Source organism: Sphingomonas sp., assembly GCF_036387535.1.
GTDB lineage: Bacteria > Pseudomonadota > Alphaproteobacteria > Sphingomonadales > Sphingomonadaceae > Sphingomonas_R.
The window spans coordinates 1-52,770 of the sequence record NZ_DASVTO010000056.1 but is presented as its reverse complement, the minus strand read 5'-3'; the positions used below and the strand labels follow the sequence as shown (position 1 = coordinate 52,770).

The 52,770-nt window shown below is 68.2% G+C and carries 52 protein-coding genes and 1 tRNA gene; 28 read left to right on the top strand and 25 right to left on the bottom strand.

The window, feature by feature from the left end; all coding sequences use genetic code 11:
* The 3 genes from VF649_RS04810 to VF649_RS04800 form a co-directional block, all read left to right on the top strand.
* Window positions 1-213 (top strand): periplasmic heavy metal sensor (locus VF649_RS04810; RefSeq protein ID WP_331010819.1); only part of this gene is annotated, 213 nt, incomplete at its 5' end.
* A gap of 7 nt (window positions 214-220) precedes the next feature.
* Window positions 221-1,588: a DUF1800 domain-containing protein gene (locus VF649_RS04805; RefSeq protein ID WP_331010818.1), complete on the top strand. Its 1,368-nt coding sequence runs from the start codon at window positions 221-223 to the stop codon at window positions 1,586-1,588.
* A gap of 2 nt (window positions 1,589-1,590) precedes the next feature.
* Window positions 1,591-2,736, top strand: a complete 1,146-nt coding sequence (locus VF649_RS04800) for a DUF1501 domain-containing protein (RefSeq protein ID WP_331010817.1) — start codon at window positions 1,591-1,593, stop codon at window positions 2,734-2,736.
* Between the two features lie 13 nt (window positions 2,737-2,749).
* Here VF649_RS04800 and VF649_RS04795 read toward each other — a convergent pair whose 3' ends face one another.
* From VF649_RS04795 to ftsE, 4 genes are read right to left on the bottom strand one after another with little or no spacing between them, the layout of a single operon-like run.
* A complete protein-coding gene (locus VF649_RS04795) occupies window positions 2,750-3,445 on the bottom strand; it encodes a lysophospholipid acyltransferase family protein (RefSeq protein ID WP_331010816.1) in 696 nt (231 codons plus the stop codon).
* Complete coding sequence (locus VF649_RS04790) at window positions 3,446-3,976, bottom strand: YdcF family protein (RefSeq protein ID WP_331010815.1); 531 nt, start codon at window positions 3,974-3,976, stop codon at window positions 3,446-3,448.
* Window positions 3,973-4,857 carry a cell division protein FtsX gene (locus VF649_RS04785; protein ID WP_331010814.1) on the bottom strand — a complete coding sequence of 295 codons (885 nt, stop codon included), beginning with the start codon at window positions 4,855-4,857 and terminating at the stop codon, window positions 3,973-3,975. The genes VF649_RS04790 and VF649_RS04785 overlap by 4 nt, the downstream gene beginning before the upstream one ends.
* A gap of 10 nt (window positions 4,858-4,867) precedes the next feature.
* Window positions 4,868-5,572, bottom strand: coding sequence for a cell division ATP-binding protein FtsE (gene ftsE, locus VF649_RS04780; RefSeq protein WP_331010821.1), 705 nt, complete (start codon window positions 5,570-5,572; stop codon window positions 4,868-4,870).
* A gap of 166 nt (window positions 5,573-5,738) precedes the next feature.
* Between ftsE and VF649_RS04775 the strand changes: the two genes are divergently transcribed.
* Window positions 5,739-6,476, top strand: a complete 738-nt coding sequence (locus VF649_RS04775; protein ID WP_331010813.1) for a zinc-ribbon domain-containing protein — start codon at window positions 5,739-5,741, stop codon at window positions 6,474-6,476.
* Here the strand turns inward: VF649_RS04775 and VF649_RS04770 are convergent.
* On the bottom strand, window positions 6,469-7,830 hold the full coding sequence (locus tag VF649_RS04770) for an MATE family efflux transporter (RefSeq protein ID WP_331010812.1): 1,362 nt from the start codon (window positions 7,828-7,830) through the stop codon (window positions 6,469-6,471). The two genes, VF649_RS04775 and VF649_RS04770, sit on opposite strands and share 8 nt — an antisense overlap.
* A gap of 136 nt (window positions 7,831-7,966) precedes the next feature.
* On the opposite strand from VF649_RS04770, the gene VF649_RS04765 reads away from it, so the two are divergent.
* Window positions 7,967-8,053: transfer RNA gene (locus VF649_RS04765), tRNA-Leu, on the top strand.
* Window positions 8,054-8,145: 92 nt separating this feature from the next.
* Here the strand turns inward: VF649_RS04765 and VF649_RS04760 are convergent.
* Window positions 8,146-9,828, bottom strand: a complete 1,683-nt coding sequence (locus tag VF649_RS04760) for a DEAD/DEAH box helicase (protein ID WP_331010811.1) — start codon at window positions 9,826-9,828, stop codon at window positions 8,146-8,148.
* Between the two features lie 34 nt (window positions 9,829-9,862).
* Window positions 9,863-11,041 carry an NAD(P)/FAD-dependent oxidoreductase gene (locus VF649_RS04755; protein WP_331010810.1) on the bottom strand — a complete coding sequence of 393 codons (1,179 nt, stop codon included), beginning with the start codon at window positions 11,039-11,041 and terminating at the stop codon, window positions 9,863-9,865.
* 82 nt (window positions 11,042-11,123) lie between these two features.
* Here VF649_RS04755 and VF649_RS04750 point away from each other — a divergent pair, with 82 nt between their 5' ends.
* The 4 genes from VF649_RS04750 to msrB are packed head-to-tail and all read left to right on the top strand — an operon-like array spanning window position 11,124 to window position 14,374.
* Entirely contained in the window at window positions 11,124-12,194 is a 1,071-nt protein-coding gene (locus tag VF649_RS04750) for a type III polyketide synthase (protein WP_331010809.1), read from the top strand.
* Complete coding sequence (locus VF649_RS04745; RefSeq protein ID WP_331010808.1) at window positions 12,191-12,883, top strand: methyltransferase domain-containing protein; 693 nt, start codon at window positions 12,191-12,193, stop codon at window positions 12,881-12,883. Before VF649_RS04750 ends, VF649_RS04745 begins: the two co-directional genes overlap by 4 nt.
* A complete protein-coding gene (locus tag VF649_RS04740; protein ID WP_331010807.1) occupies window positions 12,880-13,944 on the top strand; it encodes an oxidoreductase in 1,065 nt (354 codons plus the stop codon). The genes VF649_RS04745 and VF649_RS04740 overlap by 4 nt, the downstream gene beginning before the upstream one ends.
* Window positions 13,945-13,975: 31 nt before the next feature.
* Entirely contained in the window at window positions 13,976-14,374 is a 399-nt protein-coding gene (msrB, locus tag VF649_RS04735) for a peptide-methionine (R)-S-oxide reductase MsrB (RefSeq protein ID WP_331010806.1), read from the top strand.
* A gap of 4 nt (window positions 14,375-14,378) precedes the next feature.
* Here the strand turns inward: msrB and VF649_RS04730 are convergent, their stop codons facing one another.
* Window positions 14,379-15,242, bottom strand: a complete 864-nt coding sequence (locus VF649_RS04730) for a DUF4886 domain-containing protein (RefSeq protein WP_331010805.1) — start codon at window positions 15,240-15,242, stop codon at window positions 14,379-14,381.
* 105 nt (window positions 15,243-15,347) lie between these two features.
* Between VF649_RS04730 and VF649_RS04725 the strand changes: the two genes are divergently transcribed.
* Window positions 15,348-15,629 (top strand): hypothetical protein, encoded by a 282-nt coding sequence (locus tag VF649_RS04725; RefSeq protein WP_331010804.1) that lies wholly within the window; start codon window positions 15,348-15,350, stop codon window positions 15,627-15,629.
* A 62-nt stretch (window positions 15,630-15,691) separates the two neighbouring features.
* Window positions 15,692-16,987: a M28 family peptidase gene (locus tag VF649_RS04720; protein WP_331010803.1), complete on the top strand. Its 1,296-nt coding sequence runs from the start codon at window positions 15,692-15,694 to the stop codon at window positions 16,985-16,987.
* Between the two features lie 26 nt (window positions 16,988-17,013).
* Here the strand turns inward: VF649_RS04720 and VF649_RS04715 are convergent, their stop codons facing one another.
* Window positions 17,014-18,189 (bottom strand): acyl-CoA dehydrogenase, encoded by a 1,176-nt coding sequence (locus tag VF649_RS04715; protein WP_331010820.1) that lies wholly within the window; start codon window positions 18,187-18,189, stop codon window positions 17,014-17,016.
* Between the two features lie 113 nt (window positions 18,190-18,302).
* On the opposite strand from VF649_RS04715, the gene VF649_RS04710 reads away from it, so the two are divergent.
* The 6 genes from VF649_RS04710 to VF649_RS04685 all read left to right on the top strand — a co-directional run bounded on the left by VF649_RS04710 (window position 18,303) and on the right by VF649_RS04685 (window position 24,550).
* A complete protein-coding gene (locus VF649_RS04710; RefSeq protein WP_331010802.1) occupies window positions 18,303-18,977 on the top strand; it encodes an ABC transporter ATP-binding protein in 675 nt (224 codons plus the stop codon).
* On the top strand, window positions 18,967-21,489 hold the full coding sequence (locus tag VF649_RS04705) for an FtsX-like permease family protein (RefSeq protein ID WP_331010801.1): 2,523 nt from the start codon (window positions 18,967-18,969) through the stop codon (window positions 21,487-21,489). The genes VF649_RS04710 and VF649_RS04705 overlap by 11 nt, the downstream gene beginning before the upstream one ends.
* The gene (locus VF649_RS04700; RefSeq protein ID WP_331010800.1) at window positions 21,489-22,550 is read left to right on the top strand and encodes a carotenoid 1,2-hydratase; all 1,062 of its coding nucleotides are present in this window, start codon (window positions 21,489-21,491) and stop codon (window positions 22,548-22,550) included. Before VF649_RS04705 ends, VF649_RS04700 begins: the two co-directional genes overlap by 1 nt.
* A gap of 76 nt (window positions 22,551-22,626) precedes the next feature.
* Complete coding sequence (locus VF649_RS04695) at window positions 22,627-23,070, top strand: hypothetical protein (protein ID WP_331010799.1); 444 nt, start codon at window positions 22,627-22,629, stop codon at window positions 23,068-23,070.
* On the top strand, window positions 23,070-23,426 hold the full coding sequence (locus VF649_RS04690) for a hypothetical protein (RefSeq protein WP_331010798.1): 357 nt from the start codon (window positions 23,070-23,072) through the stop codon (window positions 23,424-23,426). The genes VF649_RS04695 and VF649_RS04690 overlap by 1 nt, the downstream gene beginning before the upstream one ends.
* Window positions 23,427-23,503: 77 nt before the next feature.
* A complete protein-coding gene (locus VF649_RS04685) occupies window positions 23,504-24,550 on the top strand; it encodes a serine hydrolase domain-containing protein (protein WP_331010797.1) in 1,047 nt (348 codons plus the stop codon).
* Window positions 24,551-24,589: 39 nt separating this feature from the next.
* On the opposite strand, the gene VF649_RS04680 is transcribed toward VF649_RS04685, so the two are convergent.
* The 5 genes from VF649_RS04680 to sucC form a co-directional block, all read right to left on the bottom strand.
* On the bottom strand, window positions 24,590-26,677 hold the full coding sequence (locus tag VF649_RS04680; protein ID WP_331010796.1) for a PAS domain-containing protein: 2,088 nt from the start codon (window positions 26,675-26,677) through the stop codon (window positions 24,590-24,592).
* Between the two features lie 135 nt (window positions 26,678-26,812).
* Window positions 26,813-27,445: a retropepsin-like aspartic protease family protein gene (locus VF649_RS04675; protein WP_331010795.1), complete on the bottom strand. Its 633-nt coding sequence runs from the start codon at window positions 27,443-27,445 to the stop codon at window positions 26,813-26,815.
* 58 nt (window positions 27,446-27,503) lie between these two features.
* Window positions 27,504-28,433 (bottom strand): electron transfer flavoprotein subunit alpha/FixB family protein, encoded by a 930-nt coding sequence (locus VF649_RS04670; protein WP_331010794.1) that lies wholly within the window; start codon window positions 28,431-28,433, stop codon window positions 27,504-27,506.
* The gene (locus tag VF649_RS04665) at window positions 28,430-29,179 is read right to left on the bottom strand and encodes an electron transfer flavoprotein subunit beta/FixA family protein (protein ID WP_331010793.1); all 750 of its coding nucleotides are present in this window, start codon (window positions 29,177-29,179) and stop codon (window positions 28,430-28,432) included. Before VF649_RS04665 ends, VF649_RS04670 begins: the two co-directional genes overlap by 4 nt.
* Window positions 29,180-29,354: 175 nt before the next feature.
* Complete coding sequence (sucC, locus tag VF649_RS04660) at window positions 29,355-30,554, bottom strand: ADP-forming succinate--CoA ligase subunit beta (protein ID WP_331010792.1); 1,200 nt, start codon at window positions 30,552-30,554, stop codon at window positions 29,355-29,357.
* 131 nt (window positions 30,555-30,685) lie between these two features.
* Here sucC and VF649_RS04655 point away from each other — a divergent pair, with 131 nt between their 5' ends.
* Entirely contained in the window at window positions 30,686-31,555 is an 870-nt protein-coding gene (locus tag VF649_RS04655) for a 3-hydroxyacyl-CoA dehydrogenase NAD-binding domain-containing protein (protein ID WP_331010791.1), read from the top strand.
* Window positions 31,556-31,670: 115 nt separating this feature from the next.
* Here the strand turns inward: VF649_RS04655 and VF649_RS04650 are convergent, their stop codons facing one another.
* Window positions 31,671-32,927, bottom strand: a complete 1,257-nt coding sequence (locus tag VF649_RS04650; RefSeq protein ID WP_331010790.1) for a NupC/NupG family nucleoside CNT transporter — start codon at window positions 32,925-32,927, stop codon at window positions 31,671-31,673.
* 137 nt (window positions 32,928-33,064) lie between these two features.
* Between VF649_RS04650 and VF649_RS04645 the strand changes: the two genes are divergently transcribed.
* The 5 genes from VF649_RS04645 (at window position 33,065) to VF649_RS04625 (ending at window position 36,676) form a co-directional block, all read left to right on the top strand.
* Window positions 33,065-33,712, top strand: coding sequence for a queuosine precursor transporter (locus VF649_RS04645; RefSeq protein WP_331010789.1), 648 nt, complete (start codon window positions 33,065-33,067; stop codon window positions 33,710-33,712).
* A 41-nt stretch (window positions 33,713-33,753) separates the two neighbouring features.
* On the top strand, window positions 33,754-34,656 hold the full coding sequence (argB, locus tag VF649_RS04640; protein ID WP_331010788.1) for an acetylglutamate kinase: 903 nt from the start codon (window positions 33,754-33,756) through the stop codon (window positions 34,654-34,656).
* 196 nt (window positions 34,657-34,852) lie between these two features.
* Window positions 34,853-35,146, top strand: coding sequence for a YggT family protein (locus tag VF649_RS04635; RefSeq protein ID WP_331010787.1), 294 nt, complete (start codon window positions 34,853-34,855; stop codon window positions 35,144-35,146).
* A 7-nt stretch (window positions 35,147-35,153) separates the two neighbouring features.
* Window positions 35,154-36,035 (top strand): bifunctional methylenetetrahydrofolate dehydrogenase/methenyltetrahydrofolate cyclohydrolase FolD, encoded by an 882-nt coding sequence (gene folD, locus VF649_RS04630; protein ID WP_331010786.1) that lies wholly within the window; start codon window positions 35,154-35,156, stop codon window positions 36,033-36,035.
* Window positions 36,035-36,676, top strand: coding sequence for a MarC family protein (locus tag VF649_RS04625; RefSeq protein WP_331010785.1), 642 nt, complete (start codon window positions 36,035-36,037; stop codon window positions 36,674-36,676). The genes folD and VF649_RS04625 overlap by 1 nt, the downstream gene beginning before the upstream one ends.
* Window positions 36,677-37,644: 968 nt before the next feature.
* Here VF649_RS04625 and VF649_RS04620 read toward each other — a convergent pair.
* The gene (locus VF649_RS04620; protein ID WP_331010784.1) at window positions 37,645-39,456 is read right to left on the bottom strand and encodes an AcrB/AcrD/AcrF family protein; all 1,812 of its coding nucleotides are present in this window, start codon (window positions 39,454-39,456) and stop codon (window positions 37,645-37,647) included.
* A 218-nt stretch (window positions 39,457-39,674) separates the two neighbouring features.
* Between VF649_RS04620 and VF649_RS04615 the strand changes: the two genes are divergently transcribed.
* Together VF649_RS04615 and VF649_RS04610 are read left to right on the top strand one after the other, a co-directional pair.
* Complete coding sequence (locus VF649_RS04615) at window positions 39,675-40,691, top strand: glycosyltransferase family 2 protein (protein ID WP_331010783.1); 1,017 nt, start codon at window positions 39,675-39,677, stop codon at window positions 40,689-40,691.
* Complete coding sequence (locus tag VF649_RS04610) at window positions 40,691-41,434, top strand: class I SAM-dependent methyltransferase (protein WP_331010782.1); 744 nt, start codon at window positions 40,691-40,693, stop codon at window positions 41,432-41,434. The genes VF649_RS04615 and VF649_RS04610 overlap by 1 nt, the downstream gene beginning before the upstream one ends.
* On the opposite strand, the gene VF649_RS04605 is transcribed toward VF649_RS04610, so the two are convergent.
* A complete protein-coding gene (locus VF649_RS04605; RefSeq protein WP_331010781.1) occupies window positions 41,356-42,951 on the bottom strand; it encodes a hypothetical protein in 1,596 nt (531 codons plus the stop codon). The two genes, VF649_RS04610 and VF649_RS04605, sit on opposite strands and share 79 nt — an antisense overlap.
* A 97-nt stretch (window positions 42,952-43,048) precedes the next feature.
* On the opposite strand from VF649_RS04605, the gene VF649_RS04600 reads away from it, so the two are divergent.
* The gene (locus VF649_RS04600) at window positions 43,049-44,638 is read left to right on the top strand and encodes a hypothetical protein (protein ID WP_331010780.1); all 1,590 of its coding nucleotides are present in this window, start codon (window positions 43,049-43,051) and stop codon (window positions 44,636-44,638) included.
* Here the strand turns inward: VF649_RS04600 and VF649_RS04595 are convergent.
* On the bottom strand, window positions 44,592-45,809 hold the full coding sequence (locus tag VF649_RS04595; RefSeq protein WP_331010779.1) for an argininosuccinate synthase: 1,218 nt from the start codon (window positions 45,807-45,809) through the stop codon (window positions 44,592-44,594). The two genes, VF649_RS04600 and VF649_RS04595, sit on opposite strands and share 47 nt — an antisense overlap.
* 136 nt (window positions 45,810-45,945) lie before the next feature.
* Here VF649_RS04595 and VF649_RS04590 point away from each other — a divergent pair, with 136 nt between their 5' ends.
* Window positions 45,946-46,446: a hypothetical protein gene (locus VF649_RS04590; RefSeq protein ID WP_331010778.1), complete on the top strand. Its 501-nt coding sequence runs from the start codon at window positions 45,946-45,948 to the stop codon at window positions 46,444-46,446.
* Window positions 46,447-46,484: 38 nt separating this feature from the next.
* Window positions 46,485-46,889, top strand: coding sequence for an EF-hand domain-containing protein (locus VF649_RS04585; RefSeq protein WP_331010777.1), 405 nt, complete (start codon window positions 46,485-46,487; stop codon window positions 46,887-46,889).
* A 163-nt stretch (window positions 46,890-47,052) separates the two neighbouring features.
* Here VF649_RS04585 and VF649_RS04580 read toward each other — a convergent pair whose 3' ends face one another.
* The 7 genes from VF649_RS04580 to VF649_RS04550 all read right to left on the bottom strand — a co-directional run.
* Window positions 47,053-47,832 (bottom strand): helix-turn-helix domain-containing protein, encoded by a 780-nt coding sequence (locus VF649_RS04580; RefSeq protein WP_331010776.1) that lies wholly within the window; start codon window positions 47,830-47,832, stop codon window positions 47,053-47,055.
* Between the two features lie 116 nt (window positions 47,833-47,948).
* Complete coding sequence (locus tag VF649_RS04575; protein WP_331010775.1) at window positions 47,949-49,184, bottom strand: cyclopropane-fatty-acyl-phospholipid synthase family protein; 1,236 nt, start codon at window positions 49,182-49,184, stop codon at window positions 47,949-47,951.
* A gap of 69 nt (window positions 49,185-49,253) precedes the next feature.
* Window positions 49,254-50,450, bottom strand: a complete 1,197-nt coding sequence (rlmN, locus tag VF649_RS04570; RefSeq protein ID WP_331010774.1) for a 23S rRNA (adenine(2503)-C(2))-methyltransferase RlmN — start codon at window positions 50,448-50,450, stop codon at window positions 49,254-49,256.
* A 78-nt stretch (window positions 50,451-50,528) separates the two neighbouring features.
* Window positions 50,529-51,161 carry a phosphoglycerate mutase family protein gene (locus tag VF649_RS04565; protein WP_331010773.1) on the bottom strand — a complete coding sequence of 211 codons (633 nt, stop codon included), beginning with the start codon at window positions 51,159-51,161 and terminating at the stop codon, window positions 50,529-50,531.
* Window positions 51,158-51,334, bottom strand: coding sequence for a Trm112 family protein (locus VF649_RS04560; protein WP_331010772.1), 177 nt, complete (start codon window positions 51,332-51,334; stop codon window positions 51,158-51,160). Before VF649_RS04560 ends, VF649_RS04565 begins: the two co-directional genes overlap by 4 nt.
* The gene (locus VF649_RS04555) at window positions 51,331-51,966 is read right to left on the bottom strand and encodes an LON peptidase substrate-binding domain-containing protein (protein WP_331010771.1); all 636 of its coding nucleotides are present in this window, start codon (window positions 51,964-51,966) and stop codon (window positions 51,331-51,333) included. Before VF649_RS04555 ends, VF649_RS04560 begins: the two co-directional genes overlap by 4 nt.
* Window positions 51,963-52,770: tetratricopeptide repeat protein (locus tag VF649_RS04550; RefSeq protein WP_331010770.1), on the bottom strand; the 808-nt coding region annotated here is incomplete at its 5' end. The genes VF649_RS04555 and VF649_RS04550, both read right to left, overlap by 4 nt.

Below are 52,770 nucleotides of genomic sequence, written 5' to 3'. Positions count from 1 at the left end.
GCCGCGCCCACGCTCGACCGCGCGGCGCTGGATGCCGCGCTCGATCGCGCGCGCGCCGCGGATGTCGCGCTCCGCACCCGGCTGGAACGCAGCGCCACCGCCTTCGCGGCCACCCTGCCCCGGGCCGATCGCATCCGGCTGGCCCGGTCACTGATCCGCCGCATCCCCGATCCGCGCCCGGCACCGACCGATGCCGGCGCCGGCGCGCGTTGAAGCGTCGATGTCGCGCGCACCCGCCGCCGCCGCGATCGCGCAGAACCGTTTCGGGCTGGGCGCCCGCGACGCCGATGCCGCCATCGCCGATCCCCACCGCTGGCTGACCGACCAGCTCGATCGCTACGATCCGCGGCCGGCCGCGCTTCGCGATCAGCCCGATGGTCGCGCGCTGCTGCTGGCCTATGGCGCCGTCCGCCGCGATGCGACGACCGAGGCCGAACGCATGACCATGCGCCAGGACGCGAACCAGGCGATCCAGGCTGCCTACCGCGCCGCGGTCAACGCCCGCACGGCTGCCGCGCTCGCCACGCCGACACCCTTCCCGGAACGGCTCGTCCATTTCTGGTCCAACCATTTCGCGCTGTCGGCCGACAAGCCGCAGGTAACCGCGCTGGCCGCCGCGTTCGAAGCGGAGGCGATCCGCCCGCATCTGCTCGGCCGGTTCGAAGACATGCTGGTCGCGGTCGCGCAGCACCCGGCGATGCTCTATTATCTCGATCAGGATCGCTCGATCGGCGGCGACAGCCCCGCCGCGCTCCGCGCCGCCGCACGCATGCCGGCCCGGCGCCGCGGCCTCAACGAAAATCTCGCCCGCGAAATCCTGGAACTGCACACGCTGGGCGTCCGGTCGGGCTATGGCCAGGCGGACGTCACCGCCTTTGCCGAAGCGCTCACCGGCTGGTCCGTCGCGTGCGCGCAGGAGGACACCCCCGGTCAGTTCCTGTTCCGCGCGGGGCAGCACCAGCCGGGCCCACGCACGCTGCTCGGCCGCCGCTATGCTCAGCCCGGCGTGGCGCAGGGCCGCGCCGTCCTCGCGGATCTCGCCGCCAGCCCCGCAACCGCGCGCCACGTCGCCACCAAGCTCGCCCGCCACTTCTCCGCCGACACGCCACCCCCCGGCCTCGTTACGCGGCTGGAGCACGCCTATCGGGACAGCGGGGGCGATCTGCCGACGCTTTACCGCACCCTCGTGCACGCGCCGGAACCCTGGGCCGTGCCGGACCGCAAGTTCAAGACGCCGTGGGAATGGCTGCTGTCGTCCCTGCGCGCGACCGGGCGTCAGGATCTCGGCACGATGCAGGTCGCGGCGCTGATGACGCAATTGGGGCAGCCGATCTGGAAACCGGGCGCGCCCGCCGGCTATGACGATGTCGCGGCCGGCTGGGCGGCACCCGATGCCCTGCTGCGCCGCGTCGAACTCGCGCCGCGCCTGGTGGCGCCGATCGGCGACCGGCTCGATCCGGTCGCGTTGGCGCGGCGCCTGCTGCCCGGCCTGCTCGCCCCCGCCACCGAACAGGCGCTGGCGCGCGCGGAAAGCCGCGCCTCAGGACTGGCGCTGCTACTGGTCTCGCCGGAGTTTTTGAGGAGATGACCATGTTCGATCGCCGTGCAATCCTGCGCGCCGGTGGCGTCACGGCTGCGGCCGCGCTATTCGCGCCGCGGATCGCCTTTGCCGCGCCCGCCGCCACCGATCGCCGGTTCATCTTCGTGATCCAGCGGGGGGCCGCCGATGGCCTCGACACGCTGATCCCCTATGGCGATCCCGGCTATGCCCGGTTGCGCGCCGCGCTGGCGATCGATCCTGCGGGCGCGCACCGGCTCGACGGGCTGTTCGCGCTCCATCCGGCGCTGCCGAACATCGCGGCACTGTACCGGGATCGACAGGCGCTCTTCGTGCACGCGGTGGCGTCGCCCTATCGCGACCGCTCGCACTTCGATGGGCAGAATGTGCTGGAGACCGGCGGCACCACGCCCTACGCCATGCCGGACGGCTGGCTGAACCGGCTGGCGGGCCTGCTGCCCAGCCGCGCCACCGGGGATCCGATCGCATTTGCGCCGACCATCCCGACCGCGCTTCGCGGCAAGGCGCCCGTCACCTCCTACGCCCCGTCCGCCTTGCCGGATGCCTCGGACGACCTGCTCGCGCGCGTGTCGGCGCTCTACGCCGCCGATGCGCAGCTTCATCCGCTCTGGTCCGCCGCGATGCAGGCGCGCGCCGCCGCGGGCGCGGACATCGCCAGGGCCGACCCGGCCGGTATCGGTCGGCTCGCCGCCGGCTTCCTGGCCCGCGCGGATGGTCCGCGCATTGCGATGGTGGAAACCGGCGGCTGGGACACGCACAGCGATCAGGCATCCCGCCTCGGTCGCCAGCTGGCCAATCTCGATACGCTGATCGATGCGCTGCGGACCGGTCTCGGCCCGGCCTGGGCGCAGACGGTGCTGGTGGTCGCCACCGAATTCGGCCGGACTGCGGCGGCAAACGGCACCGGCGGCACCGATCACGGGACCGCGGCGGTGGCGATGCTGCTGGGTGGCGCGGTCCGTGGTGGTCGGATCCGGGCGGACTGGCCCGGTCTGGCACCCGCCAATCTGTATGAGGACCGCGACCTGCGGCCCACGCTGGATCTCGACGCGCTGCTCGCCGGTGCCGCCGCCGAATGCTTCGGCCTCGACCCCGTCGTCACCCGCCGGGCGCTGTTCGGAACCGGCACGCCGCCCGTGACGGGCTTGATCGCCTGACGGTACCGACGCGTCACGCGGCGGGCGGGTTGAAGGCGTTGATCGCGTCCAGCACCTGCGCCTCGATCTCCGCACGTCTCAGCCCGGGCGGGATCGGCGGACCGAACCGGAACGTCACCACCCCCGCCCGTTTCACGAACCCACGCCGCGGATAGACCCGGCCGCTGTCCAGCGCGACGGGTACGACCGGCAGGCCGAGCGTCCGGTACAGGCCGGCAAAGCCCGGCCGCAGCGGCGCGCGTACGCCCGGCGCGGTCCGGGTGCCTTCCGGAAAGATCACGATCGACCGACCCGCGGCCAGCGCGGCCTTGGCGGCGCGCATCATGATGCGCAGCGCGGTCGCCGATCCGTCCCGGTCCACCGGGATCACGCCATGCGCGCGCGCGGCACGGCCCCAGCCCGGAATATCGGCCAGTTCCTTCTTCACCACCACCGCCGGGTCGGGCAGCAGGATGATCAGTTCCAGCGTTTCGAACATCGATTCATGCTTCGCCGCGACCAGCACCGGTTCGTTCGGGATCACGCCTTCGATCCGCACCCGGATCCCCAGCAGCCAGCGCGCGCACCAGCGGTGATAATAGGCCCAGCCGCGGCTGACCTTCAGCACCGGCGGCGTCCCGAACGGCGCCGCCAGCAACGCCAGCAGCACCGCCCCCACCGATCCCGGCGCGAACGCGATCATGAACAGGATGGATCGGACGACCGCCATTCAATATCCCAATGGTGCTGCCGCGCGTCGCAGCAGATATTTCGTATATTCGGTCATCAGCACCAGCAGCCCCGGCTCGCTGCGCACGCCGTCCGGCAGGATCGTGACGTCACGCCCCAGCACGCGGCCCAGTTCGAACCGCGCGCGCGCCATATGCCAGTCGGTCGTCACCAGCCGCAACGATCGGTAGCCATGCCGTGCCACCCAGGCCGCGGTTTCGTCGGCATTGCTGCGCGTATCGACCGATTCGTCGCCCAGGTCGATGCAGCACGCGATCAGCCGCGGCGGCGCATGATATTCGGCGATCAGGTCCTGCGGCCGCACCCGGCGGTCGACTCCGGAAATCAGCATCCGCCTGGCCTGCCCCGCCTGCATCAGCGTCAGCCCGCGTGGAATGCGCCCCGGCCCGCCGGTCACCACCACGATCCCGTCGGTCCGCTGGTCCGGCCCCGGCCCAGGCAGCATGACCGCAAACAGCGCGAAACCCAGCAGCCAGGCGAGCACGCCGAGCGAGAACAGCCGCACGATCATGGTAACCGCCTCAGCGCGCGTACCACCGTCCAGCGCGCCGTCGTCGCCGCCAGCAGCGTCATCGCCACCGGCAACGCCGTCAGCAGCCCCCAACCCCAGCCCGGCAACGCCACCGTCCCGACCAGTTCGGACCCCAGGCCCGCCAGCCGGCGCGCGATCAGCACCAGCACGGCGACGCCGGCCAACAGGCCGATGAAGCCGGCGAACAACGCGTCCAGCGCGATCCGCCGCTGGAACAGGCGCGCGATCTGCACATCGGTCGCCCCCAGCAGGTGCATGACGTCGATGGTTCCGCGGTGGGTATCCAGCGCCGACGCGGCAGCCAGCACGACCGTGCAACCGGTCGCCGCCGTCATCAGCACCACCAGCGCCAGCGCCAGCCAACGCAGCGTCCCGATCAACCGCGCGACCGGGGCCAGCGCGGCGCGGTGATCGTCGACGCGGGCATCGGGCGCCACCCGCGCCAGTGCCGCGGCGATCCGCGGCATCGCCTCCGGCCCGCTCACCGACAGGTCGATCAGCACCGGCAGCGGCAGGTCGCCCGATCCGCGCGCACCCAGCCACGGTTCCAGCAACGCAGCCATTTCCGCCGCGCCGACCCTTTGGAAGGATCGTACCGCGGGATCCGCGCCGATCGCCGCCAGCACCGCGCTTGCCTCCGCCTCGCGCCGTTCGGCGTCGGCCTGCACGATCTGCACCGTGGCATGGTTGGCCAGCCCGCCGCCCAGCGTGCGCGCGGCACTGCTGAGCGCCACCCCGCCCGCCGCCGCCAGCGTGGTCAGGAACAGCATGATCGCCAGCACCCACGGCATCGGCCCGGACAGCCGCCCTTCGCGCAGCAGCCGGCGGTCGGCCGCCCGCACGATCGGGATCGGGGTCATGACCGCCACCTCAGCCGCCCGTCCGCGGCGGATAGCGCAGCGCGCCCGTCGGGTCCGCCAGCCGCCCGCCATCCAGCCGCAACATCTGCGCATGCGCGACCCGCGACAACAGGTGGATGTCGTGCGTCGCCACCACGATCGTCGTGCCCAGCCGGTTCAGCGCATCGAACAGGTGCAGCAGCCGCGCCGCCATTTCGGGATCGACATTGCCGGTCGGCTCGTCCGCGACCAGGATTTCCGGCCGGGCGATCACGGCGCGGGCGATCGCCACCCGCTGCTGCTCTCCGCCCGACAAGGTGGCCGGCCGCGCCTCCGCCCGCGACGCCAGCCCGACCCAGGCCAGCATCTCCCGCACCGGTGCATCCAGGTCGCGTTCCTCCACGCCTGCCACGCGCAGCGGCAACGCGACATTGTCATACGCAGACAGATAGGGGATCAGGCGGAAATCCTGGAACACCACGCCGATCCGCCGGCGAAAGCCCGGAAGGCGGTCGCGCGGCAGCATCACGACATCCTGTTCGAACAACCGGATCGTGCCGCGGGTCGGCCGCTGCGCCAGGTACAGCAGCTTCAACAGCGATGTCTTGCCGGCGCCCGACGCTCCGGTCAGAAAATAGAAGGCGCCCGGCGCCAGCGCGAAACTCAGGTCGGACAGCGTCTCGCCATCCGAACCATAGCGCAGACCGACATTCTCGAACTGGACGATCGTGCCCATCTTGCCCTTTCGCCTTCCGGCCATTGCCTTGGCATGGCGCGGGGGCGGTCGGCAAGGCGCAGCCGTCCGCACGGGAAATTGTTGCGCGACGCGTGCTTGCCGCGGTGCGGACAAGGTGCTTTATCGATTTGAAATCCTGTCCTGTCGCCAGCCCGTCCGGAAACCGATGATCCTCATCTGCCCCGCCTGCTCCACCCGCTATCTGGTTCCCGACACCGCGATCGGGGGCAGCGGGCGCCAGGTACGCTGCGCGGCCTGCCGCCACAGCTGGTTCGAAGCGCCGGCCGCCGAAGCGACGCCTGCACCCGCCGCCGCTCAACCGGCACCGCCACCGCCATTGCCGGACATCCCCGCCGCCGCACCGACTCCGGCACCCGCGCCGGACGTGCCACGCCGCGTCTATGGGGAGGAGGACCTGGCGGCGCGCAGCGGCATCGATCCGTTCGCGCATGCGCCGCCCTTCCGTCCACGCCGCAATCCGGCCAAGCTGTGGACGCTGATCGCGGTCGTCGTCGGCGTGCTGCTGATCGTCGCGATCGCGGCGCTGCTGGTGCTGGTGCCCACCAACGTCGCCGACCGCATCGGCCTGAGGAGCAGCGACGGCGGCGCGCAGAAACTCTACATCCGCCCGCTGCGGCAGGAACGGCGGACGATGGAAAGCGGCAACGAACTGCTGGAGGTGAGCGGCCGGGTCACCAACCCCACTGACAGGGTTCAAACCGTGCCCGATATCCGCGCCGAACTGCGCGATGCTTCCAAACGCACGGTCTACAGCTGGACGATCACCCGCCCCGCACGCGTCCTGCAACCCGGCGCCAGCGTCGATTTCGACAGTGCCGCGGTCGACGTGCCGAAAGGATCGTCGGACGTCATCCTGAGCCCGGCCGAACCCGTCCTCAACTGACTCCCATCCGCCGCGCGACCAGCACGAACCGCGCGCCCTGCAGGATCGCGGCCGCCACCATGCCGCCGCCGCACGCGATCGCCAGTCCGGGCGCGCCCCATCCGGCGGCATAGAGCCACCAGCCGAGCCCACCCGTGACCAGGAAATAGGCGATCACGCCGTTGATGCCGGCCGCGACCTGATCGCCAAGCGATCGGAGCGCATAGACCAGCACCAGCTGGATCCCGTCGAACAGCATGAACGGCGCCAGTGTCGCGACCAGCACGATGCCCATGCGGATCGCGGCCGGGTCCGGCGCCGACAGCGGCGGGACGATCAGGTCGCGCCCGATGAAGAAGATGGCGCCCATCATGCCCATCGCCAGTGCCGCCAGCAGCGCCGCGATCGCGGTTCGCGCCGCCGCCTGTTCCGGCTCGCCCGCCCCCACGGCATTGCCCACCCGCACGCCCGCCGCCGATCCGAAGCCCAGCGCGGTCGCGAACGCCAGGTTGTGGAGCGAGAACATCGCCTGGAACCCCGCCGCCGCGTCATCGCCCAGCCGCGTCGACAGCACGATCAGCCACGCGAACCCGATCAGCTCCAGTGCAGACGTCAGCGCCGGCACCACCCCGAATCGCGCCATCGCCGGCACGTCGCGCAAGGCGCGCATCCATGCGGCCGGCGACAGGTCGCGCAGACCCCGGCTGTCGGCGTCGCGCACGGTCCAGCATGCGCCCAGCAACGCAGCCGCACCTAGCATCGACACGGTTGCGGTCGCATGCGCCGCTCCCACCGCGCCCAGCGCCGGCAGGCCCAGATGCCCGCCGACCCACGCCCAGGCCAGCACCGCATTGGCGGGCAGCATCGCCAGGTTGACGACGGTCACGCGCCGCGGTGTGCTGATTCCTTCCAGGAAATAGCTGCTGGCGGTCAGCACCAGCTGCGCGGGCATCGCCGCCGCCATCGCGCGCACTACCGCCCCGCCCCCGGGCACCAGCGCGGGCGCGACACCCGCCGCGCGCAACATCGCCTCCCCGGCCAGGTACAGGATCGCCGCCAGCACCAGGCCCAGCAGGACGGCGTAGAGCAACCCGGCGCGCAGGCAGCCGCCCGTTCCTTTCCGGTCGTGCGCGCCATCCGCCCGCGCCGTGAAGACCAGGATACCGACCAATGCCGACAGCCCCATCACGATCAGAACGAAGGTCACGCTGCGGCTCGCGGCCAGCGCCGCCATCTGCTCCACACCCGCCCGCCCGACGATCGCGACATCGATCAGGTGCATCAGCGTCCAGTTGAGGCTGGTCAGCGCCACCGGCCATGCCAGGGCGGTCAGGCGGCGGGCCTCGTCGGACCAGCGGGAAGGAAGCATCGCCATGGGTGACCCGCTACAGCGTGGGCGCCCGCGCGTCACCCTCGCCCGGTCCCGCAAACCCGCTGTTGCGGTTCCGCAATCCCGCTGCTAGAGGCACCGGCCTACCGGCGTCCCCATTGCGGGACGGGTTCCACGATGTGCGGTCATGGCGGAATTGGTAGACGCGCAACGTTGAGGTCGTTGTGTCCGAAAGGACGTGGAAGTTCGAGTCTTCTTGACCGCACCATCTCGCTTCGCCCCCCCCCCTCTTCCACCGGAAAAGGGGGGTGAGGCTCCCCAGCCTCGTTAACAGCACCCCCTTGGAATCGCGTCTCGCCTTCAACTCCGTCCGCGATAGGGCTTTGCCTGATATTTCTGCTGCGCACGGGCGGGCGGGGGGCCGCGACGGCGGACCTGCTGTGGCGGCGGCCGATCGCCTAGCGGTTCGATCGCGACATTGTCCTCGCCGCCCGCGGTCCGGCGCAAGGCTTCGGCGAATCGGTCGGCCACTTCGCGCCGCACCTCGAACACCGTTTCCTGATCGCCGATCCGGATCGCGCCGATTTCGGTCTTGGTAATGTGCCCGCGCCGGCAGAGCAGCGGCAACAGCCAGCGCGCGTCGGCATTGCCGCGACGACCGACGTCCATCCGGAACCACACCGTATCCTCGAACCCCTGGCGCGGCCCGTCCATCTGCTGCGCGACCTGACGGTCGCCATCTGCGAACATGTCCTCCGGCTCCGGCAGGCGCGCGCGGTAGGACCGCACCAGCGCCGCCGCGATGTCTTCGGCCGAATGCTTCTCCAGCAGCGCGCGCGCCACGGCCAGATCGTCCTCGGCCGCGGCACCGGGCTGGATCGTCTCGACCAGCCGTTCATGGTCCTTCGCGCGGATCATGTCCGCGGTCGGTGCCTTTTCCCAGCGCGGGCGGATGTTGGCGGTCCGCATCATGCCTTCGGCACGCCGGCGGCGCGGGAACGGCACGATGATGACGCACACGCCCTTGCGCCCGGCGCGACCGGTTCGGCCCGACCGATGCTGCAACGTGTCCGCCCCGACCGGCAATTCGGCATGCACCACCAGTTCCAGATTGGGCAGGTCGATCCCGCGCGCGGCGACATCGGTCGCGACACACACGCGGGCACGACCGTCGCGCAGGGCCTGCAAGGCATGGCTGCGTTCCGACTGCGACAATTCGCCCGACAGCGCGACCGCGGCAAAGCCACGCTCGACCAGGCTGGCGTGCATCCGCCGCACATTGTCACGCGTGGCGCAGAACACCATCGCGCCGGCCGCTTCCTGATGGCGCAGTACGTTTACCACCGCATGTTCGATGTCGGCCGGCGCGACCGTGATCGCGATATAATCGATGTCGGCATGCGCTTCGCCGCGTGCCATCGTTTCGATGCGGTGCCCGTTCTTCTGGTACCGCCGGGCCAGATCGACGATCGGCCGCGGCAGCGTCGCGGAGAACAGCAGGGTCCGGCGGCTGTCGGGCGTGGTGTCCAGAATCTGTTCGATATCGTCGCGGAACCCCAGGTCCAGCATCTCATCGGCTTCGTCCAGCACGACGACGCGCAACCCGTCCAGCACCAGGCTGCCGCGTTCCAGATGGTCACGCAACCGGCCGGGCGTTCCCACCACGATATGCGCACCCTGCGCCAGGTTGCGCTGTTCCTGCCGGACGTTCATGCCGCCGACGCAGGATGCAACCCGCGCGCCGGTCTGCAGATACAGCCATTTCAGTTCGCGTTCGACCTGCAACGCCAGTTCGCGCGTCGGCGCGATGATCAGCGCCATCGGCTTCTCGGTATAGCCGAATCGCTCCTGTTCGCCGAGCAGTTCGGCGGCGAAGGCGAGACCGAAGGCGATGGTCTTGCCCGATCCGGTCTGCGCGGACACCAGCAGGTCGCGGCCGACCGCATCGGGTTCCAGCACGGCGGATTGGACCGCGGTCGGCGTTTCGTAACCGCGTTCGGTCAGTGCCGCCGCCAGCAGGGGGGGCAGTTGGGAAAAAGGCATTTGGTATCCGGATCGGGAAAGGGTCAATCGGAGCCTATAGCACCAACCCGGCGCTCCATCCACTGGCCCAGGCCCATTGGAAATTATATCCACCCAACCAGCCGGTGACATCGACCGCTTCACCCACGAAATACAGGCCGGGCGCGGTCTTCGCTTCCATCGTCCGCGACGACAGACCGGCGGTATCGACGCCGCCGACGGTCACTTCCGCCTTCGCGAACCCCTCCGATCCGCTGGGGATGAACGACCAGCCATTCAGCTGCCGTCCCGCCGCTTCCAGCCGCGCGTTCGGGATATCCGCCAGATTGCCGGGCAGTGCCAGCGCATCGGCCACCACGCCCGCCAGCCGATCGGGTAGCAGGTCGGCCAGCACGCGCCGCACGTCCGCGCGCGGCCGCACCCGCTTTGCCGCCAGCAACGCCGTAACGCCGTCCACGTCCGGCAACAGGTCGATCGTCACCGCGTCGCCATGCCGCCAATAGGAGGAGATTTGCAGGATCGCCGGCCCCGACAAGCCCCTGTGCGTCAACAGCGATGCTTCCCGGAACGCCGCCTTGCCGCACCGCGCCACGGTATCCAGCGCCACCCCCGCCAGCCCGCGAAACGCCAGCGCATCTCCGCCCAGCGTCAACGGCACCAGCGCGGGACGCGGCTCGACCACCTTCAACCCGAACTGCCGGGCCAGGTCATAGGCATAGCCGGTCGCCCCGATCTTCGGGATCGCCGGGCCGCCGGTCGCCACCACCAGCGACGGCGCGCGGAACGCGGTGCCGTTGGCGATCACGCGATATCCGCCGTCCTGCGCCACCGACTCGATCCGGTGCGCCAGCCGCACGTCGACGCCACCGGCCCGCATCTCGTACGACAGCATGTCGACGATCGCGTGCGCCTTCCCGTCGCAGAACAGCTGCCCCAACGTCTTTTCATGCCAGGCGATGCCATGGCGATCGACCATCGCGATGAAGTCGGCGGGCGTGTAGCGGCCCAGCGCGGATTTTGCGAAATGCGGATTCTTCGACAGGAACCGGTCCGGTGCCGTCCCGACATTGGTGAAATTGCATCGCCCGCCGCCGGAAATAAGGATCTTCTTGCCGGGTGCATCGGCATGGTCCAGCACCAGCACGCGCCGTCCGCGTTGTCCGGCGGTCAGCGCCGCCATCATGCCGGCCGCGCCCGCGCCCAGCACGATCGCGTCATACTCGTTCGAAATCATGGACGCGCTCTGCCCGCGGTCGGACCCTATTGGCAATGTCGAAGCGTTTCCCCATGTCATAGATCCAGTTCAGGGAGTCCCAGTGCCGCCGCCTGCCGCCCATATCCACGCGATCGGCACTGCCGTCCCGTCCCATGACATTCACCGCGCGTTCGTCGATTGGGCCAGCGCGCGCCTGCGGGATCGCCGCGAATCACTACTGTTCCGGCGGATGGATCAGCGCTCCGGTATCGCTGCGCGCTGGTCGGTGCTACCGGCTACCGCGGACGGCGGGTCGCCGGTCGCGGACGGCGGCTTCTATGCGGTCGATCCGCTGCCGCCAACCTCCGCCCGCATGGACATCTATGCCGATGCTGCCCCCGCTCTGGCGCTACAGGCGATCCGCGGCTTGGCGGATCAGGTCGCGCTGGACGGCATCACGCATCTGGTGGTGGCAAGCTGCACCGGGTTCATGGCGCCGGGCCTGGATCAGGTGCTGGCGGCGCGGCTCGGCCTTGCCGCTGACGTCGAACGCACGCTGGTCGGGTTCATGGGTTGCTACGCCGCGGTCGTGGCGCTGCGCACCGCGCACCATATCGTCAGGTCCGAACCGGCGGCGCGCGTGCTGGTGGTCACCGTCGAATTGTCGACGCTGCACCTGCAACCCGCGGATACGCTCGAACCCCTGCTGGCGATGCTGCAATTCGGTGATGGCGCCGCCGCCGCGCTGGTGACGGCGGAACCCGGCGGCTTTGCGATCGATCGGCCGTTCGCGGCCACGCTGCCCGATACGGCCGATCTGATCCGCTGGGCGATCGGCGATACCGGCTTCGCGATGCACCTGTCGGGGGAGGTGCCGGGCCACATCAACCGCGCGCTGGCCGATCCGCGCTTCCGTGCCCGGCTGCTCCCGCACGGCGCCGACATGATCGACGCCTGGGCCGTCCATGCCGGGGGCCGGTCGATCCTGGACGCGGTGGAACAGGCGCTGGCGCTCCCACCGGAGGCGCTGGCCGAATCGCGTGGGGTGCTGCGGCGCTATGGCAACATGTCGTCCGCCACCTTGATGTTCGTACTGGCCGATCTGCTCGATCGTCCCACCGCGCGCACCGGCCTGGCGGTCGCGTTCGGGCCGGGCCTCGCGGCGGACGGTTTCCGGTTCCTGCGCGCATGACGCTTGCGGTTCGCAGCACGGCGGAGGAGGCGATGGACGCCGCCGATCTGCCCGCTGCGGACTATGCCGCCGTGCTGGCCGATCTCGCGACCGTGAACAGCATCACGCTGGCTCGCCGCCCGACCCTGGCGTTTCTCGATCGTGCGATCGGCAACCGCACGCATCTCCGGCTGCTGGATGTCGGCTATGGCGAGGGCGACATGCTGCGCGCCATCGCCCGCTGGGCCGCGCGGCGCGGGATCGTCGCCGAACTGGTCGGGATCGATCTCAATCCCAACAGCGCCACCGCGGCGCGGACCGCCACCGCCGCGGGCCTCGACATCGACTATCGCACCGGGGACTATGCCGATCTGGCGGGACAGGGCTGGGACGTGATCGCATCCAGCCTCGTCGCCCACCACATGACGGCGGACCAGTTGCGCGCCTTTCTGCGCTTCATGGAGGCGGAGGCCGCGGCCGGCTGGATCGTCAACGATCTGCACCGCCACCGGATCGCTTATGCCGGCTATCCCCTGCTCGCGCGGCTGATGCGCTGGCATCCGATCGTCCGCGCCGATGGCCGGCTGTCGATCGCCCGCGCCTTTCGTCCGGCCGATTGGTCGGCGATCCTCGCGGACGCGGGTATCGGCCCCGCGGCCAGGATCGTGCGCCGCTTTCCGTTCCGGCTGTGTGTGGAACGGGTGCGATGACCCCGCTCGTCGCGGGCGGCGGGCCGGCGGGAACGACGGCGGCGATCCTGCTGGCGCGCGGTGGGGCGGCGCCCCGCCTGCTGGAACGCACCACCGGCCCGCATGATGTCGTATGCGGCGCGTTCCTCGGCTGGGATGCGCTCGCCAATCTCGCGGCGCTCGGGATCGATCCGGCGGCGCTGGGCGCGCATCCGATCACGCGCATCCGCATGATCGCGGGCGGACGCCGGATCGAAACCGCGCTGCCGCACCCCGCCGCCGGCCTGTCGCGCCGCCGGCTGGACGAGGCGCTGCTTGATCTGGCGGTGACGGCCGGCGTCGGGCTGGAACGCGGCGTGACGATCCGGGAGGCGATCGGCACCACCCTGCGCCTTGCCGATGGCGGCACCGCCACCGGTGACGCGCTGTTCCTCGCCACCGGCAAGCATGAACTGCGCGGTGCCGCCCGCCCGCGGGCCGCCGCACCGTCGATCGGGTTCCGCACCGCGCTGCCCGCCTCCCGCCCGCTGACCGCCGCGCTGGACGGCATCATCGAACTCCACGCGTTCGACGGCGGCTATGCCGGCATCCTGCTGCAGGAGGATGGCCGCGCCAATCTCTGCCTGTCGGTGGAGGCGCACCGGGTCGGCTCCGGCGGGATCGACGCGCTGCTCCTGGAACTTCAGCACCGCGCGCCCCTGCTGGCGGAACGCACCGCCACCGCCACCGGCTGGAACGCGATCGCGGGTGTTCCCTATGGCTGGCGCGCGACCGAGACCGAGGCGGGGCTGTTCCGGCTGGGCGACCAGGCGGCTGTGATTGCGTCGCTGGCGGGGGACGGTGTCGCGATCGCACTGGCCAGCGGTCGATCCGCCGCCGCCGCCTATCTTCGCGGCGGGCCCCAGGCGGCGATGGGCTGGCAACGCGCCTTCGCCGCGCGTGCCCGACGCCCGCTCGCGGTAGCGGGCGGCATCCGCCATCTTGCCGAACATCCGCGCTGGCGCGGGCCGATGGCCCGGCTGCTCGCCACCCTGCCGGGCATCGCGCGGATCGCGGCCCGCGCCACCCGCATCGGGCATTGACGGCGGACCAGCCGCTTCCCAGATTATTGTCATGGAAAAGATTCAGAAATCGGACGCCGAATGGCGCGCGGCCCTCACACCCGAACAATATCAGGTGCTGCGCCAGGCCGGTACCGAACGCGCGTTCACAGGCGAATATAACGCCAACAAGCGGCCCGGCGACTATCACTGCGCCGCCTGCGGCACGCTGTTGTTCGACAGCGCGCACAAATATGATTCGGGCAGCGGCTGGCCCAGCTTCACCGCCCCCGCCGATCCCGCCGCGGTCGAGGAACTGGTCGACCGCGCCCATGGCATGGTGCGGACCGAAGTGCGCTGCGCCGCCTGCGAAGGCCATCTCGGCCACGTCTTTCCCGACGGCCCGGGCGAAACCGGCCTCCGCTACTGCATGAATTCGGCGGCGCTCGCGTTCGAACCCCGCGAGGATTGATCGCTCAGGGCCGCGCGCGCTCCTCGATCAGCATGTCGCGCGCCACGCGCTGCAACGCCGCCGCCTGATCGGGGGACAGCCCCAGTTCGGCGGCGGCCCGCTCTTGCCGGCCCAGCAGGGTCGGATCCCGCCCGGTGATGCTGCCGAACAGGGTCAGCGCCGACAGATAATAGCCGGCGTTGCTGGCATGATACTGATCCCAGCTCCACAGATCGACTTGCCCATATGTCGTTCCGTCATACGGGTTGGGGTCCGCGACGCCGGTGGTCATCGCCAGCGTCCATGCCTGACCGACCGGCACCACCGCCGCGCGCACGCCCTTCCCCGCCAGATCATAGCCCCGCCGGACGTCCTCGGTCATCGCCGCGATCGGCCGACCATACCAGTATCCGCCCGGTCGATATGTCTGGTCCGCCCGCGCCCAGGTCGCCTCCAGGCGCAGGTCGACCGCCGGATTGCGCGCGCGGAACAGCGCGGCCAGTTGCCGAACCGACGCGATCAGCGTCGTCGGGTCCCCCGGTCGGTCCGCGTCCAGCGTGCTGTAGCTTTGCAGCACGACATGATCCCAATGCCGGTCGATCCGCCCCCGCCGTTCCGCCATGTGCCAGTCCAGCCCCTTACCCGGCGCGGTTTCCAGACTGACCTCATAGGATAGGCCGGCCGCGTCGGCGAACGTCTTGAACAGCGCGGGCACCCCGCCGACCCGCTCTCCGTTCAGGTCCGTCACACGCTCCGGTTGGTAATGCTGCACCGCTGAATTGGCGCCATAGGTGAAGCTGTTGCCCACGAACAGGATCGTCTCCGCACCCGCCGGGCATACGGCCACGGCACCGATCAACAGCGATATTGCGATCCGCAAGCGCATCATGCGACAGTCTCCGTTCAGTTTCGGCGCCTTATCCGCGTTAACCGATTGAAACCGCAACCGACACATCACGTTGTCACGATATCGTCACGAAGAGAGGAATGCCCGATGTCGCATACGCCCCCGATACCGGATGCCGCGACCGCCCCCTTCCCCGCGCATCCCGCACCGCGCCCGCATGCCGACATACCGACACCCCCCACCCCGCCGACCCCGCCAAAGCCCGACAGCACCGGCGACTCCACCACCCGCCGCGTGATTGCCGGCGCTGCGGTCGGAATCGGGTCGGCCGCGATCGTCGCCGCGCTGCTCTACACCAACCGCAAGGCCGCGGACGCGCAGAAGATCGCCGCGAAGGACCGGGCACAGCATCCCGAAGCGGCCGATTGATGGCGCGCGCCGTCGAAACGGGGGCTTGACCCCCGCCACCGGCGTGCCGCACCGTCCGTATCATGAAACGCCCACTCCTTGCCGCTGCCGCCCTGTCGCTGATCGCCGCCGCGCCCGCCCCTGATCCCGCCGAACTCAACCGTACGATCACCGCGCTGGTCGGGTTCGGAACGCGCCATACCTTGTCGTCGGCGACCGATCCCAAGCGCGGCATCGGTGCCGCGCGGAATTGGGCGGCAAAGCGGTTCGCGACGATCGGCCGCAGTTGCGGAAACTGCCTGAAGATCGAACGCATCGCCGATCGCTTCACCGGTCCCCGCGCGCCGGATGGCGTGGTAGTGGAGGATGTGATCGCCATTCAGCGCGGCACCGGCGATCCGAACCGCGTCATCATCATCCAGGGTCATATCGACAGTCGCGTCACCGACGTGATGGACGCCGTCCACGACGCGCCCGGCGCCAATGACGACGGTTCCGGCAGCGCGCTGGTGATCGAGGCCGCCCGCATCCTGTCCCGCGAAAGATTTGCCGGCACGATCGTCTACGCGCTTCTGTCAGGCGAGGAACAAGGGCTCTGGGGTGGCAAGCTGCTCGCCGCCACGGCAAAGGCGCGCGGGTGGCAGGTCGCAGGGGTGCTCAACAACGACATCGTCGGCAACTCCCATGGCCAGGGCGGCGACCATGTCGACAACCGCGTCCGCGTGTTCAGCGAAGGTGTCTCCGCCGCGGCCGACCTGCCCGCGGTCAAGGCCGCGCGGGCGATCGGGGCGGAAGATGACGGCCCATCCCGCGCGCTTGCCAAGCTCGTGCGCCGCATCGGCGCGCCGCAGATGGCGACGCTGGAGGTCGTGACCGTCCACCGCCCGGATCGCTTCAGCCGCGGCGGCGATCAGACCCCGTTCATGGAAGCCGGCTACCCCGCGGTGCGGTTCAGCGAAGCGGTCGAGAATTACGATCACCAGCATCAGGACCTGCGTACCGAAAACGGTGTCGTCTATGGCGACACGATCGCCGGCGTCGATTTTCCCTATCTCGCGAAGGTCACGGCGCTCAACATCGCGGTTGCGCGGGAATTGGCGAACGCCCCGGCCGCACCGACCGGCGTCACCATCTCCGGCGCGCTGAAGGCGGATACCACCGTGGCCTGGAACCCCGTGCCTGCCGCCGCCGGCTATCGCATTCGCTGGCGCCGCGCCGACAAGTCCGACTGGACCGATCGGCGCGATGTCGCCGCCGGTACGCTTTCGACCATGCTGCGCAACATCAACATCGACGACACCTTCTTCGGCGTCTCCGCTCTGTCGCAGGATGGCGCGGAAAGCCTGGTCACCTTTGCCGAGGGCGCCCCGCGGAAATAAGCCCCGGCGGATGCCGGGGCGCGGTGTCAGAACGCCGCGATGCCGGTGATCGCCCGTCCCAGGATCAGCGCATGCACGTCATGCGCGCCTTCATAGGTGTTGACGGTTTCCAGGTTCATCACATGGCGCATCACGCCATATTCACCCGATATCCCGTTGCCGCCGTGCATGTCGCGCGCCGCCCGGGCGATATCCAGCGCCTTGCCGCAATTGTTGCGCTTGACGATCGACACCATCTCCGGCGCGAACCGGCCCTCATCCATCAGCCGCCCGACGCGCAACGACGCCTGCAGGCCCAACGCGATCTCGGTCTGCATGTCGGCCAGCTTCTTCTGATACAGCTGGGTCGCCGCCAGCGGTCGCCCGAACTGCTTGCGGTCCAGCCCATATTGCCGCGCCGCATGCCAGCAGAACTCCGCCGCACCCATCGTGCCCCAGCTGATCCCGTATCGCGCGCGGTTGAGGCAACCGAACGGCCCCTTCAGCCCCGCGACATTGGGCAGCAACTGCTCCTCGCCCACCACCACGCCATCCATGACGATCTCGCCGGTGATCGACGCGCGCAGCGACAGCTTGCCTTCGATCTTCGGCGCGGACAGCCCGGCCATGCCCTTTTCCAGAATGAACCCGCGGATCGCGCCGCCATGCGCGTCGGATTTGGCCCACACCACGAACACGTCCGCGATCGGCGCGTTGCTGATCCACGTCTTGGCCCCGCTGATCCGGTATCCGTCCGCGACCTTTTCGGCCCGGGTGGTCATGCCGCCGGGATCGGATCCCGCCTCCGGCTCGGTCAGCCCGAAACAACCGATATGTTCGCCCGAGGCCAGGCGCGGCAGATATTTGCGACGCTGTTCCTCCGAGCCATAGGCATGGATCGGATACATCACGAGCGACGACTGCACGGACATCATCGACCGGTATCCGCTGTCGATCCGCTCCACCTCGCGCGCGACCAGGCCATAGGCGACATAGGATGCGCCGACACCGCCATATTCCTCCGGCACCGTCGGCCCCAGCAGCCCCAGCGCGCCCATTTCGCGGAAGATCGCGGGGTCGGTCTGCTCGTCCCGGAATGCCGCCACGATCCGCGGCGCCAGTTTTTCCTGGGCATAGGCCGCCGCCGTATCGCGGATCAGCCGCTCCTCGTCGCTCAACTGATCGTCGATCAGGAACGGGTCCGCCCAGTCGAAACCACCCATGCCACCAGCCGCCACGCGCACTCTCCGTTTGTTTCAACCTAAATCAGCCTTTGGCAGGGCAAGTGCAAGGGCAGAGGGAGACAAGCGCCCCCGCTTCGCGTTACCGCCTTCCCATGACACCGTTTCTCCACATCGCCGGTCTCGCCAAGTCCGTGCCCGGCGGGCGATCGCTGTTCCACGGGCTGGACCTGACCGTCGGCAAGGGCGAACTGATCGCGATCATGGGTGAATCCGGTGTCGGAAAATCGACGCTGCTCAACATCATCGCCGGCCTGGACCGGCCGGATCATGGCACGGTCGCGATCGAAGGCCGCCCCTTGTCGGATATGGACGAAGCCGCCGCGACCCGGCTGCGGCGCGACCGGATCGGCTTCGTGTTCCAGGCCTTTCACATCCTGCCCTACCTCACGCTCCGCCAGAATGTCGCGCTCCCGCTCGCGCTTGGCGGGGTGCGCGCACGCGCCGCCACCGCACGCGCCGACGCGCTGCTCGATCTGGTCGGCCTGGGGGATCGCGGCGCGGATTATGCCAAGGACCTGTCGGGGGGCGAGTTGCAGCGGATCGCGATCGCGCGTGCTCTGGTGCATGACCCCGCCTTGATCCTGGCCGACGAACCGACCGGCAATCTGGATCCCGAAACCGCCGACCGCATCCTGGCCCTGTTCGCCGATACGGTGCGCAGCCGCGGCGCCGGCGCGGTGATCGTCACGCACAGCGCGGTCGCCGCCGCGATCGCCGATCGCACGCTGCTGCTGACGGCCGCCGGTCTGGTCCCGCATGTCGGCTGACCTGGTCGCGCCGCCGCTGGCACTGCGCTGGATGATCGCCGGCGAATGGCGCGCCCACCCCGCGCGCGTCCTGGTCGCGGCGCTGGCGATCGCGGTCGGTGTCGCGCTGGGGTTTGCGGTGCATCTGGTCAACGGGTCGGCGCTCGACGCGTTCGGGCAGGCGGTGCGCGCGGTGAACGGCGACGCCGATCTTCAGGTGCGTGCCGCCACCCCGATCGGGATGGACGAGGCACTCTATCCGCGTGTCGCCACCCTGCCCGGCATTGCCGACGCCAGCCCGGTGGTCGAACTGCGCGCCGCCGCGGGCGGCACCCCGCTGACCCTGATCGGGCTCGACATCCTGCGCGCGGGGCAGGTAACGCCCGCGCTGATCGGACAGCCCGTCGCCGGGCCTGATCGTGCGACCGCTGCTCCATTCGATGACCGGGCGGTCTTTCTGTCGCGCGCCGCGCTCCAGGCGATCCGCATGCCGATCGGCGCCACCATCCGGATCACGGCCCATGGTCGCACGGTCCCGCTCCGCATCGCCGGCGTGCTTCCGGCGGTGGAGGCCGGACGGCGTATCGCCGTGACCGACATCGCCACTGCACAATGGCGGTTCGATCGGATCGGGCGAATCGATCGCATCGACCTGAAATTGGGTGAAGGCGCCGACGCCGCCATCGTCCGCCGCACACTTGCCGGCGCGTTGCCCCCCGCCGCCACGCTCGCCACTGCCGGCAGCGATGCGCAACAGGGCGCCGCGCTCAGCCGCGCCTACCGCGTCAATCTCGATATGCTGGCGCTGGTCGCGCTGCTGACCGGGGGCTTTCTGGTCTATTCGGCGCAATCGCTGTCGGTCACGCGGCGGATGCGCAGCTTCGCGCTGCTCCGCACGCTCGGCCTGCCGCGCGGCGGGATCCTGGTACAGGTCGCGATCGAAGGGCTGATCGTGGGTGTGGCCGGCACGCTGTCGGGCCTGGCGCTCGGCTATGCGCTGGCCTCGGTGGCGCTGGCGCGGTTCGGCGGCGATCTCGGCGCCGGATACTTCGGCGGCGTGGCACCGCAGCTGCGCTTCGATCCCGCCGCCGCCGCCCTGTTCGCCGCGCTTGGTCTGGCGGCGGCTCTGGCGGGCAGCATCGTTCCCGCGCGCGCCGCCGCGCGGGCGGCACCCGCGGTCGCGCTCAAAAATGCCGGCGACGTCATCGATCCCCGCACGCCGGTGCGGTGGCGCATGCCGCTGCTGCTGATCGCGGCCGGCATCGTCACGGCGCTCATGCCCGCCATCGGCGGGTTGCCGCTGCTCGGCTACGGGGCGATGGCGCTGCTGCTCGCCGGGGGAGTCGCGGCGACGCCCTGGCTGGCGCGCGCGCTGCTGGCGCCGTTCGATCGCCGTGCGACCGGCCGGCCCGCGGTCGATCTCGCCATCCGCCATCTCCGGGGCGCACCGGGGCAGGCCGCCGTCGCGCTCAGCGGCATCGTCGCCAGCACCGGATTGATGATCGCCATGGCGGTGATGGTCACCAGCTTCCGCGGCGCAGTGGACGACTGGCTGGGCGACGTCCTGTCGGCGGATCTCTATCTGCGCGTCGAAGGCGGCACCGGCGGCTTCGATCCCGCGGCGCAGGCCCGCCTCCGCGCGCAGCCCGGCGTCGCCGCCATCGCCTTCACCCGGCAGATTCCGGTGACGCTGGCGGCGGATCAGCCGCCGATGACGTTGATCGCACGCCCGATCGACGCCACCCTGCCGCTGATCGATCCCCCTGTCCCGGTCCCTGCCGGCACGGTGCCGGTCTGGCTGTCCGAACCCGCCGCCCGCCGCCTCGATCTCGACCGGGGCGATCACATCGCGTTGCCGGTCGGCCGGGGAACGCGGTTTACCGTTGCCGGCATCTGGCGTGATTATGCGCGGCAACAGGGCGCGATCGCGATCGACGGCACCACCTATGATCGCCTGACCGGGGATATCGCCCGCGACGAAGGCGCGGTGACGCTCCGGCCCGGCGCCGATCCGACCCGCGTCGGCCGCGCGCTCACCGCCGCAGCACCGGCCGAACTGGCGGGCAGCGTGTCGATCGCGCGTCCCGCGACGCTGCGCGCCTTCGCGCTCAGGCTGTTCGATCGCAGCTTCGCGATCACCTATGTCCTCGAAGCGGTGGCGGTGATCGTCGGGCTGGCAGGTGTCGCCACCACCATTTCGGCGCAGACGATCGCCCGCATCCGCGAATTCGGCATGTTACGCCACATCGGCGCCGGACGTGGGCAGATCATCGCGATGCTGGCGACGGAAGGCGCGCTGCTGGGCCTGGTCGGCGGCGTCGCCGGCATCCTGTTGGGGCTTGGCCTGGCGCAGGTCCTGATCCACGTCGTCAACCCGCAATCCTTCAACTGGACGATGACGACGCGCGTGCCGATCGGGCTGGTCAGCGGCGTGGCGGGCGCGCTCGTCCTGGCCGCCGCGGCCACCGCCATCCTGGCCGGCCGCCGCGCTGTGGCGATCGACGCGGTGCGTGCGGTGCGAGAGGATTGGTGATGCGCGCGCTTTTCCGCCTGCTCGCGCTGCTGCTGCTCGCCGCCGCCGCACCCGCCACCGACTATCCGGTGGTCCGGCCTGGCGTACCGATCGCATTTCCGGCCGATCATGGTGCCCATCCCGCCTATCGCACCGAATGGTGGTATGCGACCGGCTGGCTGCGGACAGCCGATGGCGAGGACCTCGGTTTTCAAGTCACCTTCTTCCGTTCGCGCCTGCCGGTCGATTCTGCCAACCGCAGCGCGTTCGCGCCGCGCCAGCTGATCTTCGCGCATGCCGGCCTGTCCGATCCTGCCACCGGCCGCCTCCTGCACGATCAGCGCGCGGCTCGGGCGGGGTTCGGGCTGGCGCAGGCCGCCACCGGCGACGCTGCCGTCGCCATTCGCGACTGGCAGTTCCGGCGGCTTCCCGACGGTCGTTTCACCACCCACGTTCCGGCCAGGGGCTTCACGCTCGCGCTTGCCTTCACCCCCACCCAGCCGCCGATGTTGCAGGGCGTTGGCGGCTATAGCCGCAAGGGGCCGGATCCCGCGGACGCCAGCCATTATTATTCCGTGCCGCAGCTTCGCGTCGCGGGAACGGTGCTGCGCGGGGGCAAGGCCGTGCGCGTCACCGGCACCGCCTGGCTCGATCGGGAATGGTCGTCGCGCTATCTGGATCCGCGCGCGGCGGGGTGGGACTGGACCGGCCTCAACCTGGAAGACGGATCCGCGCTCATGGCATTCCGCATTCGCGGGCGGACCGGGGGGACGCTGTGGGCGGGCGGATCGCTCCGCCGTCCCGACGGCCGGATCGTTCGCTTCGCACCGGGCGATGTTACGCTCACCACACGCCGCCGCTGGCGCTCACCCGCCACCGGGGCCGTCTATCCCGTCGACCAGGAACTGGCGGTACGCCTGCCCGAAGGGGTGCGCCGATTCCGGCTGACCCCGCTGTTCGACGCGCAGGAACTGGATGGCCGCGCCGGCGGTTTGCCGGTCTATTGGGAGGGGGCGGTGCGCACCCGGGGCGGCCGTGGCTATCTCGAACTGACGGGTTATGTCACGCCGTTGGCGATCTGATCGGCTCCGTCACGATGGTCTTGGATCAAAACCCGAACCTGCGCTAGACAGCGTGCGTCGACGGGCCGAGGACATGATGATTTCAACCGACCGGAACATAAGGCGCGCGCTGCCCTGGGCTGCACTCGTGCTCGCATGCGCCGGTCTGGTGCTGCTCGGCTGGTCCTGGTCCGAATCCCGGCGCGAGGCAGCGGCGCTTCGGACGTGGCAGGCGACAATGCTGCACCAGATTGCGGCCGCGTCGGATCAGGATGCCACGATGGCCCCTGCCGATGCGTCCGGTGCGCTGGCGAACATCATCGCGTCGCGCGATGCGGCAACCGCCATGGTGGCGACCCGGCCGGTGCCACCGCGCGACGATGCGGCAACCGGCGGGTCGCAGGCGGCCTCGCCGCTGCGCCCGGACGCCGCCAAGGCGGAAATCGCCCGGCTCAGCCATACGCAGAGCACCGGCACCGCCGCCGGTGATGCCCAGATCATCGATCAGGACAGCCGTGCCGCCTGGAACGGGTGGAAATGATGCGGCGCGTCCTCCCGTCGCTGCTGCTGTGCGTGCTGCTGGCGGCTTGTGCCCGGCCAACCGCGCCGCACGTCGCGACCCCGGCGGCGCCGGTCCGGGTACTCCCGCAGCAACCCGCCAGGGCGGAGGTGACGGTGAAGGTGCCTGTGGTCACTCAAACGATCGAACATTGTCCCACCGCCGCCGAAATCCGCAGATTGCGCGCCGCGCGTCCGAAACCGTTGCGCAGTCAGGCGATGCCGGCCAGCCCCGCCGAGCGTGTTGCCCGCACCAGCGCCCAACTTGGCCTGTACGAAGCCCGCGGCGCTTGGGCTGACCAGGTCGAGGAAGCCCTTGCCCGCTGCGACCCGTCCTGAACCGGGGCCCTGACGGTCATGGACAAGGCGGACAATCGGCCTAGCATCCTGTCATCGGTCGAACCGGGGGGAACAGGATGCCGTTGATCGCGAAGATGCTGGCGCTCATGGGATTGATGGCGGCCGGCGGCACAAGCAGCGGACCGTTGCCATCGGCGGTGCGCGGTGCCGTTCCCGGTTTCTCGGGACAGATCCTGGTCGCTGATCGTACGCATATTCTGTTCGACGAACGCCTCGGCACCGCGCCGCATAGTGCGATCTGGCCATGGGGATCGGTCAGCAAGCAGGTCACCGCCGCGCTCGTGATGATGGAGGTCGACCGCGGCCGGCTGTCTCTCGATGACCGGATCATCGACCGGCTTCCCGATTTCCCCAATGCGGATACCGGGCGGGCGACGATCCGCCAGCTGTTGCAGCATATGTCCGGCCTGCCGAACAGCAACGACATGCCCGGCAATCCGCCCGGGACCGCATTCTACACCCGCCGCGGTGCGGGGGTCGGGGGCCGGGCCGATGCCTATGGCTTCTGCGCCGGTCCGGGAAAGCCGCCTTCGGGAACGCAGTTCAGCTATAATAATTGCGATACGATCGTGATCGGCGCCATCCTCGAACGCGTCAGCGATCTGCCGTTCGCGACCCTGCTCGCACGGCGGGTGCGGCGGCCGTTGCACATGGCGTCGTTGCACATGGCACGCCCCTTCGAACTGCCGGTTCCGGGCCGGTCGCAGGGTCGGCCCGTCCCTCGCGAAAATCTCGCTACCTACGGCCCGGCCGGTGCCATGATCGGCTCCGCACGGGATCTGGTCGCCTTCGACCGGGCGTTGATCGACGATCGGCTGCTATCGCGGGGCGCAAGGACGGTCCTGTGGCAGGGTGATCCGAAGATCGGCTATGGTGCGCTCGGCGCCTGGTCCTTTCCGGCGCGGCTGGCCGGCTGCAAAGGCGACGTCCGGCTGATCGAACGCCGCGGCAGCGTTGGCGGGGTGCAGGCGCGCAACATCATCGCCCCGGATCTCGGTCGCATGGTCGTCGCGTTCACCGACGACGCCGATTATGACTTTGGCGAGATCTGGCAGGGCAGGGGCGCGGCCTACCGGCTGCTGTCGGCGGCGCTCTGCACCTGAATATGCATGACCCTGGCGCGCGGCGATCCTCGCCCGACGTCACATGTCGCCGGGCATACCGATGCACGCATGCACGCACTGCGTGAAATGCGCGATCGTGAAGGGCTTGGTCAGGATCGTCATCCCAGGCTCCAGCTGCCCCGCACCGACGGCGGCGCTGGCGGCATAGCCGGTCACGAACAGGATCGGCAGGTCGGGGCGGACCGCCCGGCCGGCGTCCGCCACCTGCCGGCCATTCAGCCCGCCGGGCAGTCCGACATCGGTGACGAGCAGGTCGATCGCGATATCCGACCGCAGCATCGCGACACCGTCGGCTCCGTTCGCGGCCTCCAGCACGCGGTATCCGGCCTCGCCCAACGCCTCGCTCATCAGCGACCGGATCGCGGCCGCATCCTCCACCACCAGCACGGTGGCCCCCGTCGCGACATGCGCGACGGCGTCGCGCGGCGTGGCTGCTTCCTCGGGCCGGTCGGTGCCGCTGTGACGCGGAAGGTACAGGCAGATGGTGGTGCCCTGCCCGACCTCGGACTGCAGGTGCACCTGGCCACCGGACTGGCGGATGAAGCCATACAGCATCGACAATCCCAGCCCGGTTCCCTCACCGATCGGCTTAGTCGTGAAAAACGGCTCGAACACGCGTCGCACGATTTCGGGGGGCATGCCCTGCCCGCTGTCGGTCACGCACAGCAGCACATAGTCCCCCGGCGGCAGATCGCGTTCGATGGCGTCCATGTCCTTCAGGACATCGTTGGCAGACGTGATCGTCAGGCGTCCGCCATCCGGCATCGCGTCGCGTGCGTTGATGCACAGGTTGAGCAACCCGTTCTCCATCTGCGGCGCATCCACCAGCACCGGCCACAGATCGTCGGGGGCAACGACATGCAGGTCGATGGCGGGTCCCAGGGTGCGATCGACGATCTCGATCATCCCGTTTACCAGCGCGTCGATCCGGACGATCGTGGGCGCCAGCGTCTGCCGCCGGGAAAAGGCGAGCAGCCGCTGCGTCAGCGCCGCCGCGCGGTTGGCACCGGCCTGCGCCATCGCCACATAGCGATCCAGTTCATCATGGCGTCCCTGCTGCAAGCGGATGTGAAGCAGTTCCAACCCACCGGTGATCGCCGTCAGCAGGTTGTTGAAGTCGTGGGCCAGCCCGCCCGTCAGCTGTCCGACCGCCTCCATCTTCTGACTTTGCCGTAACGCCTCGCGCGTCTCGTCCAGCTCCGCCGCATTCAGGATCCGGGTGGTGATGTCCGTCGAAATCTGGAACGCCCCGATCGGCGCGCCGTCCGGATCACGCAGCGTATTGAACTTCATCTCATAGCTGCGCGGGCTGCTCTCCCCCCGGCGCGTGAACGTCCTGACCGCGGTGAATTCTTCACCGGCCAAGGCGCGCCCCCAATAGCGTTGCACCTCCGTCCGGTGGGTGGGCCAGTCTTCCAACAGGTCCAGGATCCTGTCACCCACCGCCGGCCGCACGCCATAAACCCGCTCGAACTCGTCGACGGCGGCCCGATTCATCGCCATCCAGCGGAAATCGCGATCGAGCACGTTCACGAGGGAGTCGGTCGTTTGAACGATGGTCGCCAGCAGATCATGGTCTGCGGTCTGCTCGGCCACGCGCCGCTCCATCCGGTGGTTCAGAACGCGCAGATCATCGATCGCGCGATCCCGTTCGGCTCGGCTCCGGCCCAGCGCCGCATCCGTCCGCATGCGTGCGGTGGTTTCGTTCGCCACGATCAGCGACCCCGCCATGGCGCCATCGCGGTCCAGAACGCGTGAGCAGCAGAAACTCCACCAGCTTTCCGCTGCATCGCCATCGATCGGCAGTGTCCAGGGAATGTCGACATGGCGGACACTGTCTCCCGCCATCACCGCTTCGATCACGGCGCGCGCCTGCTCCATCGCGTCTGGCCAGACATGATCCAGGCACTCCCCCATCGCCAGAGACGGATGCGCTCCGATCAGCGGGAAAAACGCGTCGTTGAAGAAGACATGCCGCTCCGGACCCCAGCACAGCATCATGGCGTCGGGCGCGGGCAGGATCAGACCGAGCGCAGCACAGAGCGCCCCCGGCCAGCGTTCGGGCAGCCCCAACGGATGCCCGGACCAGTCCCGCGCGTGAATCAATGCCGTGGCCCGCCCGCCGCCGCGAAGGAAGCCGGCGCCGCTCCTCAAGACGCGCGGATCGCGGAAGGGCGGACGGCGATCATGCCGTCAGCTTAATCCCTGTCGCGATTAAACGGAAGCGCAAGAAGTGACGTGTCAGGCGGCGGTTGGCGGCGCCTGCGGATGGTGCGGCACCAGGATCAGCGTCTGTCCTTCCACGCGCCAGGATTGCAGCCGCGACAGGAAGTTCATGCCGAGTACGCTCACGTCGCCGAACGCGGGTGAGATCACGACCGAAAGATCGCGCGCGACGATCGTGCCGAACCGCAATTCGGGTACGCGCCCGCTTTCGGCCCGGATCGTGCCGTTGGCGGTGTTGATCAGCACCGGAACGCCGCCCTCGGGCGTGATCCCGGCCGCGGCGGCGGTCGCGGCGGACAGGGCCGTGAACGTCGCGCCGCTGTCGACCAGCATGCGGCGTTCGACACCACCCATCCGGACGCGGATCCAGAAATGCCCGTCCGGCGCCATCCGGACCCGCACTTCCTTGCCGACCACGGTCTGCCCGTCGATCTTCAGAAATGCCATAATCCGGTCCACATAGGGATCGATCATCGGCTGGCGTCCCAGCGCGACCACCAGCAGCGCCGCGATCAGCATCCAACCGGCCAGCGCCACGATCGTCCGCAGGATCGGTATGCGCCGGGCGATCAGCAACGCCACCACGCCGACCGCGATCGCAACATAGAATCCGCCATGCGTCGCCGGATTGGGGAACATCGCGGTCATGCCCGTCTCGCTCTCGCCGGCCGGTGAAGCGGGCCACCAGGCGATGGCCCCGCTCCCGTCAAAGTTTCCCGGTCAGCTCCGGGACCAGCTTGAACAGGTCACCGACCAGTCCGATGTCGGCTACCTGAAAGATCGGGGCATCCTCGTCCTTGTTGATCGCGACGATGACCTTCGAATCCTTCATGCCGGCCAGATGCTGGATCGCGCCGGAAATGCCGACCGCGACATAGACTTCCGGTGCGACGATCTTGCCGGTCTGCCCGACCTGATAATCGTTGGGGGCATAGCCGGCATCGACCGCCGCGCGGCTTGCGCCGACACCCGCGCCCAGCTTGTCGGCCAACGGATCGATCACTTCGTGGAACTTCTCTTCCGATCCCAGCGCCCGGCCGCCCGACACGATGATCTTGGCGGAGGTCAGCTCCGGCCGGTCCGACGATGCGATCTCGGACCCGACGAAGCGCGACAATCCCTGGTCGCCCGCCGCCGAAACGGCCTCCACCGTGCCGGAACCGCCGCTGGTCGCCGCCTTGGCAAAGGCGGTCCCGCGCACCGTCACCACCAGCTTGGGATCGGCGGACTTCACCGTCGCGATCGCATTGCCGGCATAGATCGGGCGGGTGAAGCTGCCATCGCTTTCCACCGACAGGATGTCGCTGATCTGCGTCACGTCCAGCAGGGCCGCCACGCGCGGCGCGACATTCTTGCCGGTGGTGGTCGCGGGCGCCACGAACGCGTCGTGATGCCCCATCAGTTCGACGATCAGCGGCGCGATGTTTTCCGCCAGTGCATGCGCATAGGCGGCATCATCGGCGACATGGACCTTGCCGACGCCGGCGATCTGCGCCGCGGCCTGTGCGACCGCATCGACGCCCTGCCCCGCGACCAGCAGGTGGACCTCGCCCATCTGCGTCGCCGCGGTCACGGCGGACAGCGTGGCGTCCTTGACGGCGGCGCCGTCATGTTCGACCCAAACCAGCGTCTTCATGCTGCCACTCCCATATCCTTGAGCTTCGCCACCAGCGTATCGACGTCCGGCACCTTGATGCCCGCGGTGCGCTTCGGCGGTTCGACGACCTTGGTGGTGGTCAGCCGCGGCGCGGTGTCGACACCGTAATCGGCCGGTACCTTCGTCGCCATCGGCTTCGACTTGGCCTTCATGATATTGGGCAGCGATGCATAGCGCGGCTCGTTCAGGCGCAGATCGGTGGTGATGATCGCCGGCGTCGTCAGGCTCACCGTCTCCAGCCCGCCATCGACCTCGCGGGTCACGGTCACCGTGTCGCCCGTCACCTCGACCTTGGATGCGAACGTCCCCTGGCCCCAGCCGAGCAGCGCGGCCAGCATCTGACCGGTCTGGTTGCTGTCGTCGTCGATCGCCTGCTTGCCCAGGATCACGAGACCCGGCTGCTCCTCCGCGACGATGCCCTTCAGGATCTTCGCGACCGCCAGCGGTTCGACCGCGTCCTCGGTCTGGACCAGGATCGCCCGGTCCGCGCCCATCGCCAGGGCGGTGCGCAACGTCTCCTGCGCCTTCTGGACACCGATCGACACCGCCACGATCTCGGTCGCGACGCCCTTTTCCTTCAACCGGATGGCTTCTTCGACCGCGATCTCATCGAACGGATTCATGCTCATCTTGACGTTGGCCAGGTCGACGCCTGTACCGTCCGCCTTGACGCGTGGTTTCACGTTATAGTCGATCACCCGCTTCACGGGCACCAGGATCTTCATGGGTGACATCCTCCAGCGTTTGCGTGCCCGACTCTGACGCCAAGCGCGGTTGAACGGCCCATAGCAGCCGGTTGACGTGAACGTAAAGGGACAGGATGTCCCATGCCGCAATGTCGCGCCGGCGATCCGCCGACGCGAGGCGGGGGGCGGCCGTCACCCGCCCCCTGAAGTCGGATCAGGCCGCCTGCTTCACCTGCGCCACGATCTTCTTGGCGGCATCGCCCAGATCGTCGGCGCTGACGATCGGCAGGCCGCTGTTCGCCAGAATGTCCTTGCCCTGCTGCACATTGGTGCCCTCCAGCCGGACGACCAGCGGCACCGACAGGTTCACTTCCTTGGCCGCCGCGACAATGCCCTCGGCAATGATGTCGCAGCGCATGATGCCGCCGAAGATGTTGACCAGGATGCCCTCGACCGCCGGATCGGACAGGATCAGCTTGAATGCCGCCGTCACCTTCTCCTTGGACGCGCCGCCGCCCACGTCCAGGAAGTTCGCCGGGAACGCACCGTTCAGCTTGATGATGTCCATCGTCGCCATCGCCAGCCCGGCGCCGTTGACCATGCAGCCGATATTGCCGTCCAGCTTGATGTAGGCGAGGTCGTATTTCGACGCTTCGATCTCGGCCGGATCCTCTTCGGATTCGTCGCGCAGCGCGAAGATGTCCTTGTGACGATACAGCGCATTGCCGTCGAACGACACCTTGGCGTCCAGCACCAGCAGCTTGCCGTCGGTCGTCTCGACCAGCGGGTTCACCTCCAGCATCTCTATGTCGGACGCCATGAACGCCGCATACAGCTGGCCCGCCACCTGGATGGCCTGCTTGTAGAGGTCGCCTTTCAGCTTCAGCGCGAACGCGACCGCACGGCCATGATGCGGCTGGAACCCTTCGACCGGGTCGATGACGATGCTGTGGATCAACTCGGGCGTGTCGTGCGCCACCGCCTCGATGTCCATGCCGCCCTCGGTCGATACGACCATCGCGATCCGGCCACTGGCGCGGTCGACCAGCATTGAGAGGTAATATTCCTTGGCGATATCGGCGCCATCGGTGACGTACAGCCGGTTGACCTGCTTGCCCGCATCGCCGGTCTGGATCGTGACCAGGGTATTGCCCAGCATGTCGGTCGCGTTGGCGCGCACCTCGTCCAGCGTCTTCGACAATCGGACGCCGCCCTTGGCGTCGGGGCCGAGTTCCTTGAACTTGCCCTTGCCACGTCCGCCGGCATGAATCTGCGACTTCACGACATAAAGCGGCCCGGGCAGGCGTTCGGCGGCGGCGACGGCTTCGTCGACGGTCATCGCGGCATAGCCGGCCGGAATCGCGACGCCGAACTTCGCGAGCAGTTCCTTGGCCTGATATTCATGGATGTTCATGGGCGCTACGTCCTCTGGGTCCAGCGGAAAGTTGGCGCGGCTAAAGCATAAGCGCCGCGCGATTGCCACCCCGTCTAGCCGCCGCCGCGTCCGGCCGGTAGAGGCGATGCCGACAGGATCAGGAGGACGGCATGGAAACGATCGGCGTAATCGGCGCGGGCCAGATGGGGGCGGGCATCGCCCAGGTCTCGGCGCAGGCGGGATATCATGTCCTGCTGTCCGACATCTCGCTGGCCGCCGCGATCAAGGGCCGCGACGGCATCGCCCGCGGGCTGGACCGGTTGGTGGCGAAGGAAAAACTGTCCGCGGCCGATGCGCAGGCGGCGATGGCGCGCATCGAACCGGTCGATGACGTCGCCGCCATGGCGCCCGCGATGCTGGTGGTGGAGGCCGCGACCGAGCGCGAGGATATCAAGCGCCAGATCTTCGAACGCGTCGGCGCGGTGCTGGGCACGAATGCGGTTCTTGCCACCAACACCTCGTCGATCCCGATCACCCGCCTCGCCCAAGCCGCGCCCGACCCCGCGCGGTTCATGGGCGTGCATTTCTTCAATCCGGTGCCGGTGATGCGCCCGATCGAACTGATTCGCGGTCTCGCCACGGCCGATGCTACCGTCGCGAAGGTGGAGGCTTATGCCAAGGCGCTCGGCAAGACCGTGGTGCACGCCAATGACGCCCCCGGCTTCATCGTCAACCGCGTACTGCTGCCGTTCATCAACGAGGCGTGCTTCGCGCTGGGCGAAGGCGTCGCCACGATCCCCGACATCGATGCCGCGGTCAGCCTCGGCCTCAACCACCCGATGGGCCCGCTGACGCTCGCGGACTTCATCGGCCTCGACACCTGCCTCAACATCTGCCGCGTCCTGCTCGACGGCACCGGCGATCCCAAGTTCCGCCCGGCGCCGCTGCTCGTCAAATATGTCGAGGCCGGCTGGCTGGGACGCAAGACCGGCCGCGGCTTCTACGACTATTCGGGTGAAACCCCGGTGCCGACGCGCTGACCGGGGCGCGCCGTACCCCGATCCGTTCGGTTCGCGCCTGTCGAGAACCTCGCGCCATGTTCTCGACGCGCGCGAATCGAACGGAGTTGGGATGATCCGGCAATCCCCATTCGCCTCACCCCAGCAACAGCCCCGCGAACGCCGCACTCATCAGGTTCGCCAGGCTGCCGGCCACCAGCGCGCGCAACCCCAGCTTCGCGATCGTCGCGCGCTGATTGGGGGCCAGGCTGCCGGTAACCGCCATCTGGATCGCGATCGAACTGAAATTGGCGAACCCGCACAGCGCAAAGGTGATGATCGCGACCGTCCGCTGCGATAGCGCCGCCTGCTGTTCGCCAAGCGAGATATAGGCGACGAACTCGTTCAGCACGATCTTCTGCCCGAACAGCCCGCCGGCGATTCCCGCTTCGTGCCAGGGCACCCCCAGCAGGTACATGACGGGGGCGAAGAGATAGCCGAGCAGCCGCTGGAACGTCAGGCCCTCGATGCCGAACCACATGCCCATACCGGTCAGCAATCCGTTGGCCAGCGCCACCAGCGCCACGAACGCCAGCACCATCGCGCCCACCGCCACCGCCAGCCGCACGCCGGTCTGTGCGCCCTGCGACGCGGCCATGATGATGTTGGCGGGGCGTTCCTCGTCGTGCGTCGCCTCCGCCATCGCGATCTGCTGTTCTTCCCGGACATCGCCCAGCGGCAATTCGCCGGCCGGGGCAGACGGCCCGTCCGGCATCATGATCTTCGCCATCAGGATGCCGCCCGGCGCCGCCATGAACGATGCCGCCAGCAGATAGTCGACGCGAATGCCCATCGACGCATAAGCCGCCAGGATCGTGCCCGCCACGCCGGCCATCCCGCTGGTCATCACGGTGAACAGTTGCGGCGGGGTCAACCCCGCCAGATAGGGACGGATCACCAGCGGCGATTCGCTCTGCCCGACGAAGATATTGGCGGCCGCACACAGCGATTCGACCTTCGACACGCCGATCACGCGTTCGATGCCGCCGCCGATCCAGCGCACGATCAACTGCATGATGCCCAGATAATAGAGGATCGACACCAGGGCCGCGAAGAAGATGATGACCGGAAGCGCCTGGATTGCGAAGTTCTGGCCCAGGGGATCCGCCGCCAGCCGCCCGAACAGGAAACTGGTTCCGGCATTGGCATAGCCGAGCAGGTTGGACACACCGCCCGACAGGAATTGCAGCACGCGCCGTCCGGCCGGCACATACAGCACCAGCACCGCGATCCCGGCCTGCACCGCGAATGCCGCCCCCACCACCCGCAGCCGGATCGCCCGGCGATTGGACGACAGCAGCACGGCCAGCCCCAGGATCACCGCGATGCCCGCCAGGCCGATCAGGAATTTCATCATGAGGTTCGGGGACTTTCACCAGGCGATCGGAATGCGTTGTAAAGATACACGTCGCGGACCGAACGAACAGCCCTTCGCGACGCACCACCCCCACCCTCTTCCGCCGTCGCCGGAAACCGGTTAGCAGGCTGGCGATGTCGAGCCCGCCATCCGCCCTCATCCCGCGCTCCCTGTTCCTGTTTTCGATCCTGTATGGCGGCATGACGTGCATCGCCGGCGTGCTGGGCGTGAAACAGGTGGCGCTTGGCCCGCTGGCGGTGGAAGCGGGCATCTTCGCCTTCCTGCTGCTGGTCGTGATCGGCAGCGCGATCGCCGAACTTCATGGGCGGGCGGCGGCTGACCGGATGGTGCGCTACGGCTTCGTGCCGCTCATCATGTCCGCGCTGCTGATCCAGCTGGTGCTGGCGCTGCCGACCGATCCCGGCATGTATCCGCCCGCGATCGATGCCTTTCCGATCGTGGTGGGTCAGGGCGCCCGGATGATGATCGCGGGGCTGATCGCCTATGGCACGTCGCAGACGCTCAACGTCTACATCTTTTCCCGACTGGCGCGCGGTTCGGGGCGCATGCTCTGGCTGCGCGCCATGGTGGCCAGCGCCGCGTCGCAGGTGATCGACACGCTGCTGTTCATCTCGATCTCCTTCCTGGGGGAACGCGACATCGCCGGCCTGCTCGCCGGGCAGATGCTGGCGAAGGTCACGCTCTCGATCGTCCTGGTGCCGCCGCTCATCTATCTGTTCGTCGGATTGGGACGGCGCATGGATCGGACGCAGGGGGTCTAAATCCCTTACGTTCGCATCCGCATCCCGCTAAGGGCGCGGACATGACGAACCACGCCCCCGATCCCGCGCTGCTCGCCAAGGCGGAGACGCTGACCGAAGCGCTGCCCTATCTGCAGCGCTATGCCGGCGCGACCTTCGTCGTGAAATATGGCGGCCACGCCATGGGCGATCCTGCCGCGGCGGAGGATTTCGCGCAGGATATCGTGCTGCTGAAGGCGGTCGGGATCAATCCGGTGGTGGTCCACGGCGGCGGGCCGCAGATCGGCGCGATGCTGAAGACGCTGGGCGTCGAATCGACCTTCGTCGACGGCCTGCGCGTGACCGATGCGCAGACCGCCAGGGTCGCCGAAATGGTCCTGTCGGGCGCGATCAACAAGGAACTGGTCGGCTGGATCGGCCGCGCCGGCGGCCGCGCGGTCGGCATATCGGGGAAGGACGGCAATGCCGTCACCGTCGAGAAGGTGCGCCGTACCCGCATCGATCCCGACAGCATGATCGAACAGGTGGTCGATCTCGGCTTCGTCGGCGAACCGGTCGATATCGATCGCCGGCTGTTCGACACGCTGTCCAAATCGGGCATGATCCCGGTGGTCGCGCCGATCGGCATCGGCGAGGACGGCCATACCTACAATATCAATGCCGACACCATGGCCGGTGCGCTGGCGATCGCGCTCGGTGCCGAACGGCTGTTCCTGCTGACCGACGTGGCCGGCGTGCTCGACAAGGACAAGGCGCTGCTGTCCGACCTCACCCCGACCGACATCGCCGCCCTGCGCCGCGACGGCACCATCACCGGCGGCATGATCCCGAAACTGGAAACCTGCGTCGATGCGGTCGAAGGCGGGGTGGACGCCGCCGTCATTCTCGACGGCCGCGTGCCGCATGCCATGCTGATCGAAATCTTCACTCGCCAGGGTGCGGGAACCTTGGTGCGACAGGGGTGATGTCGCTGTTGCCGTCATCCCGGCGCATGCCGGGATCTCCCTTGGGCCTGGGGCAAGCACTTCACCTTCACGAGATCCGGCGTCCGCCGGGATGACGATGATGTCGGGGAAGAACATCTCCTTGTCCCCCGCCATTGCCCGCAACCGCGCCCCCCGCTAAGGCCCTCGCCTGTCCCCTCGCATGTGCGGAGCCGCCATGATCGCCATCCTCCAGATCATCAATCTCCTGCTCGGCCTGCTGCTCTACATCATCATCGCGCAGGCGATCCTCAGCTGGCTGATCGCGTTCAACGTCATCAACACCTCGAACGATTTCGTGCGGCAGGTGCTGTATGCGCTCGATCGGATCACGGAACCGCTCTACCGGCCGATCCGGCGCATCCTGCCGGATTTCGGCGCGCTCGACCTGTCGCCGATGGTGGTAATCCTGCTGATCTACATCCTGCGCCAGATCATCCTGCCGCAGATCGCACTCAGCCTGTACGGCTGATCGCGCGATGACTGCCCGCATCATCGACGGCAAGGCCCATGCCGCAGCCCTCCGTGCCCGCGTCGCCGCCGGCGTCGCCGCGTTCGTGGACAGCACCGGCCGCGCGCCCGGCCTCGCCGTGGTGCTGGTCGGCACCGACCCCGCCAGCGATGTCTATGTCCGGTCGAAGGGGAAGGCGACACTGGCGGCCGGCATGATCGGCACCGAACATCGCCTGTCGGCGGAAACGACCGAAGCCGCACTGCTGGCTCTGGTGGGCGATCTGAACGCGGATCCCGCGGTCGACGGCATCCTGGTCCAGCTGCCTTTGCCGCGCCACATCGATGCGGCGGCGGTGATCGCCGCCATCGATCCCGACAAGGATGTCGACGGGTTCCATGTCGTCAATGCCGGCCGGCTCGCGGTGGGCGCGCCCGGTTTCGTGCCCTGCACCCCGCTGGGCTGCGCGCTGCTGCTGGAGGAGGTGCTGGGCGATCTTTCGGGCCTCGGCGCGGTCGTGATCGGCCGATCGAACATCGTGGGCAAGCCGATGGCGCAGCTGCTGGTCGACCGCAATTGCACCGTCACGATCGCGCACAGCCGGACCCGCGACCTGAAATCCGTCGTGGCGCGGGCCGATATCGTCGTCGCGGCGGTCGGGCGGGCGGAAATGATCCGTGGCGACTGGCTGAAACCCGGCGCGACGGTGATCGACGTCGGCATCAACCGGGTCGACGATGCGCATGGCCGCCGGCTGGTAGGCGACGTCGCCTATGACGAGGCGCTGGCGGTCGCGGGCGCGATCACGCCGGTCCCGGGCGGGGTGGGGCCGATGACGATCGCGGTCTTGCTGCGCAACACCTTGGTCGCCGCGCATGCGCGTTCCGGCCTGCCGGCGCCGGCGCTCTGATGCTCACCCTGTTCCTGTCCGCCTTCGTCACCTTCTTCGTGGTGATCGATCCGCCGGGCTGCGCGCCGATCTTCGCGGGGCTGACGCGCGGCACCTCGACCGAACATCGCCGCGCGATGGCGTTCCGGTCGGTGATGGTGTCCGCGGGCATCCTGCTGGTGTTCGCGCTGGTGGGCGAACGCTTCCTGTCGGCGATGGGGATCAGCCTGGACGCGTTTCGCACCGCCGGCGGGATCATGCTGTTCCTGATCGCGCTGGAAATGGTGTTCGAAAAACGCACGCAGCGCCGCGAGGAGCGCGCGGAAGGCGTCCGGCGGGAAGCGGAGGCCGAGGCCCGCCCGCTGGAGGGCGAGGATATCTCGGTCTTTCCCATGGCGATTCCCATGATCGCCGGCCCGGGATCGATCGCGACCACCATGTTGCTGACCGCGCGGGCGCAAGGCCTGACCGAAACCCTGATCGTGTTCGCAGCACTCGGATCGATGCTGCTGATCCTGCTCCTGTCGCTGCTCGCCGCCGGGCCGCTGATGCGCATCCTGGGGCACAAGGTGGAAGCGATGATCACCCGCATCCTCGGCGTCATCTTGGCCGCGCTCGCCACCCAGTTCGTGATCGACGGCCTGCGCCAGAGCTTTGCCTGAGGGTCCAGGGTTGGTTGGAGAGCTGGAGGCCGATTCCAAAACCAGACACCCCCAGCGCACCACCTCAAACGGCCCCCCGCCGCGCCGCCCGACCGTCCCCAGTTTGATGCAAAACTCAAAAAGTTTTGCGTCAAACTGAATGGAGGCGCTGATCAGCATCGAGTCACCCAATTGCACACGCTGTGCAAATCATAGATGATGCTGACATGACCGCCGCTCAGCCGCTTTGCGCCCTTTTTGTTCTACTCGCTGCAACGGCTAGCGTCTCAGCCCAGAGTCGGCAGGCCCCGAGCAACCAACTGACTTGGCATGGACATCTAACTGGTCCGGAACTGATTGTAGCTTCGCCTTTGGCTCCCCTGCCGACGGTTGGCAAAGGTGCACGTCGTCTCGTCTTGCCTCGTCCCAAAGGCCCCGTACCCGAGTCCGCCGTGATCCCCTTTGTAGACGGCGGTGGAAGGGTCACTCTCCTCGCCGGCTGGCATGACGGTTGGTTAGTTGGCACCAATAACGGTGAGTGGGGCGGGGCCCTTTATATCGCCAGACCCGGCCAACGGATCATGTTGGCGCGAGGCAATGTCATTGGTGGCTTCACTTATCGGGGCTATTTATACGTCTTGTCGGGCTTACGACACCTTGTTTCGGACAATGGTGAATTGTGGGAAGTGGACTTGAAGGCTTCACGGCTCGTTCGGCGCATTCCGCTTCCCGCCCAGCCCAACGACGTCGTCGTCACCAAAAGCGATGGTGTGATCATACGCACTGGTCGTGGAGATGTTGCGCTCCTGCCAACCGGCCAAGTCGCTCCTCCAGATGGGGGCAAAAAGGGTAGCTAAAGCTCGCTTCCTGCTCGCTCTTAATGCAAAACTGACAAGTTCTGCGTCGATCCAAAAACAATGACAACCTAAGTACCTCCCCGATGCACAAGTCCAATGCACGGCGCCGGCTCCGGTCCGCTCACCAGTGCCTCACCCCACCCGCCGCCACAGCTTGAATGGCGAGTTCTTCGGCAGCGGCACCGGCACCAGCCACGCCGGCACGCGCCCGCGCGCCAGTTGCCAGTAGAAGCCGCCTTTCGCTTCGGCGTTGTAGATGGTCGATTCCGACATGCCGGGGCAGGTGAGCAGCAACGTCGCGCCATGTTTCACCATCACCGCCCGCGCTTGGTCCGGCGGCCCGCGAAACGCGTGGATCACGTCCAGGATCGCCGCCTGATTGCGGTGATAGGGCCCCGCGATCGCCCGGTGATGCGTCATCGCGATCAACCGCGGCGCCAGATCGATGAAGGTCAGCACGGTCGCCGCCGGCACCCGCGCCAGCGGCCGTAGCGCCGGCAACGTCGGGCATCGTCGATTGGCGATCGCCACCCGGTTCTTGACCGTAAGCCGGCGGGGTGTGTTGCCCGGTGCGGATCGCACGGTCGCGTCCTTTTCGGGGATCCACCGCACCACCAGTCCGGCGACCACGCCCGACACCAGCAGGAACCCCGCCACCGTGCCGAACACGCGCACCAGCATCCAGCGATGCCCGGCCAGCCACGGCAGCACGATCCACGCAAGCGCGGCCAGTCCCGGCACCGCCAGCAACTGCGCCGGCGGCCCCGATCGCGTTTGCCACAGCATCAGCAGCGTCGCCGTCAGCGCCAGCAGCGCGACGGTCGCCCAGGCCAGAAGGGCGGGCGTCCCCCGCGCCCGCCACAACGCGACCGCGTAGCCGATCAACCCGACCACCGGTGGCATGCCGACCGGCAACCAGGTCCGCCAGCCATGGCGATAGAGCGGCCGCACCTCGTTGATATGCGCGAACCACAGGGTGCGCAGTTCGGGGCTCAACCGTTCCGGCGCGCCCAGGCATTGCGGCCACGCCAGCGCGAACCCGCCGGCCAGCAACCCCGCCGCCACGATCGCCGCCGCCAGCCGCACCGCACGCCGATCGCCCTGGATCGCCGCCAGCGCGACGAACAATCCGCCACCCAGCAGGCTGGCCGACAACCAGACCGGCGACAGCGCATCGCAGACCGGCAGGCGGTTGTCATGGGATGCGAACAGCACGAAGCCCAACGTGCTGCCCAGCCCCAGCGCGATGCCGTGCGCCGCCATCCGCGCCGCCTGATCGCGGTCCCAGGCCCAGCGCAATGCGACGGCCCCGGTCGCCAGCGCCAGATAGGGCAGCATTTCCAGGCCGATCGTCAGCGACAGCGCCATCGCCGCACCCGTGACCAGGCCGCCACGCCGCGGCCGGGGATCGGCACTGCCCGCCACCACCGTCGCCAGCAGCGCCAGTTGCCAGCCATGATGGTCGATCCGTGTCGGCATGAACATCAGCAGCGTCGTGCCCATGCAGAAGAACAGACCGGCCGCCATCGCGAACGCCGATGCGCCGACCAGCCGGCGCACGCTGACCACGGTCGCGAACAGCGCCAGGCCGAGCGGGATCAGCGGCGCCGCCGCCACCGCCACCCGCGCCGCCGTGAACGCCCCCAGAAACGGCCGGGTCGCCAGGATGATACCCGCGATCGGCAGATCGACGAACCGGGACCAGTGGATGCTCGCTCCCAGCGGCGGATCCAGCTTATATTGCCGCAGGTCGTACCAGCCCTGCCCGTTCAACCAGGCGGAAACCTGCGCGAACCGGATATTGTCGTCGGTGTCGGACAGCCCCAGCCAATAGATCTGGTTCCATTTGGTGCAGATCAGCGCGACCATGCCGATCGCCCAGAACAGCAGCGTCCAGCGGATCCAGAAGCGGGCGGCGGTGTCGATCGATCGGTGCGTCGGCACGGAACATCCTTGCAAAGACCCCGCAACAGGCGGGCAGCGCGCTATGGAACCAGCGGCGGCCGCCCACAACCATGTTTGACGCCGTCGGCTTTGCGTCCTAGCGCGCTGCGACACGCCATGCTCCGCCGCCGTCCTCCCGCCGCTTGCGCAGGCCAAACATCTTGACCGGTCATCGATCGGGTGGCGACGCCACGCCGGAACCGGCTATGGACATTCGCATGATCGATTCCAGTCTCGCGCCTGCTCTTGCTCTCGAACGCCCCGGCGACACCACCCCGCGCCCGCTGGTCACCGTGCTCGTCCCGGTCAAGGACGAGGAGGAGGCGATTGCGGGCTTCGTGGCGCGGGTATCGCTGGTGCTCGATTCGCTCAACGAACCGCATGGCTGGGAAATCCTGTTCATCGACGATGGTTCGACCGACGCGACCTTGCCCGCCATCATGGCCGCCAATCGGGCCGATCCGCGGGTCCGGGCGCTGTCGCTGTCGCGTAATTTCGGCAAGGAAGCCGCGCTGTCCGCCGGGCTGGACGTCGCGCGTGGCGAGGTGGTGATCCCGATCGACGTCGATCTGCAGGATCCGCCGGAGGTGATCGGCGAGATGATCGCGAAATGGCGCGACGGCTATGAGGTCGTCTACGGCGTCCGCCGCAGCCGGGAAAGCGACACGCTGCCGAAACGCTTCACCGCCGATTTCTACTATCGCGCGCACAACTGGCTGTCGGCGGACAAGATCCCGGAGCATGCCGGCGATTTCCGGCTGCTCGACCGGCGGGTGGTGGAGGTGATCCGGACGATGCCGGAACGCAACCGCTTCATGAAGGGCCTGTTCGCCTGGGGTGGCTTCCGCCAGACCTCGGTCGAATATGACCGCGTCGAACGCACCGTCGGCACCACCAAGTTCAACTATTGGAAGCTGTGGACGCTGGCGATCGACGGCATCACCTCCGCCTCGACCGTGCCGCTGCGCGTATGGAGCTATCTCGGCGGAACGATCGCGCTGATCGGCATGCTCTATGCCCTGTTCGTCGCGGCGCGCACGCTGTTCTTCGGGTCGGACGTCGCCGGCTATCCCTCGCTGCTGGTCGCGATCCTGTTCTTCGGCGGGTTGCAGCTGCTGTCGCTGGGCGTGCTCGGCGAATATGTCGGCCGGATCATGGTCGAGGTGAAGCATCGTCCGATCTACGTGGTGCGGACCCGCATCGGCATGGATGGCGTGGCCGAGGATCGCGGCTGATGGACGCCAGCATCTATGCACGCATGGCCGAAATCGACGGCGCCCATTGGTGGTTCGCCGCGCGCCGGCGCATCGTGGCCGCGCTGATCGAGGCGCAGGCCCCGAAACGGTCGGGCATGACCATCCTGGAGGTCGGGTGCGGCACCGGATCGAACCTGGCGCTGTTGCAGGATTATGGCCAGGTCGACGCGGTGGAACCCGATGATTTCGCCCGCGCTTTCGCCTCCGGCCGCAGCGGCGTGGCGGTCAAGGGCGGCTATCTTCCCGACGGCGTCGCGCTGGCGGACGGCCATTACGACTTCATCGTCCTCCTCGACGTCCTGGAACATATCCCGGACGATCTGGAGGCGCTGACCGCGCTGCGGCGCAAGCTGGCGCCCGGCGGCCGGTTGATGGTGACCGTGCCGGCCAATCCGTGGATGTGGAGCGCGCATGACGTCGCGCATCATCATCAGCGCCGCTACACTGCCGCGACGCTCGACGCCGTGTTCACGCGGGCGGGGTTCCGCGTCCGCCACCATACCCATTTCAACACCCTGCTCTTCCCGCTGATCGTCGGGGTCCGCGCGCTCCACCGGCTGACGGGCAAGACGGGCGGCGACGACGATGCGATGCCGTCGCCGCTCGTCAACCGGCTGCTGGAACGGGTGTTCGGCGCGGAACGTCAGCTGGTGGCGCGCGGGTCGCTGCCCTTTGGCGTGTCGCTCGCCTTGGTGGCGGAACCGGATGGGACGACACGGTAGAGGATCCCGCGCGTCCGCCCGTGCCAGATCGGCACCAGATCGGGATAGCGTACCCAGCCGGATCGCGGCATGTCGATCAGCCACAGATGATCGAACGCCGCGCGCGGGAAATTGCGGATCGTGTCCTCGAAGATCGGTTCGCCGCGTTTCCGGCATCGCCGCGGGCGCAGCAGCTGCGTCGGATCGCCGCCGAACCGCCCGACGCCGGGGTTGCGGATCGTCAGCGGTTGCGCGCCCGGCATGGCCCATTGGCCGTTGACGAACGCCTGCCGACGACCGATCGCGATCGCGCCGAGGTGATCCATGCGCGAATAGGACCAGCCCCCCTGACAGGGCAGGTTGACCAGCACCATCACCCGCGCCCCGATCGCCAGATGCGAAACCGCCGCCAGTTGCGCGTCGAACGCGCGGTCGAGCTTGGCATAATGCGTCACATGCCCGCCCAGCCGGACCAGCAGGAACAGCAGCCCGGCAACCGCCAGGGTCGGCCGCCACCAGCGCGCCTGCCCCGTCGGGCGGAGCGCGATCACCGCCATGGCGAGCGCATAGGGCGCCAGCCGCATGTCGGCATAGGCCGATCCCAAAAGGATGCGGGGCAGCAACAGATACGCCGTCAGCAGGAACAGGCCGGCCAACCCCAGCATTCGATCGAACCGCAGCCCGACGCGGGCGACGCCCAGCAGCAGCAGGATGATGATCAGCGTGACGGATGCCGTATCGAACGTCCGGTATTCGTCCCGCAGTGCCGCCATCATCCATGCCAGCTTCCAGGGCCACAGGAAGAAACCGCCGGTCGATCCCGCCACCGCACCCGATCGCCAGGCCAGCATCAACAGGATCGGCGGCGTCAGCGGCAGGCAGGCGATACCACCCCGCCATATCGTGGCCACGATGCCGCGATGCGGCGCGTCATTGCCCGCGCCGTCCCGCGCGCGCACCAGTTCGGCGGCGGCGGCCAGCAGGCACAGGACCGCCCAGCCGAAACTGTGGCACACCCAGATCAGCAGCCCGACCGGCACGAACACCAGCGCGCGCAGCCGCAGCTGCCCGGTCCGCCCCAGCCGCAACCATCCGGCAAAGGCCAGGAATGCGCAGGCCATCGACAGCGCGAAATTGGCGAACCCGAACTGAAACGGATAGCCATAGGCCAGCGGCAGCGCGAACGCCGCGCTGGCGGGCACCCGGCCATGCACTTCCCGCGCGATCCACAACAGCCCGCCCGCCGTCAGCGGCGGGATCATCAGTACGATCAGCTTGACGGCGAGTTCAACACCCAGCAGCCGGCCGAGCGGCACCACCAGCAAGTCGATCCCCAGATTGCCGATCAGGCTCCATTCGAACCCGTAATAGCGTTGCAGGAACGGCGAATGATCCCGGCCCAGTTCGACGCCATAGCGCCCGATATGACCCATCAGGTCGATCAGCGGGGGAAGATCGGGACGCAGCAGCGGGATCGCCATCAGGCAGCACAGCCCGATCGCATAGCCCCGCCACTGCCACCAGGCGCGGTCTGTCATCGCGCGCCTGTAACCGAGCCATGCCGGCACGGAAACCGAAATAAGATCGTCCGGCACCGGCTGTTCGCCCCCGGTGAAACCTTCTAAGCGCCGCGCCATGCAACGCGGTATCACGACATCCTCGGTCCTCGGCCTGTGCGGCGCGCTGGCGCTTCTGGCCGCCGCGATCGGTTTCCGGCTCTACGGCTCGCTCCAGGAACCCTTCTGGCTCGACGAAGCCTATAGCGCCTATGCCGCAGGCAAGGGCTTCCACTTCCTGTGGCACGTCGTCCCGTCCTACGAAACGCACCCGCCCTTCTATTACTCGCTGCTGCGGGTCTGGACGCTCGTCTTCGGGGACAGCCTGGCCGGCTACCGCACGTTGGGCTTCGTCGCGGGATTGGCGACGCTGCCGCTGATCGGGCTGGCGGGCCGCGATGCCGCGCGCGCCGCCGGGCTCGATCCCGCTCGGATCGGCTGGGGCACGGTCGCCTTCGCCGCGCTGTCGATCGCCCTGGTCGCGATGACGCGCGAAGTGCGGCCCTATCCGATCATGATCCTGGTCTACACGGTGACAACCTGGGCGCTGATCCGGCTGGGCATCGCCGTCGACCGCGACCGTCGCATCGCCACCCGGCCCTATGCCGCATATCTGATCGGGCTCGCGCTCATGCTGTGGCTGCATAATCTCGGCCTGCTCTACGCCGCCGCGATCGGGGTCGCGCTGGCGGTCCTGGTGCTGCGGCGCGGGCTGTCGCAGCGGGATTGGGGGCTGCTGATCGGCGGGCATCTGCTGGTCGCGCTCGTCTGGCTGCCCGCCCTGCTGATCCTGATCGATCAGGCGCCGACCTGGGTCAACACCACCTGGCTGACCTTCACCTGGAGCGGGGTGCCGTGGCGGCTGGCGGTTCTCTACGCCGCGCCGGGTGCCCCCCCGGGGGTCGCCCTGTTCGTTCTGGCCGGGCTGGCAATCTGGCGACTGGCGGACGGCGCGCCGCGGCAACGGCTGGCCGCGGCGCTGTTCGCGCTGGCGATCATCCCTGCGGCGGCGTCGGTGTTGCTGTCGGCGCTGGTGGCTCCGATCTTCATCATGCGGACAATGACGCCGGTCGCGGTACCGGCCATGCTGCTGCTCGCCATCGGCACGCTGGGCTGGTCGTTCGGCTGGCGGCGCTGGCTGGGCGTGTTGGCGGGGCTGATCGTGCTGGTCCACATGGCGCTGGTCGACATCCGGGAACGCCAGCATGTCGGGGGGGCAGAGGACTGGTATGGCGCGGTCGATTTCCTCGCGAAACGCTGGCGTCCCGGCGACGTCGTGCTGGCCTATCCCAACGAAAGCGCGCTGCCGCTCGATTTTGCGCTGAGCGACCGCGGCATTGCGATCCCGGTCCGACCGATCCCGACCGCGGTGCCATCGATCGGGGTCGGCGGCTGGTACCCCACCGGCAGTCGCGGCGTGGTGTCGCTACCCCGCCCGCGGCTCCGCGCCATCGCACAGGAACCGGGGGTGCAGGCAGCCCCCACCATCTGGCTGCTGCGATCCGGCGCGCGCACCTATGACCGCGGTAACGTCTTTCTGCGGGAACTGCGCCATGGCCGCCGGCCGATCGCGCGGTTCTTCCATCAGCCCATCGACCTGATCGGCCTGCGCCGCGTACCGCTCAGCGCCCGTCGCGCCGCCCCAGCAGCCGCAGCCGCAGCGCGTTGAGCTTGATGAAGCCGGCCGCGTCGCGCTGGTCGTAGGCGCCGGCATCGTCCTCGAACGTCACCACCTTCTCGCTGTACAACGAATGGGGCGACCGCCGCCCGGTGACATAGACGCTGCCCTTGAACAGTTTCAGCCGGACGGTGCCGCTGACCTTCGCCTGGCTATGGTCGATCGCCGCCTGCAACATCTCGCGCTCCGGCGTGAACCACAGGCCGTTATAGATCAGTTCGGCATAACGCGGCGCCAGTTCGTCCTTCAGATGCATCGCGCCGCGATCCAGCGTGATCTGTTCGATCCCGCGATGCGCCAGATGATAGATGGTCCCGCCCGGCGTCTCGTACATGCCGCGGCTCTTCATTCCCACGAACCGGTTCTCCACCAGGTCGAGCCGCCCGATGCCGTGGCGCTTGCCCATGGCGTTCAGCGTCGCCAGCAGGGTCGCTGGCGACAGCCCCTCGCCATTCACCGCCACCGCATCGCCGCGCTCGAAATCGATCGTGATTTCCTCCGGCACGTCAGGCGCGGTCACGGGATCATCGGTACGGGAATAGACATAGTCCGGCACCTCGTCCCACGGATCCTCCAGCACCTTGCCCTCGGACGAGGTGTGCAGAAGATTGGCGTCGGTCGAAAACGGCGATTCTCCGCGCTTGTCCTTCGGTACCGGGATCTGGTGCTGCTCCGCATATTCGATCAGGCGCGTGCGGCTGGTCAGGTCCCATTCCCGCCACGGCGCGATCACCTTGATATCGGGGGCGAGCGCATAATAGCCGAGTTCGAACCGGACCTGATCATTGCCCTTGCCGGTCGCGCCGTGGCTCACCGCATCGGCACCGACTGCCCGTGCGATCTCGATCTGGCGCTTGGCGATCAACGGCCGCGCGATCGACGTGCCGAGCAGGTACAGCCCTTCGTACAGCGCGTTCGACCGCATCATCGGCATGACGTAATCGCGCACGAATTCCTCGCGCAGATCGTCGATGAAGATATGCTCGGGCTTCACGCCCATCAGTTCGGCCTTCGCGCGCGCAGGCTCCAGTTCCTCGCCCTGGCCCAGATCGGCGGTGAACGTCACCACCTCGCACTGATATTCCTCGCGCAGCCATTTCAGGATCACGCTTGTGTCGAGCCCGCCCGAATAGGCCAGCACCACCCGCTTCACGTCCGACATGTCCGTCCCTTCAGCCCGTCGCATCGCCGCGCGCCTTGCCATCGGGGGCGCGGGCATTCAAGCGCCATACAGGCGGGCGGCACCATCGCGCCCACCCATGCATTGTCGTCACGCGACATGACCCCAAGGATTTTCGATGCGCCTGATCCCCACTGCCCTCCTCGCCCTGACGGTAATGGCCACGGCCCAACCCGCCACTGCGGCTCCGAAGAAAGCACCGTCCAGGCCTGCCACCGCAACCGGGTCGGGCGATGTGACGCGTGCACAGATGCAGGCTCAGGTGAAACAGATCTTCGATCTGGCCGATGCCGATCATGACGGCTTCATGACCCGCGCCGAATTCGGCCGACGCATGACCGCGGTCCTGAACCGCACCCCGCCGGGCACGCCGGGCGCCCCAACCAAGGAACAGGCGCAACAGATGCTGGACGCGGCCACCGCGGCGTTCAAGGCCGTGGATGCCAACGGCGACAGCAAGCTCAGCCGGGCCGAAGCCGGCAAGCGGCCGCTGGCGGCGTTCGACATGATGGACGCCAACCATGACGGCATCCTGACGCTGGCCGAAAAGGTCGCGGCACGCCGCCCGGGTGCCGGTGCCGTCCCGACACCTTCGAAAAAGCTGGAACCCGGTCGCTGAACGGTGCGCCCGCCCGGATCCAGGACAGGAGAAGAATGATGAAGACCCTGCTGACGACCGTCGCGGTGTTTGCGATGACGGGAAGCGCGACCGCGCAGATGGCCGCGCCCGCAAACCCTGATTTCCTGCCGCGCGCCGCCGCGGAGGACCGCGCGACCGGACTCAACCGGATGCTCGATACCGATCGGGACGGCGTCGTCACCCGTTTGGAAGTCGATCGCTGGGCCGCCGGCAAGTCGATCCCGCCCGGCATGATCGACAGCATGTTCACGGATGCCGACACCGATCATGACGGCCGCATCACGCTGGCCGAACAAAAGGCCGACGCGCTGCGCAGCTTCGACGAGGCGGATACCGACCATGACGGCCGCATGACCGCCGCCGAGCGTGACGCCGCCGAACGCAAATATGGCAGCCCCGAAGACGCGGCGCCCAAACGCTGACGGAATGCGACGGGGTCGGATCCCTGAACCGGCCTCGTGGCCCCAGCCTGGATCGATGGTCCGCGCTGGCGCTATGCCGATCTTGGCAAAGAGGCGCTCCTGCGTCTCATCCTCGCGGATGATCGGCATCGCCGGGAGGGCGAGAGCAACCACGCACCGTCCGTCATCCGATGGTCACGCCGACGACGCGCCAAATTCCCTTTTCCTGCTCTAGCGTCACCGTTTCCAATGCCTCGGCCCGATTGGCGAAGCGGGTACGAAACTTCACCACTTCATAGCCATAGGGCGGCGCAGGAAGATTCTCCTGGCTGACGAACGTGCGGGAGATCATCGTGCCGAGCGGCACACGCGCAATCTCGGAGGCTGCGGTCCAGGCCTGAAGCGTGTTCAGCTTGCGAAAGGCCGTACCGGTCGCCCGATAACTGTCGCTCCAGCGCGCTTGATCCAGAAACGTCAACCATCGGCCTGCGGTATCCGCCACGTCCGGGTTCGATGGTGCGGAAGACGGATCGGGGGCTGCTGCCGGCGTGGTTATCTGAGGCAAGGCCGTGAAAAGCAGGAAACCTAAAGCGAGGGTCATGAGCGTGGCTCCAGTGATGATCCAGGGACGGCGGTGCGACCGCCCTGCGCCGTCAGTCGGCGCGATGTCCTGATCGACCGGAGACACCGCCGCGTATGCCCCTATTTCTTCATCCCCGGAAAAATTGGGGTCGCGCGGTTGGACATGACCGTCTTCCGCGTCCAGCAAAAGCCGCGCGGCCTCGCGGCTACTCGATACCCCCATTTTCCGACGCGCATCGCGAAGACGTTCGTTGATCGTGTGGACCGACAAGCCGAGCGTACGCGCCACCGACTTTGCGTCATGGCCACGAACAATCAGCCGCAGGGTTTGCTTCTCCTTCTCGGTAAGCGCCCAAAGGTCCTTCTTGTCCGGCATGGTCATCGATTTTCCGGCCTATGTGCGCCAGGGCGCAACCACCACCCCTAAAAGTTTGGGTCTTCGGACCAGGACAAGGATGTCGTCCCCTGCAAGCATTGTCGTGAGTCCACGACGACTGCCTACCCCTTCGCCAGCAACCGCGTCTCCGCCTCGCGCTGATAGTCGCGGGTCAGCGGCAATGCCCAGCGGTCGCGGATATACTGGATCTGGTAATTGCACATGCCGCCGTGCCGGAACGCGGCCATCGCACCGGCCAGATAGAAGATCCACATCCTGTAGAATCGCGCATCGAACATCGTCTCGATCTCGGTCTGGTGCGCGACCGTGCGGTCATACCAGTGCCGGATGGTCAGCGCATAATGCACGCGCAGCGTCTCGATATCCGCGGCGATCAGCCGCTGCGTCTCGCTCGCCGCGATGATTTCCGACAGCGCCGGATTATAGCCGCCGGGAAAGATATAGCGGGCGGTGAACGCATCGGTCTGCCCCGGCCCGCCCATCCGCCCGATCGTGTGGAGCAGCATCACGCCGTCTTCCACCAGCAGGTCGCGGACCTTGGCGAAAAAGGCGCGGTAGTTGGGCACGCCGACATGTTCGAACATGCCGACGGATACGATCCGGTCGAACCGCCCCGTCAGCATGCGATAATCGATCAGCTCGAATGTGACCCGATCCGCGACCCCGGCCTCCGCCGCCCGCCGCCGCGCGGTCTTCAGCTGCTCTTCGGACAAGGTGATGCCCAGCACGTCGACATCGGCGACGCGGTTCAGGTAGAGCGCCATCCCGCCCCAGCCGCACCCGATATCCAGCACGCGCTGCCCCGGCCGCAGATTGAGCTTGGCGGCGATATGCGCCTTCTTGTCCAGCTGCGCGCGATCGAGATCGACATCCGGATCGGTGAAGTAGGCGCAGCTATATTGCCGGTCGACATCCAGGAACAGGTCATACAACCGGTCGCCGATATCATAATGGTGGGCCACGTTTTTCTTCGACCGTGCAATCCGGTTGAACGAATCGAACCGTGCGGACAGCCCCTCCGCAACCCGCTTGACCGGACTTTTCGGCCCTAGCGCCCCACCGCCACGCTCCCACCGGCCGTTGGCCCGGATCAGGTCGATCAGCCCGGCGATATCGCCCTGCTCGATGACCATCCGCCCGTCCATCCAGGCTTCCGCCGCGCCCAGCCGGGGATGGCGGGCGATGTAATTGCCGACGCCGCGATCGGTGAACCGCACCACCACCGGTGCCCGGTCCGGATCGGGCACGCCATAATCATGCCGGCGGCCATCGGCATCGATGATCGACAGCTGCCCGATCTTCAGCGCCGTCTTCGCGAATTTGTCGAAAAGCCACATCTGCGCCGATCCCGCTGGTTTCGGGTGCTTCTTACAACGTCGCGCTGACGCGTCGAGGGTGGATTCTCCTCATCCCAGCGCAGCCTGCTTCTCCTCCGCCAGCCGGTCCAGTTCCGCGCGGCTCTTCTTCTCCGACGCGGATTTCAGCTGACCGCATGCCGCCATGATGTCGCGCCCGCGCGGTGTTCGCACCGGCGCGCTGATCCCGGCCTCGAACACGATGCTGGAAAAACGCTTGATCCGCTCCGGATCGGAACATTCGTAATTCGCCCCCGGCCATGGATTGAACGGGATCAGGTTCACCTTCGCCGGCAGGTCATATTTCTTCAGCAGCCGGACCAGTTCATGCGCATCGGCATCGCTGTCATTCTTGTCCTTCAGCATGACATATTCGAACGTGATCCGTCGCGCATTGTTGGCGCCGGGATAGTCGGCACAAGCCTGCAACAGCTCCTCGATGCCATATTTGCGGTTGAGCGGCACGATCTCGTCGCGCACCTCCTTCGTCACCGCGTGCAGCGACACCGCCAGGTTGACGCCGATCTCCGCGCCCGCGCGCGCCATCATCGGCACCACGCCCGACGTGCTGAGCGTGATCCGCCGGCGCGACAGGCCGAGGCCCGCGCCGTCCATCACCAGCTTCAACGCATCGCGGACATGATCGAAATTATAGAGCGGCTCGCCCATCCCCATCATCACGATGTTGGTCAGCATCCGCCCTTCGGGCTGGCTCGGCCATTCGCCCAGCGCGTCGCGCGCCAGCATCACCTGTCCCACGATCTCGCCCGGCGTCAGGTTGCGCACCAGCCGCATCGTACCCGTGAAGCAGAACCGGCAATTCAGCGTACAACCGACCTGACTCGACACGCACAATGTCCCGCGGTCCGCGTCGGGAATGAACACCATCTCATAATCCTGCGCGTCATCCGTGCGCAGCAGCCATTTGCGCGTGCCGTCGCTCGATACCTGCGCCTCCACCACCTCCGGCCGGCTGATCACGAACCGCATCGCCAGCCAGCCGTGCATGGTCCTGGCGATGTCGGTCATCAGCGCGAAATCGGTCACGCCGCGATTATAGATCCAGTGCCACAGCTGCTTGGCGCGCAGCTTCGCCTGCTTCGGATCCAGCTGCGCCGTTTCCAGCGCCGCACGCAGATCGGCCAGCGACAATCCGAGCAGATCGACCCGGCCATCGGCGCGGGTCACTGGGGCACGGGGAACGGGCACCGGGTCGATATGACCGGGAATGGGCATCTGGATGTTCATGATCGCCGCTATATAGGCGAAAAATCGACTTTCCGCCAGATCGGGCGAGCCGGGCCGGCGGCGCGACACGACGGCGGACTATACCGCCCCCTGGCCCGTCCCACGATGCAGAACGGTTTCCACGCCCTGCGCAATCATGACGATCGAACCCTGGGGCAAACCGGCCGCGACCGGAACGGCATATCCGCCCGGGCGGGGTGCGTCCGTCATGATCCCGCGCAAGACCCGGCTCGAAATGCCGTGCATCACCACCAGCCGGTCGCCATCGTCATCCGCGGTCGCCGTCAGCCAACCGGCAAGCCGCTCCGCCACGTCCGCATAGGATTCGCCATCCGGCGCCGGCCGCAGAAGCCCGGTCGATGGATCGACGATCGGTCCCACCTCCGCCACCACATCGGCATAGCGTCGCCCGCCCCAGTGCCCCATGCCGATTTCCACCAGGCGCGGATCGATCCGCGTCGCGTGCCAGTCGAGCCCAAGCGGCGGGCAGACCAAGGCGAGCGTCTGCAAGGCACGTCCGGCCGGCGACGACCAGGCCGTCAACGGCCCCGCATGCCCCCGCCCGGCGGCAAGCGCCTGCCCCATGTCCAGTGCCTGTCGGAAACCCGCCGCGGTCAGCGGGGTATGGACATGGTCGCCCTGCAACCGCGCCGCGGCGTTGAAGACGGTTTCGCCATGCCGCAGGATGAAATCCCGCCCGCGTCGCGTCACAACGGTTGCGCCGCCTCGACCAGCAGGACCGGCACGCCGTCACGGACCGGATACGCCACCCCGGCCGCATCGGAGATCAGCCGTGCGCGTTCGGCATCCCAACGAAGCGGTGTCCGCGTGACGGGGCACACCAGCAGGGCAAGCAGCGCCGGCGCGGGACCGTCATCGATCATTGCATGGTCGCATCGTCATCGTCGCCGTCGCGCAGGCGAAAGAACAGCAGGAACTGCACGATCAGGTCCGCCCGGTCGACGATCGTGCGCGCTTCCAGCAGCGCCTGTTTCGCGGCGGCGTCGAACGGCGCGATCTGCGCGATGCCATTCACCAGCGCCTCGTCGTCCAGCCGCGATACGGCATCCCAATCCAGCTGATAGCCGCGCGAATCGGCAAAGCGCCGCGATTCCCGCTCCAGATCCGCGCGCAGCACGCTCGACAGGGGTTCGGGATCGGTCAGGTCGTCATACTCGTCGAAACTGGCCTGCACCTGCCGGAACGGCGTGGTCACATCGAGTTCGGACAGGATCCGGAACCGTGTCAATCCTTCCAGCACGATGTTGAAGCGGCCATCATCGAGCGCCTCGAACTGAGCGATCCGGCCGACGCAGCCCACGTCGTACAAGGCCGGCCGGCGATCATCGGACTCGCGCGGCTGGATCATGCCGATCCGGCGGTCGCGGGCCAGCGCATCGGTGATCAAGGCCCGGTAACGCGGTTCAAACAGATGGAGCGGCAAATGCGCACGCGGAAACAGCAATGCCCCCGCCAGTGGGAAGATCGAAAGACGGTGGCGCTTGCCCTCGCTCATGTGAACAGGACCGCGGACAGGCGGCGGCGCTGGCCACCCACCCACGGATCCATCAATCCCACCGCTTCGAACAGGGTCAGCAACCGCTTGCGTGCCGCCCCCTCGTTCCAGTCGCGATCGCGCGCGATCGACTCCAGCAGGACATCGGCGGCGCGGTCGCGGTCCGCCGCCATCAGCGCACCGGCCAGTTCGTACCGCGCCTCATGATCGTCGGGATCGGCCGCGATCCGCGCCTCCAAAGGCGCGAGATCGTCGACGGGCGCGGAGGCCTGCGCCAGGGCCAGCGCCGCCCGCGCCTGGCTCAGCGCGGGATCCTTGGCCTTGTCGGCCGGCACCGACGCCAGCAATGCCGCGGCTTCCTCGACCGCGTCGGTCTGCAACAAAGCACGCGCTTCACCCGCCAGCACCACCAGATTGTCCGGCGCCATCTCGCCGATCTGGCGGTAGATATCGAGCGCGCGTGGCGCATCTCCGCTGTCCAGCACCGCGTCGGCCATCGCGATCAGCTCGGCGATCTCGGCTTCGGCCTGCCCGGCATCGCTCTGGATCGGCAGCTGCTTCAGAATCTGGTCCAGCATCTGCGTCAGCTGGCTCTCGGTCCTGGCGGGAGTCAGGTCGGCGACCAGCTGACCCTGGAAAATCGCATAGACGGTGGGCAGCGACTGGATCCGGAACTGCGCGGCGATCGCCTTGTTCTCGTCGACATTCACCTTCACCAGCTGGACACCGCGCGCCGCATAGGTCGCCGCAACCTTTTCCAGAAGCGGCGTCAGCGCCTTGCAGGGGCCGCACCAGTCCGCCCAG

Excerpts from the sequence above, each read along its gene's own strand:
- VF649_RS04585 (WP_331010777.1), top strand. The coding sequence starts at position 46,485 with ATGAAGACCCTGCTGACGACCGTCGCGGTGTTTGCGATGACGGGAAGC.
- VF649_RS04650 (WP_331010790.1), bottom strand. The coding sequence starts at position 32,927 with ATGAAATTCCTGATCGGCCTGGCGGGCATCGCGGTGATCCTGGGGCTG.
- VF649_RS04705 (WP_331010801.1), top strand. The coding sequence starts at position 18,967 with ATGTCGGCTGACCTGGTCGCGCCGCCGCTGGCACTGCGCTGGATGATC.
- VF649_RS04595 (WP_331010779.1), bottom strand. The coding sequence starts at position 45,809 with ATGTCGGACGTGAAGCGGGTGGTGCTGGCCTATTCGGGCGGGCTCGAC.
- VF649_RS04670 (WP_331010794.1), bottom strand. The coding sequence starts at position 28,433 with ATGAAGACGCTGGTTTGGGTCGAACATGACGGCGCCGCCGTCAAGGAC.
- VF649_RS04605 (WP_331010781.1), bottom strand. The coding sequence starts at position 42,951 with ATGACAGACCGCGCCTGGTGGCAGTGGCGGGGCTATGCGATCGGGCTG.
- VF649_RS04775 (WP_331010813.1), top strand. The coding sequence starts at position 5,739 with ATGATCCTCATCTGCCCCGCCTGCTCCACCCGCTATCTGGTTCCCGAC.
- VF649_RS04715 (WP_331010820.1), bottom strand. The coding sequence starts at position 18,189 with ATGGGTGGTTTCGACTGGGCGGACCCGTTCCTGATCGACGATCAGTTG.
- VF649_RS04800 (WP_331010817.1), top strand. The coding sequence starts at position 1,591 with ATGTTCGATCGCCGTGCAATCCTGCGCGCCGGTGGCGTCACGGCTGCG.
- VF649_RS04805 (WP_331010818.1), top strand. The coding sequence starts at position 221 with ATGTCGCGCGCACCCGCCGCCGCCGCGATCGCGCAGAACCGTTTCGGG.
- VF649_RS04645 (WP_331010789.1), top strand. The coding sequence starts at position 33,065 with ATGTCGAGCCCGCCATCCGCCCTCATCCCGCGCTCCCTGTTCCTGTTT.
- VF649_RS04755 (WP_331010810.1), bottom strand. The coding sequence starts at position 11,041 with ATGATTTCGAACGAGTATGACGCGATCGTGCTGGGCGCGGGCGCGGCC.
- VF649_RS04575 (WP_331010775.1), bottom strand. The coding sequence starts at position 49,184 with ATGTGGCTTTTCGACAAATTCGCGAAGACGGCGCTGAAGATCGGGCAG.
- msrB (WP_331010806.1), top strand. The coding sequence starts at position 13,976 with ATGGAAAAGATTCAGAAATCGGACGCCGAATGGCGCGCGGCCCTCACA.
- folD (WP_331010786.1), top strand. The coding sequence starts at position 35,154 with ATGACTGCCCGCATCATCGACGGCAAGGCCCATGCCGCAGCCCTCCGT.
- VF649_RS04720 (WP_331010803.1), top strand. The coding sequence starts at position 15,692 with ATGAAACGCCCACTCCTTGCCGCTGCCGCCCTGTCGCTGATCGCCGCC.
- VF649_RS04685 (WP_331010797.1), top strand. The coding sequence starts at position 23,504 with ATGCCGTTGATCGCGAAGATGCTGGCGCTCATGGGATTGATGGCGGCC.
- argB (WP_331010788.1), top strand. The coding sequence starts at position 33,754 with ATGACGAACCACGCCCCCGATCCCGCGCTGCTCGCCAAGGCGGAGACG.
- VF649_RS04555 (WP_331010771.1), bottom strand. The coding sequence starts at position 51,966 with ATGAGCGAGGGCAAGCGCCACCGTCTTTCGATCTTCCCACTGGCGGGG.
- VF649_RS04635 (WP_331010787.1), top strand. The coding sequence starts at position 34,853 with ATGATCGCCATCCTCCAGATCATCAATCTCCTGCTCGGCCTGCTGCTC.
- rlmN (WP_331010774.1), bottom strand. The coding sequence starts at position 50,450 with ATGAACATCCAGATGCCCATTCCCGGTCATATCGACCCGGTGCCCGTT.
- VF649_RS04610 (WP_331010782.1), top strand. The coding sequence starts at position 40,691 with ATGGACGCCAGCATCTATGCACGCATGGCCGAAATCGACGGCGCCCAT.
- VF649_RS04725 (WP_331010804.1), top strand. The coding sequence starts at position 15,348 with ATGTCGCATACGCCCCCGATACCGGATGCCGCGACCGCCCCCTTCCCC.
- VF649_RS04655 (WP_331010791.1), top strand. The coding sequence starts at position 30,686 with ATGGAAACGATCGGCGTAATCGGCGCGGGCCAGATGGGGGCGGGCATC.
- VF649_RS04675 (WP_331010795.1), bottom strand. The coding sequence starts at position 27,445 with ATGACCGCGATGTTCCCCAATCCGGCGACGCATGGCGGATTCTATGTT.
- VF649_RS04600 (WP_331010780.1), top strand. The coding sequence starts at position 43,049 with ATGCAACGCGGTATCACGACATCCTCGGTCCTCGGCCTGTGCGGCGCG.
- VF649_RS04745 (WP_331010808.1), top strand. The coding sequence starts at position 12,191 with ATGACGCTTGCGGTTCGCAGCACGGCGGAGGAGGCGATGGACGCCGCC.
- VF649_RS04795 (WP_331010816.1), bottom strand. The coding sequence starts at position 3,445 with ATGGCGGTCGTCCGATCCATCCTGTTCATGATCGCGTTCGCGCCGGGA.
- VF649_RS04785 (WP_331010814.1), bottom strand. The coding sequence starts at position 4,857 with ATGACCCCGATCCCGATCGTGCGGGCGGCCGACCGCCGGCTGCTGCGC.
- VF649_RS04580 (WP_331010776.1), bottom strand. The coding sequence starts at position 47,832 with ATGACCATGCCGGACAAGAAGGACCTTTGGGCGCTTACCGAGAAGGAG.
- VF649_RS04770 (WP_331010812.1), bottom strand. The coding sequence starts at position 7,830 with ATGGCGATGCTTCCTTCCCGCTGGTCCGACGAGGCCCGCCGCCTGACC.
- VF649_RS04760 (WP_331010811.1), bottom strand. The coding sequence starts at position 9,828 with ATGCCTTTTTCCCAACTGCCCCCCCTGCTGGCGGCGGCACTGACCGAA.
- VF649_RS04710 (WP_331010802.1), top strand. The coding sequence starts at position 18,303 with ATGACACCGTTTCTCCACATCGCCGGTCTCGCCAAGTCCGTGCCCGGC.
- VF649_RS04625 (WP_331010785.1), top strand. The coding sequence starts at position 36,035 with ATGCTCACCCTGTTCCTGTCCGCCTTCGTCACCTTCTTCGTGGTGATC.
- VF649_RS04615 (WP_331010783.1), top strand. The coding sequence starts at position 39,675 with ATGATCGATTCCAGTCTCGCGCCTGCTCTTGCTCTCGAACGCCCCGGC.
- ftsE (WP_331010821.1), bottom strand. The coding sequence starts at position 5,572 with ATGGGCACGATCGTCCAGTTCGAGAATGTCGGTCTGCGCTATGGTTCG.
- sucC (WP_331010792.1), bottom strand. The coding sequence starts at position 30,554 with ATGAACATCCATGAATATCAGGCCAAGGAACTGCTCGCGAAGTTCGGC.
- VF649_RS04695 (WP_331010799.1), top strand. The coding sequence starts at position 22,627 with ATGATTTCAACCGACCGGAACATAAGGCGCGCGCTGCCCTGGGCTGCA.
- VF649_RS04790 (WP_331010815.1), bottom strand. The coding sequence starts at position 3,976 with ATGATCGTGCGGCTGTTCTCGCTCGGCGTGCTCGCCTGGCTGCTGGGT.
- VF649_RS04740 (WP_331010807.1), top strand. The coding sequence starts at position 12,880 with ATGACCCCGCTCGTCGCGGGCGGCGGGCCGGCGGGAACGACGGCGGCG.
- VF649_RS04590 (WP_331010778.1), top strand. The coding sequence starts at position 45,946 with ATGCGCCTGATCCCCACTGCCCTCCTCGCCCTGACGGTAATGGCCACG.
- VF649_RS04690 (WP_331010798.1), top strand. The coding sequence starts at position 23,070 with ATGCGGCGCGTCCTCCCGTCGCTGCTGCTGTGCGTGCTGCTGGCGGCT.
- VF649_RS04665 (WP_331010793.1), bottom strand. The coding sequence starts at position 29,179 with ATGAAGATCCTGGTGCCCGTGAAGCGGGTGATCGACTATAACGTGAAA.
- VF649_RS04700 (WP_331010800.1), top strand. The coding sequence starts at position 21,489 with ATGCGCGCGCTTTTCCGCCTGCTCGCGCTGCTGCTGCTCGCCGCCGCC.
- VF649_RS04730 (WP_331010805.1), bottom strand. The coding sequence starts at position 15,242 with ATGATGCGCTTGCGGATCGCAATATCGCTGTTGATCGGTGCCGTGGCC.
- VF649_RS04560 (WP_331010772.1), bottom strand. The coding sequence starts at position 51,334 with ATGATCGATGACGGTCCCGCGCCGGCGCTGCTTGCCCTGCTGGTGTGC.